Below are 56,039 nucleotides of genomic sequence, written 5' to 3'. Positions count from 1 at the left end.
TTGTGCTTGACGTAAAGGTGCAGGGCAACCTGATGATGGAAGCACCCGGCGGACGCCACGTCCGGGTGCGAAAAAGACCGCACACAGCCGTAGTGGTACGCCAGCGCGACGACTTGGCTACTAGAGTGGTCTCACGGTGCTGAATCCATCGGGGTGAAAGCACGCGATGGAAACGGGCCGCCGGCGCAGCAGTCGAGGGAGTGCACATGTTTGAGAGGTTCACCGACCGCGCGAGGCGGGTGGTCGTCCTGGCTCAGGAAGAGGCCAGGATGCTCAACCACAACTACATCGGCACCGAGCACATCCTCCTGGGTCTGATCCACGAGGGTGAGGGTGTCGCCGCCAAGGCGCTCGAGTCGCTCGGTATCGCGCTTGAGGGCGTCCGCCAGCAGGTCGAGGAGATCATCGGCCAGGGGCAGCAGGCCCCGAGCGGGCACATCCCCTTCACGCCGCGTGCCAAGAAGGTGCTGGAGCTGTCGCTGCGCGAGGCGCTGCAGCTCGGCCACAACTACATCGGCACCGAGCACATCCTGCTCGGCCTGATCCGCGAGGGCGAGGGCGTCGCCGCGCAGGTCCTGGTCAAGCTGGGTGCGGACCTCAACCGGGTCCGCCAGCAGGTGCTGCAGCTGCTCTCGGGCTACCAGGGCGGCAAGGAGTCCACCGAAACCGGTTCCGGCCGCGGTGAGGGCACCCCGTCGTCTTCGCTGGTCCTGGACCAGTTCGGCCGCAACATGACCGTGCTCGCCCGCGAGGGCAAGCTCGACCCGGTCATCGGGCGCGGCAAGGAGATCGAGCGGGTCATGCAGGTGCTGTCCCGCCGCACGAAGAACAACCCGGTGCTCATCGGCGAGCCCGGCGTCGGCAAGACCGCCGTCGTCGAGGGCCTGGCGCAGAGCATCGTCAAGGGCGAGGTGCCCGAGACGCTCAAGGACAAGCAGCTCTACACGCTGGACCTGGGCTCGCTGGTCGCCGGCTCGCGCTACCGCGGTGACTTCGAAGAGCGCCTGAAGAAGGTGCTCAAGGAGATCAAGACCCGCGGCGACATCATCCTGTTCATCGACGAGCTGCACACGCTGGTCGGGGCGGGTGCCGCCGAGGGCGCGATCGACGCCGCGTCGATCCTGAAGCCGATGCTCGCCCGCGGTGAGCTGCAGACGATCGGCGCGACCACGCTCGAGGAGTACCGCAAGTACATCGAGAAGGACGCCGCTCTCGAGCGCCGGTTCCAGCCGATCCAGGTCGGCGAGCCGTCGCTGGAGCACACGATCGAGATCCTCAAGGGCCTGCGCGACCGGTACGAGGCGCACCACCGCGTCTCGATCACCGACTCGGCGCTGGTCGCCGCCGCGACCCTGGCGGACCGGTACATCAACGACCGGTTCCTCCCGGACAAGGCGATCGACCTGATCGACGAGGCGGGCGCGCGGATGCGCATCCGCCGGATGACCGCGCCGCCGGACCTGCGCGAGTTCGACGAGAAGATCGCCAACGTCCGCCGCGACAAGGAGTCCGCGATCGACGCGCAGGACTTCGAGCGGGCCGCCCGCCTGCGTGACGAGGAGAAGACCCTCCTCGGCCAGAAGGGCGAGCGGGAGAAGCAGTGGAAGGACGGCGACCTCGACGTCGTCGCCGAGGTCGACGACGAGCAGATCGCGGAGGTGCTGGCCAACTGGACCGGCATCCCGGTGTTCAAGCTGACCGAGGAGGAGACCACCCGGCTGCTGCGCATGGAGGAAGAGCTCCACAAGCGCATCATCGGCCAGGAGGACGCGGTCAAGGCCGTCTCGCAGGCGATCCGCCGCACGCGGGCGGGCCTGAAGGACCCGAAGCGCCCGTCGGGCTCGTTCATCTTCGCCGGCCCGTCCGGTGTCGGTAAGACCGAGCTGTCGAAGGCGCTGGCCTCGTTCCTGTTCGGCGAGGACGACGCGCTCATCCAGATCGACATGGGTGAGTTCCACGACCGCTACACCGCTTCGCGGCTCTTCGGTGCCCCTCCGGGCTACGTCGGCTACGAAGAGGGCGGGCAGCTGACCGAGAAGGTGCGGCGCAAGCCGTTCTCGGTGGTGCTGTTCGACGAGATCGAGAAGGCGCACCAGGAGATCTACAACACGCTCCTGCAGGTGCTGGAGGACGGCCGCCTGACCGACGGTCAGGGCCGCACGGTCGACTTCAAGAACACGGTGCTCATCTTCACGTCCAACCTGGGCACGTCGGACATCTCGAAGTCCGTCTCGCTCGGCTTCGCCGCGTCCAACGACACGGGCTCGCGGTACGAGAAGATGAAGCAGAAGGTCAACGAGGAAATGAAGAAGCATTTCCGCCCGGAGTTCCTGAACCGGATCGATGACATCATCGTGTTCCACCAGCTGACGCAGGAACAGATCATCCAGATGGTCGACCTGATGATCAGCCGGGTCGAGACGCAGCTCAAGGCCAAGGACATGGAGCTGGAGCTGACGCCGAAGGCCAAGTCGCTGCTGGCCAAGCGCGGCTTCGACCCCGTGCTCGGCGCCCGGCCGCTGCGCCGGACGATCCAGCGCGAGATCGAGGACCAGCTGTCGGAGAAGATCCTCTTCGGCGAGGTCGAGCCCGGCCAGATCATCCTGGTCGACGTCGAGGGCTGGAGCGGCAACCCCGAGGACAAGGACGACCAGGCGCGCTTCACGTTCCGTGGCGAGCGCCGTCCGTCGTCGATCCCGGACGCCCCGCCGGTCAGCATCGGCGCGGGCCACGACGAGCAGGGCGAAGCCGAGAACGACTGATCCCGGTTCGCAAGGCAGGTTCGTAAGGCAGCAGGAGGGCGGTTCCCCGGTTCCGGGGAGCCGCCCTTCGGCGTTCCGGGCGCATGAGACGATGCCCGCGGACCTTGGGAGGGGAATCCGCGTGGACGTGCTCTCGATCGACTTCGGGACTTCCAGCACCGTCGGGGTGCTGTCGGCCTTCGGGCGGGGGCCCCGGGCCATCGAGGTCGACGGGTCGGTCACCATGTCCTCCGCCGTCTATCTCGGCGATGACGGCCTGCTCGTCGTCGGGCAGGACGCCGAACGGCGGGCGCGGCTCGATCCCAGCCGGTTCGAGGCCAGTCCCAAGCGGCGGATCGACGAAGGCACTCTCCGGCTCGGGGACAGCGAGGTTCCGATCGCCGACGCCTTCGCCGCCGTCCTGCGCCGGGTGGGTGAGGAAGCCGGACGGCAGCTGGGACGGCCGGCCGCGCAGACGCGGATTTCGCATCCCGCCGGCTGGGGCGCCGACCGGCAGGAGATCCTGCGGGCCGCCGCCGTGCAGGCCGGGTTTGCCGATGTCCGGCTGATTCCCGAACCCGTTGCCGCCGCCGCGCACTATGCCTCGCTCGGGCGGCGGAACGCCGGGCCCATCGGTGTCTACGACCTCGGGGCGGGCACCTTCGACTGCGCTGTCGTCGGGGTGACGCAGCAGGGCTTTGCCGTGCTCGCCGAGGACGGGCTGCCCGATCTCGGCAGCCTCGACATCGACCAGGCGCTGCTCGTCCACATCGGACGGTCCGTGTCGCACGCCGATCCCGCGCAGTGGCAACGGCTGCTGCGGCCGCAGACCACCGCCGACCGCCGTACGCGCCGGGCGTTGCTGCAGGATGTCCGCGACGCCAAGGAAAGCCTCTCGCGGCACGCCCAGACCCACGTGCCGATGCCCGAGCCCTTCGGCGACGTTCTCGTCAGCCGCGACGAACTCGAAGCGCTCGTGCGGCCCAGCCTGCTGCGCAGCGCCGAACTGCTCGGCGCCACCATCCGGCGGGCCGGGCTGACTCCCGCGCAGCTCGGCGGCATCTACCTCGTCGGCGGGCCGAGCCGGATGCCGTTGCTGGCCACGCTGCTCGGCCGTCAGCTCGGCGTCGTGCCGACCACACAGGACCAGCCCGAGACGGCCGTCGCGTTCGGACTGCACCACGTCCCGCTCGGCGGCTCCGACCTCACCGTGCCCGCGTTCGCGCCGGTCCGCCCGCCCGCGACGCCGCCTCGGCCGCAACCGTGGCAGCAGCAAGCCCGGCCGCCGCAGCCCGCGCCGGAACCGCGCCGGAAACGCAAGCCCTGGTTCCTCGCGCTCGCCGTGCTCCTGGTCGCCGCCGTCGTGGCGACCGTCGTCGTGTTCGTCATCCGCGACCAGGCCGCGCGGGCCGCGGCGGACTGCACGCAGACGACCGAGCGCGACCGGGCCGGGTTCACCCCGTGCCTGCGCTCCCTGGCCGGGTCCGTCGCGGATCGGGCCACCTGCCGGGAAATCGACCACATCGGGCAGCTGCTGCGCGCCCGGATCGCGGTCATGTGCGACATCGAGGGCGGCTCGGTCGGCTATTACCAGGGCGAAACCGTCGAAGAGTTCGGACCGCTCGCGAAGCTGCCCACGCCAGGCGGCGCCATCGAGCGGGGCACCTGGGACGGCGGCGGGCTGCACGGCAAGTACGTCGCCGGCCCCGGCATGGGGTCGTCGATCGTGCTCTTCGGCGCGGACGACCGCCGGGCGTTCGCGCTCTTCATCGCGCGCCCACCTCGTGGCAACCAGGACCTGATCGCCTTCTTCACCCACGAAGTCAAGCCGGTCTGACTCACCAGGCCTTGTCGAAGCGCATGCCGCCGGCGTACCAGTCGTCGTCCGCGACCGGCCCGGACGGCGGCGCCTCGGCCGGGGCCTCCGCGGACCGGTCCCGGAGCAGCTTGCCGTCCTGCTCCGCGCGCGGCGCCGCCGGGGCGGGGGCCGTGACCGGCGGCGGTTCCGGCTCGAACTGCACCCGCCAGCGCAGCCGGTCCATCAGGTAGCCGGTGGTGCCCAGCGGCGCCAGCAGCTGCCCGGTCTTCTTCGCCGACTCGCGTTGCGCCTCGACGTAGGTGCGCAGGACGGCGTCCGCGATCTCCTGCGGCGTCATCCGCGAGACGGCGTCGGAAAGCCGCAGCCGGGTCAGCACGCCGTCGGTGTTGACCGACAGCGAGACCGCGCCGTCGGCGGACGTCGCCGTCGCCGACAGCGCGGACAGTTCGGCCAGCAGCGCTTCACGGTCCGGTTTCGCCGGACGGTCAGCCACCCATCCTCCCGGGCTGCGTCGCGCCGCTGGAGACCTCGCCGTCGGGGGCGATGTCGACGTTCGCGTCGCGGACGTTCTTCTCCGTCTGCCGCGACGTGTGGTCGGTTTCGAAGTTCGACGGGTCGAAGCTGGAACCGGGGCTGACGTCCGGCGGGTCGGGGATCTTGGGCAGGTCGACGGCTTCGTCGCCGATGCGGTTCGCCAGCGTCTGGGCCGCTTCGGCCGCGCCGTCGCGGATCTTGCCCGCGCTGTCGACGAAGCTCTGGTACAGGTCGAACGCGTTGTCGCCGGCGATCTCCGCCTTGTTCGCCACCATCGCGCTGATCGCGCCGCCGGCGGCGTTCCCGGCCACCAGCGCGCCGTTGGCCATCGTGAAGACCGCGGCGCCCGCCGGGGCGGCGACCCCGGCGCTGGCCACGGTGAGCAGGCCGGCGACCGCGCCCGCGAACGTCGCCGCCAGCACCTTCGACATCGCCGCTTCGCGCTTGCGGGACTGGTCTTCCTTGTACTTCTTCGCGGTCTCCAGGAAGGTCGTGCCGAGGTTGCTCAGGTCCTGCCGGGCCGAGGCGATGGCCTCGCGCGCGGCGACGACGTCGCTTTCCAGCACGGTGATCTTGGTTTCGACCTCGGTGAAGGCGTCCGCCAGCTGGTTCAGGTAGGCCTTGACGGCGTTCGCCGCGGAGCCGCGCCACACCTCGAGGAACTGCCGGGCGTCGTCGAGCTTCGGCTTCGACTCGCGTTGCAGCTGCTTCCAGACGGCGTCGTGCTTCATGATCAGGTTCTGCAGGCCGGACGTCGAGTCGTGGTCGATGTCGGCGTCGGAGAACTCGCGGTAGATGCCGGCCACCTCGTCCTGCATCTTCCGGACGTTCTCGTTGGAGTCGTCGAAGCCGAAGAGCAGGAACTCGGTGGTCCGGAGCACGTCGATGGCGTCCAGCGCGTCGTTCGCGCCGTCCTTCAGGTCCTCGGAGATGCCTTCGAGCAGCTCGGCGCGGCGGTCCGCGCCCGTGGACATCGGTTCGGCGTCGAGGCCGGTGTCGAAGTAGCCGTCCACGTGTTCAGTTCCCTTCCAGGCCGGCGGCCGCGCGGTGGACGCGCTGCTTGGACTCCTCGTCGGCCTGCTCGTACAGCTCGGCGACGCGCATCAGGGCGTGGCTGGTGTCCGAAGTGGTCTGGTGCAGCTGCGCGACCAGCTTCTGGATCTTCGCGAGGTGGTCGTTGTAGGCCGCGGCGACGGCCGGCATGCCGAGCGTGCGGCCGAAGGCGTTGTCGGCGGGGAACATGCTGCCGAGGATCCCGCCACCGGCGACCGAGAGGGGGACATCGGTGCCACGCAAGCCGTTCGACGCGGTCTCGGCGGCATCGGCGGCGTCCTGGAGGGCTCCGGCCGAGTCCCGCAGGTCCTGCAGGTCGGTCTCGAATCCGATCATCGTTCACCTCTTCGTCGGGCTGCGCGTCCGGACATGAAAACACCGTTCGATCGCCCGACAGAGAGGTTTGCCGACGGTGTGCGTCAGATCACGGGAGCGCCGGTCAGCGGTGGGTCAGCCGGGCTCCGGCGGCGAAGGTGATCCAGGCTTGGACGAGCCCGTACACCAGGGTCGTCACCAGCACCGGCGCCGGGATCGATCCGGCGAGGCCGAGTGGCTCCACGAGGAGGACGGGCAGCAGGAACGCGACGGCCAGAATCCGGCCGCGGGGCGCGATTCCGGCGATGGCCAGTACCGGCCAGCAGAGCCGTGACGCCGACCGGCAGGACCGCTGCGGGCCTGGCCCGGACATCTCTCAATGTTCCGCGCCCCCGCTGACCTTGACGTCCTCCGCGACCCGCAATGCCGTGTCCGCCACGGCTTCCAGTGCGTCCGCGATCCGGTCCACGCCCAGCGAAGGTGCGGTCTTGCCGGACGCCGCCACCTGCTCCGGGCTGAACGGGACGTGCACGAAACCGCCGCGTACTCCCGGGAACTCCGTGGCCAGCAGGTGCATCAGCCCGTAGAACACCTGGTTGCACACGTACGTCCCCGCCGTGTGGGACACCGCCGCGGGCACGCCCGCCGCTCGGATTGCCGCCACGCAGGCCTTCACCGGCAGCGTTGTGAAGTACGCCGCCGGGCCGTCGGGGACCACCGGGATGTCCACCGGCTGGGCGCCCGCGTTGTCCGGGATGCGGGCGTCGACCAGGTTGATCGCCACCCGCTCCGGCGTCACCTCGGCGCGGCCGCCCGCCTGGCCCGTGCACACCACCAGATCCGGCCGGTGCTCCTCGATCGCCCGCCGCAGGGCGGGCAGCGACGTCTCGAACTCGCACGGCAGCTCGACCGCCGTGACGTCGTCCCGGCGCGCACTCACCAGTGACACCGCCTGCCACGACGGATTCACCCGCTCACCGCCGAACGGCGCGAATCCCGTCATCAGCACCCTGGCCACCTCGTCCTCCCGAAGTCATGCGGCGGATCCGAGGCTACCCGGGAAGAGGTACTGGCCGGCGGGCTTGCCCGTGCCGTACACCCACGCGTCGAAGAAGCCCTGCAGGCTGCGGTGGGCGGCAAGCTCGGTGTACCGCTGGAACTGCTGCATGCTCGCGTTCCCGTCGCGGTGCAGGGACGGCCACGTCTTCAGCACGAAGCCGAACGCCTGCTGCCCGATGTAGTGGCGCAGCGCGTGCAGCATCAGCGGGCCCTTGGAGTACACGTACGTGAACTCGTGGCCCGGACCCATGTCGTACAGCTTGCCGTTCCAGAACGCCGTCGAGGCCTTCTTGACCTTCTCGGTGTACTGCTTGTCCAGGTCGACGCCCTCCTTCGCCTCGTCCCACAGCCATTCGGCGTATGAGGCGAAGCACTCGTTGAGGCAGACGTCGCGCCAGTGCGAGACCGCCACCGAGTCGCCGTACCACTGGTGGGCGTTCTCGTGGACGATCGTCGGCACCGTGCCTGCCCAGCCTGCCGAGTAGATCGGACGGCTCATCGTCTCCAGCGAGAAACCGATCTGCTCGTTGAGGAAGATGCTGCCCGCCGCGTCGATCGGGTACGGGCCGAACTTCGACTCGAGGAAGTCGAGGATCTCCGGCAGGCGCGCCTCCGCCTGCTTCGCCGAGTCGGGGACGCCGGGGGCGAACGCGTTGACGATCGGCGTGCCGTCGGCGCGCTGCCGCCGGTCGAAGGTCCACTTGTCGATCGCGACCGTCGTCATGTACGGCACGACCGGCGTTTCCTCGGCCCACACGTGCGTGGTGCCGCCGCCGGGTGCCTTGACCGTGCCGCGCTCGCGGCCGTTGGCGATCACGCCCCACTCGTCGGGCACCGTGATCGCGAGGCGGAACGTCGCCTTGTCCAGCGGGGTGTCGTTGACCGGGTACCAGGTGGTCGCCGACTTCGGCTCGCCCGCGACGAACGCGCCGCCCGCCTTGGCGTACTGCCAGCCGTTCGCGCCCAGCGCCGGGTCCTGGATGGGGGCGGGCACGCCGTGGTAGGCGACCGTGACCCGGAAGTTCTGCCCGCGCCACAGTGCCCGCGAGGGCGTGATGACGAGTTCGTGGTCGCCGGTGCGGGTGAACGTCGCGGCGCGGCCGTCGACCTGCACCGAGTCGACGGTCAGGCCGTGCAGGTCGAGGTCGAACGCGCTGAGCGGCTGGGTTGCCCGCGCGGTGATGTCCTGCTTCCCGGTGAGCTGGTGCGACGCGGGGTCGTAGGTGACCTTGAGGTCGTAGGCGGCGACGTCGTAGCCGCCGTTGCCGTCCTGCGGGTAGTAGCTGTCCCCGGCGCCGTCGCTGCCGGGCCGCGGGCTCCAGCCGTCGCCCGCCGCGGCGGTACCGGCGGCGAGGCAGAGACTCGCGGCGACGGCGGCCGCGACCACGACCGGTTTCTGTCCCCTCATGAACCGCTCCTGTCCGTGTCGGATGGACCTCGCTCCGCAACGTATCGGCAGGGCTGCCTGGATCGGAGACGTCTGTCTCGTTTGTCCGGATAATCAGCACTTCCGTCGGCCCGGACCGGCGCCGGGCCGCGGTCTGGAAAGCTGGACGCATGCGCATTGCGCTGCTGGGCCCGCTGCGGGCCGCGCAGGACGACGGCACGCCGGTCGACATCGGCGGTGCCCGCCTTCGCATGCTCCTGGCCAGGCTCGCACTCGACGCCGGGCGCGCCGTCCCGGCCGACACGCTGATCGACGGGCTGTGGGGCACCGAACCGCCGTCGGACGCGGCCAACGCCCTGCAGTCGCTGGTGTCGCGGCTGCGGAAAGCGCTGCCGGTGGCCGTCGAATCCGGGCCGGGTGGCTACCGGCTGGCCGTCACGGCAGGCGACGTCGACGCCGAGCGGTTCGAACGGCTCGCCGCCGAGGGCCGCCGCGAACTGGCCGCGGGCCGGGACGCCTACGCCGCCGAACTGCTCTCCGAAGCCCTCGGGCTGTGGCAGGGCGCCGCGCTCGCCGACGTCCTCGACGCGCCGTTCGCGGCGGCGCCTGCCCGGCGGCTCACCGAGCTGCGGGCCGAGGCGGCCGAAGACCGGTTCGAGGCACTGATCCGGCTGGGCGAGCACGCCGAGGTACTGGCCGACCTGTCCGCCGCGGCCGAAGCCGACCCGCTGCGCGAGCGGCTGGCCGGGCTGCGGATCCGCGCGCTCTGCGCGGCCGGTCGGCAGTCGGAGGCGCTGGCCGTCTACGCCGAGACCCGGCGCGTCCTGGCCGACCAGCTCGGCGTCGACCCGTCGGCCGAGCTGCAGGAGATCCACGTCGCCGCGCTGCGCGGGGAGTTCGCGCCCGCGCCGCCGCCCGCCGACCGGCTGCCGACGCGGCTGACGACGTTCGTCGGCCGGGACGACGAGCTCAAGCTGCTGGCCGAGCTGCTCGGCGGGGCCCGGCTGGTCACCCTGACCGGTCCCGGCGGGGCGGGCAAGACCCGGCTGGCCACCGAGGCGGCGTCCCGGCACCCCGCACACCAGCGGGGCCGCGTCTGGTTCGCCGCGCTGGCAGGCGTCCGCGATGCCGGCGACGTCGCCGCCGCGCTGCTCGGCGCGCTCGAAGTCCGCGACATCCGCACCGAAACCGAGGTCCGCCGCCGCCCGGTGGACCCGGTGGCCCAGGCCGTCGAGGTGCTCGGCGGCGCGGAAGCGCTGCTGGTGCTGGACAACTGCGAGCACGTCGTCGACGCGGCCGCGGCGCTGGCCGACGAGCTGCTGCAGCGCGCGCCGCGGCTGCGGATCCTGGCCACCAGCCGCGAGCCCCTCGCGATCACCGGCGAGGCGCTGTGCCCGCTCGGCCCGCTGCCGGTGCCCGCGGAACGTGCCGCGCCCGCGGAAGCCGCCGAGCTGGACTCGACGCGGCTGTTCCTCGACCGGGCCGCCGCGGTCCGGCCCGACTTCGTGCTCGACGAGTCCACTGTGGACCACGTCGGCGAGATCTGCCGACGGCTGGACGGGATGCCGCTGGCGCTGGAGCTGGCCGCGGCGCGGCTGCGGTCGATGACCGTCGCCCAGATCGCCGGCCGGCTCGGCGACCGGTTCCGGCTGCTCACCTCCGGCAGCCGCACGGCTCTGCCGCGGCAGCGGACGCTGCGCGCGGTGGTGGAGTGGAGCTGGGACCTGCTGTCCGAGGCCGAGCTGGTGCTGGCCCGGCGGCTTTCGGTGTTCGCGGGCGGTGCCCTCCTCGGGGCGATCGAGACCGTGTGCGCGGACGAGCTGCTGCCCGCGTCCGACGTGCCGTACGTCCTCGGCAGCCTGGTCGAGAAGTCCATTGTGGACGTCGTGGACGGCGGTGCCGAGCCGCGCTACCGGATGCTGGAAACGCTGCGGGCCTACGCCACCGAGCGGCTGGCCGAATCCGGTGAGCACGACCGGCTGCGCCGCGCGATGGCCGCGTACTACGCCGATCTGGCGCAGCGGCTGGAACCGGCGCTGCGCACCGCCGCGCAGCTGCGGGCGATCGACCAGTACGAAACCGAGAGCGCGAACATGGTCGCGGCCCTGCGCGGCGCGATCGAGATGTCCGATGTGGACAATGCGGTCGGGCTGCTGGACGGGATGCTCTGGTTCCTCACCATTCTCGGCCAGGGCGCCCGGATCGGCGGGCTGATCCACGAGACACTCGAGTTCGGCGACCGGCTGCCGCCCGCGGTGTCGGCCGCCTACCGCGCGCTCGTCCACCTCATGGACGACGTTCCGGTGCGGGCGAAGCGGGCGGAAATCCTCGCGCTGGTCGACGAGTGCGTGCGCACCAGGGCCGTGGAGCGGTACGCCGGGCTCGCGGTGGCGCTGCCGATGCTGGCGTTCCTCGGTGGCGACCGCGAAACCGCCGTCCGCGAGGTGCGGCGGGCCCAGAGCAGCGACGACACCTGGATCCGTGCCGGCGGCCACTGGGTGGAGAGCTTCCTGCTCGACGACGTCGGCGACGTCGCGGGCGCGGACCGGGCCCGCGACCTGGCCCACGTCGGCTTCGAGGCGGTCGGCGACCGCTGGGGCATCGCGATGACGCTGAGCTTCAAGGCGCACGCGCTGTCCCAGAACGGCGACCACGCCAAGGCCATCGAGGGCTACCAGGAGGGACTCGCGCTCTCGATGGAGCTGCGGTCGCACGAGGACGCCGTGCAGCACTGGTGGCGGCTGGCCGTCGAGCGGGCGCGGGCCGGCGACTTCGAGGGTGCCTGGCGCGACCAGGAAGCGGCGGAGCGCTACGGCGAGAACATCACGAACCTGCAGCACCGGGCCATCCTGATGTTCGGACGGCTGGAACTGCTGCTGCGCACCGGGCAACCGGCCGAGGCGCGGGCGCTGCTCGACCGTGTCATCGCGATGGGCGGCGACGACTGGTTCCCCGGCGGCATCGGCGACGAGTTCATCCACGGCTTCGAGGCCCGCGTCCTGCTGGCCCAGGACCGCCTCGACGAGGTCGAGCCACACCTGGCGGCCGCGCTCGAGGCGACGAGCCGCCGCGGTGACATGCCGGACATGGCGGGAGTCGTGGAACTGCTGGCAATCCTGCGTGGACGGCAGGGCCGGTACGAGACGGCGGCCAGGGTGCTGGCGCTGTCGGCCGTCGTCCGCGGGCGGCTCGACCGCGGCAGTCCCGAGCTGCGCGTGCTGATCGACGAGCTGCGCGCGGCATTGCCCGAGTACGACGCGGTCTACGACGAGGCGCGCGCAATGTCCAAACAGGACGCAATCGCCTGGCTCACGGCCGAGCTGGGCTGAAGGGCACTTTGCTTGCGTCTGGCGTAACGAAGGGCACCTTCCTTGCGTCACACGCAAGGAAGGTGCCCTTCAGCACACGCCCCGGAAACCCGCGCCTCAGACCCGCCGCCGGTAGGCCCACATGGCCAGCGGGAAGAACACCGCCACCACGCCTGCCATCCAGGCCAGCGCCCCGGCCAGCGGGCCGGCGACCGGGCCGCCGTTCATCAGGCCGCGCAGTGCGTTCGCCATCAGGCTGACCGGGCTGATGTCCGCCCATGCCCGCAGCCAGCCCGGCATGGTGGACGTCTGCACGAACACGTTGCTGCCGAACGTCAGCGGCATGATGAAGACGAACATCAGCGCCTGTGCCGAGCCCGGCGTCTTCATCAGCATGCCGACGAACACCGAGCCCCAGCAGAAGCTCAGCCCGAACGCCAGCGCGAGCAGGATCGCCACGGCGAACTCGCCGGGGCCGGTCGCGATCCGGTAGCCCATCAGCGACGCCACGACCATCAGGACCGTCAGGCACACCACGTACCGGACGACGTCGGCGAGCACGGCGCCGACCAGCGGGGCCGACCGGGCGATCGGCATGCTGCGGAAGCGGTCGAACACGCCCTTGGTGACGTCGGTGTTGAGCTGCACGCCGACGGTCAGGCAGGCCTGCAGGATGTTCATCACGATGATGCCGGGCACGACCAGCTGCAGGTAGGCGTCGGTCGAGCCGGACAGCGCGCCGCCGAACAGGTACACGAAGATCACCAGGAAGGTGATCGGCATCAGCGTGACGTCGGCGAGCTGCTCGGGGTTCTTGCGGATCTTCAGGATGCCGCGCCAGGCCAGCGAAAGCGCGTGGCCGAAGCCCTTGGCGGGGCTGATGTGCCGCGGCGGGGCCGGGCGGTCGAGCGCCAGCGTCGTCATGCCAGGCTCCCTTCGAGGTCGCGAGTGTCTTCAGTGGACGGTGCGGCGGTGTGCCCGGTCAGCGCGAGGAACACCTCGTCGAGGCTGGGCAGCCGCAGGGCAAGCTCGTCCGCGGTGATCCCGGCTTCGTCGAGCTTGCGGACCAAAGTGGACAGCAGCACCGGGTCGTCGACCGGCGCGGTGAGCAGGCCGGTGCCGTCGTCGCGGGCGGGCCGGACGCCGGCGAGGCCGCCGAGGATCCGGTCGACGGCGTCCATGTCGGACAGCCGCGTCGGGCGCACCTGCAGCGTCTGCCCGCCGACGCGGCGCTTCAGCTCGTCGGCGCGGCCGTCGGCGACGACCCGGCCGTGGTCGAACACGGTGATCTTGTCGGCCAGCTGGTCGGCCTCCTCCAGGTACTGCGTGGTCAGCAGCACCGTCGCGCCCTCGGCGACGAGGCCGCGGACGACGTCCCAGACCTCGTTGCGGGCGTGCGGGTCGAGCCCGGTGGTCGGCTCGTCGAGGTAGAGCACCTCGGGCCCGCCGACGAGGCTCGCCGCCAGGTCGAGCCGCCGCCGCATGCCGCCGGAGTACGTCCGGATCGGCCGCTTGGCCGCGCCGGTCAGCTCGAACCGCTCGATCAGCTCGGTGGCCCGTGCCTTGGCGCGGGCACGCGGGAAGCCGTAGAGCCGTCCGATGAGGACGAGGTTCTCGATCCCGTTGAGGTCCTCGTCGACCGACGCGTACTGGCCGGTGAGCCCGATCAGGCTGCGGACGCGCACCGGGTCGGCGACCACGTCGTAACCCCCGACGGTGGCGCGGCCGGCGTCCGGTTTCATCAGGGTCGCCAGGATCCGGACGGCGGTCGTCTTGCCGGCGCCGTTCGGGCCGAGCACCCCGACCACCTGGCCGAACGGGACTTCGAGGTCCACCCCGTCCAGCGCCTTGGTCTCCCCGAACTGCTTGACCAGGCCCTCGGCCTGGATCGCGTGCGACATGGGCGTTCCTCCTCAACTGCTTTTGGGGGTCCACGGGGCTTGCCCCCGGCCCGGGGTCTGGGGCTGGGCCCCAGAAAACACTGCTCGTCGCTCTCAGGTCACTGTGGACGCTGCCGCTGTTAGGCCACGCACAGCGCGCTGTCAGCCGCTGATGGAGATCTTGTGGAGGAGTTGCCGGGGTGCGGGCCGGGCGGCGCTGTCCTCGGCATACTCGGCGGCATGGTGGTTGCGGAAGAGACGCGGTCGCGGCGGAAGAACCCGCTGGTCACGGCCCTGCTGGTGGTTCCGGTGGTGCCGCTGGCCGTGCTGGCGGCGCTGCGCCTGATCGGCTTCGACGGCGACTGGTACACCCTGGCGGCACTGTCGCTGACGCCGTACGCGGCGGCCGCGGGCGTGCTGCTCGGCGGCCTGGCACTGGCGCTGCGGCGGTGGTGGATCGGCGGGGTCGCGCTGGTGCTGGCGGTCGCGCTGGCCGTCCTGGTCGTCCCGCGGCTGTCGGCGGCCGAACAGCGGGAAGTGCACGGCAAGACGCTGCGGGTCCTGGCGTCGAACCTGCTCTACGGCCAGGCCGACCCGAAGGCCGTCGTCGACCTGGTGCGCGAGCAGCGGATCGACGTGCTCAACCTGGTCGAGCTGACCCCGCGTGTGGTCGACGGCCTGACCGCGGCCGGGCTGTTCGAGGCGCTGCCGTACCGGGTGCTGCACCCGGCCCCCGGCGCGTTCGGCTCCGGGATCGTGTCCCGCTTCCCGCTGAAGGAGGTCAACCTGACCGGCGACTCGGCGGCCAAGCAGCCGGGCGCGGAGGCCGACCTCGGCGACGGGGTGGTGGTGGAGATCGTGGCGGTCCACCCGATCTCCCCGGACGTCGACACCCCGCAGTGGGAGCGCGAGATCAAGGACCTGTCCCGCGCCGCGGGCGAGCACGGCCTGCGCATCCTCGCGGGCGACTTCAACGCGACGCTGGACCACGTGGCGTTCCGCACGGTCCTGTCCCGCGGCTACCGCGACGCGGCCGAGGAACACGGCTCGGCGCTCACGCCGACGTGGCCGTCGTCGCTGCCGCTGGTGACGATCGACCACGTCGTCGTCGACAACCGGGCGGCGGTGCTGGACTACCGCGTGTTCGACGTGCCGGGCAGCGACCACCGGGCCGTGTTCGCCGAAGTGCGGCTCCCGTGAACGAGTTCGCTGCCCGGCTGGCGAGTGACGACGTCGACGTCGTCCGCGAAGCACTGGACGACTTCCAGGCCGCGCAGGCCGACACCAGATGGGGCGTGGAAAACCGGTACCAGGCGCTGGCGGACGAAGTGCGCCGTGCGGCCCGGAACCTGCTCGGGCGCCCTCCATCCGGCCGCAGCCACGCCAGTGCGCTCACCGCGCTGTGGCACCTCGCCGAGGCGGAGGACGCGGACCTGATCGCCGCCTTCCTCGAAGACGTCCCGGACTCCGAGGCACGGGACATGGCGTATCTCGCGGCCGGCACCGCACTGGCGCGGGGCGAGCCGCCGAACCCGCGGCTGCTGGCCCTGCTCACCGCCGTGGCGCTGGACGAGAGCCGTGACGTGCAGGACCGCAGGAACGCCGTGGGCGCCCTGGACGACCTGGATCTCCCGGAAGTCGAGGACGTCCTCGTCCGGCTCAGCGAGTCTCCCGAACGGGCACTCCAGCTGTGTGCGGCGGGTTGTCTCACGACACCCCGGCGGCTCCGCGTCCACCGCGAGCACCTCAGCAGGCTGGTGGCGTCGTGGCCGGAGGACGCGGGCTGGGAGGCCCGCGAAATCCGGCGCACGCTCACGGGTTTCCACAGCACGTACTGGACGGACACCGAGCCGGCCGATCCGGCGCTGCGGAAGGCACACGACGAACTGCGGTTCCCGGACGGCGACGAGGAATGCCTGCGGGCGTTCACGACGCTGCTCCGCAGCGACGACCCGGTTGCCGTCGGCATCGCGCTCGACCACTACGAGTCCTTGGAGGGCCTGCGGCACGTCCTGGCGGACGCGGACCGGGCCGAGGCCTTCCTGCCCGAGGTGCTGGCCCGCGCCCGCGAGGTGCTCCGGCGTCCGATGTCGCCCGCCGAAGTCAGCGCACTGAACCTGATCGGGGCACGTCACGCCGAGCCGGGGGACGCCGGTCTCCTGCTGGACGTTCTCGCGCGCACGGACTCCGACGCCGTGCGCGGCAAGGCCGTCTGGGTCGCCTACGGCGTGCTCGACGAAACCGAGGTGAGGGACGATCGGCTCGTCGCCGCTCTGGGCGAGCTGATCCTCGACCCGTCGGTCGGCTTCTACGATGTGCAGGAGACGGCGATCCGGATCCTGGCCGACAGCCTGGGTGCGGACGCCGACGAGATCCTGCTCCGCGCGGTCCGCGAAGGCGAGCCGAAGGTCCAGGCGCAAGCGGTGTACTACCTGGTCAGGACCGGCGGCCTCGCTCGGCACCGCGCCGTCCTGGAGGAGGTCGCCGACGGCTGGGGCGACCGGCCTCCGCACCGGCCGTCGGGCGAGAACCCCGCCGAGCTGGTCTTCGGCAAGCCGCACAGCGTGCACTGGATCGGGCACCGGCTGGCGGACCCGGACCTCCATCGCGCCCACAACCGGCTTCGGGCTCCCGGCGTGGACGAGTCGTACCACGAGGCACTCCGCCTGCTGCTCGAAAGTGCCGACGAGGCGGCCGTGGGCATCGCGCTCGACCACTGGTGGAGTCCCGATGGCGCCGTGAAGCGAGGTGGCGAGGAAGCCCGCGTCCCGGAACGGGCACTCGTCCTGGACCGCGTCCGGGAGGCGCTGCGGCAGCCTCCGGCACCGGCCCGGCTCAGCCCGGACTACGGGGCCGAGGCCAAGCACCTCACCGCGCTGTCGGTGCTGGACGTCGTGGCGGCGGAGGAGCCGTCCCTGCTGGCCGAGGTCGTGGTGACCGCCGCGGCCGACCGGGTGCGCGAACGAGCGCTCGACCTGGTCCAGGCGGTCTTCGACGACGCGCAGGAGGCCGACCTCCGGCTCGTCGAAGCGCTGGGTGCGCTCGCCTGCGACGCGAGCGTGTCGATGAGCGCCCGGCTCCGGGCGCTGGAGCTGCTGGACACCTCGCCCGGCACCAACGCCGTGGAAGCGCTCGTCCGGGCGACCCGCTGCCCCGAGGTCGAGATTCAGGCCGCCGCGGCGTGGGGCCTGATGTGGGAGGAGATCATCGACGACCACCGGGCCCTGATCGAGGAGCTGAGCGCGGGCTGGCCCGCGGCGGAGGATGCCCCGCGGGAGGTCACGCGGGTGCGGGAGATGCTCGAGGTCATGTGAGTGCCCTGAGGGTCTCCAGTGCCCCGGCCGCGATCGACACCCCGCGGCCGTGGCGGATCTCCGGTTCGCGGGGGTTGATGCGGATCAGCGCGCCCGTTGCCGCGCTGGCCAGTTCCGCGTAGCGGCGGACCGTCGGGACCGCCTGGCCCGCTCCCACCTCCACCACGACCAGGTCGCGGGCCGTCCGGCGCCAGGCTGTCAGCTCGTCCAGCTGGGCCTGGCTGCGGTCCGGGACCCACGAGAAGTCGCCGAACATCAGGATGTTGGGCCGGGCCAGGCCGCCGCAGCGGGGGCACGACGGCAGGGGCGGCACCGCGCGCATCGTCTCCGGGTCGATCGGGACGTCGATTCCCGCGGCGGGCCAGATTTCGGAAGTGCACCCGGCGAAGCACTGCAGGTGGTGGATCGAGCCGTGCGCCTCCGCGACGGACTCGAAGCCCGCCTTCTGGAACTGGCCGTCCACATTGGACGTGAACACGCGAACGCCGTCCGGCAGGCGCGAGCCGAGGGACAGCAGCAGCCCGAATCCTTCGTGCGGCACGGTTTCGCGGTAGAGCGCCAGCCGATGGCCGTAGAAACCCCAGGCCAGCTCGGGGTCTTCGGCGAAGTGGCGTGGGTCGGCCAGCTCCTCGAACCGCAGCCCGAGCCGGGCATACGGCGGATACGCGCGCCAGAACCCTTCGCCACCACGGAAATCGGGCAGGCCCGAGTCGACGCCCATGCCGGCGCCGGCGCAGATCAGCAGTGCGCCGGCGCCGTCGAGCAGCTTCGCGGCCCGGGTGAGCGCGTCACTCACCCGGCTGGGAACCGAGCACGACCTCGAACTCCAGGAGGTTCGCCCCGGTGGCCACGGGCTTGGCCCGCTCGCCGGAGTGCGCCGCCGCGGCCGGGCCGCCCTTCGCCCACGCCTGGTAGTGCTCCTCGGACTCCCACTTCGTGTACACGAAGTAGCGGGTCTCGCCGGAGACCGGGCGCAGCAGCTCGAAGCCGAGGAAGCCGGGCTGCTCGTCGACCGCGTGCATGCGGGCGGCGAACCGCTTCTCCAGCTCGGGCCCGGCGCCTTCGGGGACCTCGATCGCGTTGATCTTCACGACACTCATGGCTCCAGCGTAGTTGGCCGCGCGGTGTGATCCGTGCCACTGTGGGAGGCATGGGGAGCACCGAGCGGGACCTCGCCGCCGACATCGCCCGGATCGTCCGTGCCGCCGCCGACGAGGTCTCCGACGGCCGCTCCAGCGAACTCATCCAGCGCGTGACCGGCCACCTCGGGGTGCCGCTGCCCGAGGTCGTCGTCGTGACCCGTGCCTGGCCGATGTGGGAGCACGCCAACATCCAGCGCGGGGTCGACGCCTACCTCGCCGAACACGGCACGCTCGTGGACTGGTTCGGCATCGCCGGCGGCCAGCGCAGCCACGAGGACCTCATCGGGATGCTCGTCACCGCGCGGATGCGCGGCCTCTTCGAGCTGGGCTCGGTCGACTTCACCACGACGGCCGTCGGCCCGCACGAAGCGACCGAGGCGGTCCAGCTCGGGCTCGTCGGCACCAGCGCTCCCGGCGGCGAGCCCGTGCTGCTCGCCATCCGCGGCGCGAACCCGCAGTGGGGGCAGGAGCAGTGCCGGCTGGAGGTCCTCGCGACGTCCCGGGTGACCGCCACCGAAGTCCGCGACCGCGTCGAGCGCCTGATGGCCGAGCACGACCTCCTACGCGGGCAGGTGCTGGCGTTCGGCACCAGCGAGCACCGCGGCAACGAGCTGCTCACCTTCCTCCCGCGGCCCACGCTGACCGGCGAGGAGGTCGTGCTGCCCGACGGCGTGCTCGCCGCGATCGAGCGGCACACGGTCGGCATCGCCCGGCACGGCGAGCGCCTGCTGGCCGCGGGCCAGCACCTCAAGCGCGGCCTGCTGCTGCACGGCCCGCCCGGCACCGGCAAGACGCACACCGTCCGCTACCTGATGGGCCGCCTGCCGGGCACCACGGTGATCATCCTGACCGGCACGGCGATGCGGTTCGTGGCCAAGGCCGCCGAGCTGGCGCGGCGGCTGCAGCCCAGCGTGGTCGTGCTGGAGGACGTCGACCTGATCGCGCAGGACCGCAGTCACGGGCCGCAGGTCCAGCCGCTGCTGTTCAGCCTGCTCGACGCGATGGACGGCGTCGGCGGCGACGCCGACGTCACGTTCCTGCTCACCACCAACCGGGCAGGCGAGCTGGAGAAGGCACTGGCCGACCGCCCTGGCCGGGTCGACCTCGCCGTCGAGATCCCGCTCCCGGACGCGCCCGGGCGGGAAGCACTGCTGCGCCTGTACGCGCGTGGCCTCACGCTGACCGCGGACCTCGCCCCGGTGGTCGAGGCGACCGCGGGCATGACGGCGTCGTTCGCCAAGGAGCTGCTGCGCCGGGCGTCGCTGCTGGCGCTGGGCGAGCGTCCGGACGAGGACGTCGTCGTCGGGGATGCGGAGCTCGCGGCGGCGCTGGCGGAGATGCAGGATGCGCGCAGTGCGCTCACGCGGTCGCTGCTGGGCAGTTCAGCTGCGCAGTGAGCCGGGGAAGAGGTCGGCGTCTGCGGGCAGCTGTGTGCCGCGGAACCATGCGTCGAAGAACGCCGTCAGGTTCTTGGCGAGGACGTCGTTGTCGGGGATGCGGAGCTCGCGGCGGCGTTGGCGGAGATGCAGGACGCGCGCAGTGCGCTCACGCGGTCCCTGTTGGGCAGTTCAGCTGCGCAGTGAGCCGGGGAAGAGGTCGGCGTCCGCGGGCAGCTGGGTGCCGCGGAACCACGCGTCGAAGAACGCCTTCAGGTTCTTGCCGCTGATCCGCGCCGCCATGGCTTCGAAGTCGGTCCAGGTCGCGTTGGCGTGGCGGTAGCGGGACGGCCATTCGTGCAGCAGCCGGTCGAACGCCGGGTCGCCGATTTCGCGGCGCAGCGCGTGCACCGCCAGGATGCCCTTGTTGTAGACGCCCTCGAACTCGTGGCCCTGGCCCATGCCGACCAGCTTCTGCGCCCAGAACGCCGTGCTGGCGTGGGTGATCTCGATGGCCGCGCGGTAGCGGTCGTCGAGGTTCTGGCCCTCGCGCTCGGCCCACAGCCACTGCGAATACGACGCGAAGCACTCGTTCAGGCAGATGTCGGACCAGTTGTCCACCGACACCGAGTCGCCGAACCACTGGTGGGCGCTCTCGTGGACCAGCGTCGGCAGGTCGGCCCACTTCGCGTACGTCGGCCGCGTCTGCGTTTCGAGCGAGAACGGGACGCTCTCGTTCAGGAAGATCCCGCCGGCCGCCGACTGCGGGTACGGGCCGAACCTGCTGCTCAGGAAGCCGAGCACCTCGGGCAGGCGGCCGCCGATCGCGCGGCGGGACTCGGTGCCCGGCGCGTACGCCGAGACGACCGGGGTGCCGTCCGGCAGTGCCGACCGTTCGAGGGTGAACCTGCCGATCGCGATCGTGGTCAGATAGCTCGCGACCGGGTTCGGCTCGGTCCACGTCCCCGGCGGGCCTTCGCGGCCGTTCGAGACGACCGTCCAGCCGGGCGGGACGTGCGCGGTGAGCGTGAAGGTCGCCTTGTCACGCGGGGTCTCGTCGACGGGGTACCAGAACGCGGCCGAGTGCGGCTCGCCGACCATGTACGCGCCGCCGTCGGCCGAGTGCTGCCAGCCGTTCTCGCTGCCGCCCTCGTGCGGCGTCTTCGCCGGGTCGCCGCCGTAGCGCACCCGCGTGCGGAACGTCGTCCCGGCGCGGAGCGGCTCCGGCGGCGTCACGACCAGCTCGAACGCCTTCTCGCGGGTGAACTTCGCGGGCTTGCCGTCGACCTCGACGCCGTGCACGTCGAGGCCGCGCAGGTCCAGGTCGAACCGGCTGAGGTCCTGGGTGGCCCGCGCGGTGACCGTGGTGTCGCCGTCGAGGTGCCCGCTCGGCGGGTCGTAGGTGGCGTCGACGTGGTAGTCGAGGGCGTCGTACCCGCCGTTGCCGTCGTCCGGGTAGTACGGGTCGCCCGCGCCGGACGCGCCCGGCGCCGGGTGCATCGGCGGAGGCGGTGGCGGCGCCGTGACGGCGTCACCGCTGCACGCCGCGGCGAGGACCACCACAGCGCTGACGGCCAAGGCGGCGAGTCGGCGGCGCATGTCCTCCACCATAGGTCATGGATTGCGACCGGTCGGTCACGTTCCGCACCAGGGGTTTTGTGGTTAGGTGGCCGCGTGCTCTGTTTCGGCGGCACCGGCGTGCCGATCGTCCTGCTGCACGGCCTGATGGGCCGGGCGCGCACGTGGTGGCGCGTCGCGGAGTGGCTGCGGCCCTACGGCGCGGTGTACGGCCTCGACGCGCGTGGCCACGGCAGCGCGCCGCGCGTCGGGCCGTGGACCACCGAGCAGTTCGCCGACGACGTCGCCGCGGCGCTGCGGACCCTCGACGCGGGCCCGGCGGTGCTCATCGGGCACTCGATGGGCGGCCTGCACGCGTGGGCGACCGCGGCGCGGTACCCGGAGCTGGTCCGCGCGGTCGTGTCCGAGGACTTCGCGCCGGACCAGCGCGGCCGGACCGTCGAGAGCTGGCGCGGGTACTTCGAGAGCTGGCCGGTGCCGTTCAAGTCCCTCGACCACGTCCGCGAGTTCTTCGGCGACGCGGGCGAGTACTTCGCCGACTGCGTCGAGGAGCGCGAGGACGGCTATCACCTGGTCGCGGACCTGGCGGACCTGTACGTCATCGCGGCCGAGTGGGGCCGCCGGGACTTCTGGTCCATTGTGGACGCCATCCGCTGTCCGCTGCTGCTGGTCGAGGGTGAGCACACGGCCATGCCGCCCGGGCAGCAGGCGGCCGTCGCGGCGCGGGTCCCGGGGGCGAAACACCTGGTGGTGCCGGGTTCGGCCCACCTGCCCCACGACGAGGCCCCGGAGGTCTACCGGGGTGCGGTGGAAGCCTTCCTGTCCCAGGTCCTGGCCCGCTGACGGCGAGAAGGACGGTGCACCGTGCGCGCCGTTGAGCCCGGCGCACCGACCTCCTCGCCGCCACTTTCCCGTGAAAGTGGCGCGTTTCAGGCCCGGGAGAGGTCCGCTCGCCACGCCGCCGCCGACCGGTCGGCCGGGACGATCAGGGGCCAGACGTCCGCGCCGAGGAAGCCCGTTTCGTCCGTCACCTTCGCCGCGGTGCACGTGTCGCGGGGCAGACCGGCCTGAACGGACAACGCGGCCACGGCTTCCTTCGTCGACTTCCCGAAGACGCCGTCGGTGGGCACGCCGAAGCCGGACGCCCGCAGGAACTGCTGCGCGAGCTGGACCTTCCGGCCCGTGTCGCCCGGCTTGAGCAGCGGCCACTCCGCCTCGGCCCGCGCCACCGGAACGCCCAAGACCCGGCCGACGGCGGTGCGCAGCTCCGGCAGCCGGTTGTAGAGCACCTGGCCGGGGCATTCGGTCGAGTTGAAGTCGCGGTGGCCCTTGATGAACTCCGGCGCGATGCCGTACTGGTGGGCGATGTAGGCGACGAGCGAGACCAGCGAGTCCCACAGCGCCTGCGGCACGTCCACCGTGCTGTAGAGGCCCTCGTTCTCGATCCCGATGACCTCGCTGTTGTGGCCGCCGACGTTGGCGCCCTGGACGTGCTGGGTGCCGCCGCGCAGGATCTCCAGGCTGCGGTGCCTGCCCTCGGTGACGTACCCGCCGCGGCTGTTGGTGAACTGCTGGCCGCTGTCGATCCAGCCGTTCTTGTCCATGTGCAGGTTCTGGATGAACCGCGAGACGTAGAACGCCCGCGCCAGCGAGAAGTCGTTGTTCATCGGCGGATCGACCGCGTGGTGCACGACGATGTAGGTCGGCTTGTGGTTCTCCACGACGATCGTGCCCGCGGCGGGCCGGGCGCCCCACTCGGACGTCGGGTGGATCGTCGGTGCCGGAACGGCCGCTGTGGCCGTCCCCGTGGTCGTCATCCCCAGTGCGCCGGCCGCGGATGCGGTCACCCCCGCCTTGAGCAGGGTCCGGCGGTCAACAGTGACCATGCGGAGAAAGGTAACCCCGCATCGCGCCGATGACAACTATTGACCAACTTTGGTTGTAGTGCGTCAGTGTTCCCCTGGCAGGGCGAAGAGGCCGTCGCGGGTCTGCTCCAGCAGGCCGTCGACCAGCAGGGAGTCCAGGCAGCGGTCGCGCTGGCCGCCGTCGTGCCACACCAGGTCGAGGCGCGCCTTCTCGACGGGACCCTCGCTGCCGCGCAGGACGTCGAGCAGCCGCCCGCGGACGTACCGGTCGGTGCCCGCGTAGCGCTGCACCGGCTTGGCCGGGCCGGTGTACTCCGGACGGCCGGCCAGCTGCCACGCGCACTCGTCGTAGATCGGGCAGTCGGCGCACTTCGGGGCCCGCGCGGTGCAGATCAGCGCGCCGAGTTCCATGATCGCCGCGGAAAACTTCGCCGCGGGGGCGTCTTGGGCCGGAAGCAGGGCCTCGACGTCGGCCATGTCACGGGTGTTCGACGCGGGCCCGGCGTCCCCGGCGCCGTGCACCGCCCGCGCGACGACCCGCCGCACGTTCGTGTCGACGACCGGCGCCCGCCGCCCGTAGGCGAACGCGGCGACGGCTCGCGCGGTGTAGGCCCCGATCCCGGGCAGCGCGAGCAGGGTGTCCACATCGGACGGAACGACGTCACCGTGCTGCTCGGCGATCACCCCGGCGGCCTCGTGCAGCCGGAGCGCCCGGCGCGGGTAGCCGAGCTTGCCCCAGGCCCGGACGACCTCGCCCTGGGTGGACGCGGCCAGCGCCGAGGGCACCGGCCAGCGCGCCATCCATTCGCGCCAGATCGGCTCGACCCGGGCGACCGGGGTCTGCTGCAGCATGATTTCGCTGACCAGCACGCCCCACGCGGAGCAGCCGGGGTCGCGCCAGGGCAGGTCCCGGCCGTGCGCGGAGAACCAGTCGAGCAGTACGTCAGGGTCCACAGCCACGCCGGGAGGCTACTTCACCTCGGTGAGCTCCCCGGTCTTGACGTCGTAGACGAAGCCGCGGACGTTGTCGGTGTGCGGCAGGTACGCGCTGCGCCGCACGCGCTCCATCGACGTCTTGACGCTGCTCTCGACGTTGCGGAACGCCTCCACCGACCACGTCGGGCGCAGGCCGCTGGCCTCTTCCAGCTCGTCCTTGAAGTCGTCCTCGGTCACCATCGACAGGCCGCACTCGGTGTGCTGGACGATCAGCACCTCGCGGGTGCCGAGCTTGCGCTGGGACAGCGCGAGCGAGCGGATCATGTCGTCGGTCACCACGCCGCCGGCGTTGCGCAGGACGTGCGACTCGCCCTGGAGCAGGCCGAACAGCTCGAACACCCGGATGCGGGCGTCCATGCAGGTCAGGATGGCGACCTGGAGGGACGGGCGCGGGGTCGAGCGGTCACCGGGGGTGACGTTGCCGAGTTCCTGGTTGCGCTTGAGCAGTACGTCGATCGAGGTCATCGGTCACCTTCCGGCCAGTGGCCCCGCGGCGCGGGCGTTCCCCACCATTTCACCGGGCCTGCCTCGAACGAGCAATGCACTACGAGCAATGTCACGGCAGGTTTATCCGCCGAACCACGGCTCCTCGATGGTCCGCGGCGGTGCCGACGTCCGGCCGACGCGCAGCTCGGTCGGCAGGGTGATGACCTTCGGCGCGCTCCGCTCGGCCGAGCCGAGCAGCAGCCGCCCGGCCGTCTTGCCCTTCTCCAGTACCGGCTGGTGGACGGTCGTGAGGCCGATCCGCTCGGCTTCGGCGATGCCGTCGAAGCCGGTCACCGTCAGGTCCTGCGGTACGCGCAGCCCGCGCCGCTCGGCCTCGGCCATCGCGCCGAGCGCGAGGATGTCGGAGGTGCAGATCACAGCCGTGATCTGCGGGTACGCGTCCAGCAGCTGCCGGGCCGCGGACGCGCCGTCGTCCACCGTGTGGTCGAACCGCTCGACCACCGGGACGCCCGCCCAGTCGACGCCTGCCGCCGAAAACGCCACCGCCAGCGCCTCCAGGCGGGTGCGCTGGACGTGGAAGTGCGCGCCGCTCTGCCGGGTGGCCGAGACGAAGTCGTCGTTGCGCTCGCGCGCGAGCCGCATGCAGATCACGCCGACCTGCCGGTGCCCGAGCGTGACGAGGTGCTCGGCGATCTTGCCGACCGCCGCCGCGTCGTCCGGGCCGACGCGGTCGATGCCCTCCAGGCTCGGCTGGTCGATGATCACCGTCGGCACCGGTCTTTCGAGCACGGCGGCCAGGTGCGGGTCGTCGTCCGGCACGGAGTAGACGACGAAGCCGTCGACGCCCGCGCGGTGCACCGCGGCGACGTCCTCGCGGCCCGGGCTGGCCGGCACCAGGTGCAGGCCGACGCCGGCGTCTTCACAGGCGAGCGCGAGCCCTTCGAGCACGCCGACGGCGGCGGGGTCGCGGAAGGCGTAGGACAGGTTCTCGGTGAGCAGCAGCCCGACCGCGCCCGCCTTGCGCGTGCGCAGGGAGCGGGCGACCGGGTCGGGGCCGGGGTAGCCGAGCCGCCGCGCGGTCTCGAGGACGCGGCGGCGCAGTTCCGGGGACAGCTGGTCCGGCCGGTTGTAGGCGTTGGACACCGTGGTCCTGGACACACCGAGCTCCGCCGCGAGCGACGCCAGTGTCGCCTGCCTCCGGGTGCGAATGGGACGGCCCATCAGCAAACCGTAACGGTTCAGATCGTTTTCTTGAAGAGACACCCCGCGTGGTCGATGTCTCGATCCGCATGCACGGAGACGCATACACCAAACGGGGATCGGATGGCCAGAAAGTCATCCGGATGGGGTAAGGTGAATGTGACAACGGTTTCCATTAGCGTCTCCAGGAGTCCTCAGATGAGTTCCCGCCCCATCAGGAGCGTGCTTGCCGCCGCTTCGGCCCTGTCCGTGTTGGCCCTGGCCGCCTGCTCCGGCGGCGGGACGACGGGCGCGGACGGCGGGGCGCAGCCCGCGGCGGCCGGGAAGATCAAGGTCGTCGCGTCGACCGACGTCTGGGGCAGCGTGGTGAGCGCCGTCGGCGGCGACAAGGTCGAGGTCAAGTCGATCATCCACGACCCGTCGGCCGACCCGCACTCGTACGAGACGACGGCGGACGACGCGCTCGCGGCGAAGGACGCGAAGCTGCTGCTGTCCAACGGCGGCGGGTACGACGAGTTCTTCAAGAAGCTCACCGACCAGGCGCCCGGCGCGAAGAACCTGGTCGCCTACGACATCGCCGCGACCGGCGACGAGAACGAGCACGTCTGGTACGACCTGCCGGGCGTCGACAAGGTCGCCGACCAGGTCGCGGCGCAGCTCGGCGAGCTGCAGCCGGCGTCGAAGCAGCAGTTCACCGACAACGCGACCGCGTTCAAGGCGAAGGTCGACGCGCTCGAGAAGCGGCTCGAAGAGCTGGGCACCACCCACCCCGGCACGAAGGTCGTCGTCACCGAGCCGGTCGCGCACTACCTGCTGGCGAGCGCGAAGATCACCGACGCGACGCCGAAGGCGTTCTCGGACGCGGTGGAGAACGACACCGACGTCCCGGCCGACGCCGTCAGCCAGTACAAGCAGCTCATCGCGACCAAGCAGGTCAAGGCGCTGATCAACAACGAGCAGACGGTGACGCCGCTGACCCAGGACGTCGTCAAGCAGGCGAAGGAGGCCGGCATCGGCGTGGTCGGCGTGACCGAGACGCTGCCCGCGGGTGTGACGGACTACATTGTCTGGATGACCGGGGAAGTCGACGAACTCGCGGGGGCGTTGAAGTAACCATGGCACCCGTCTCCGACGACGTTCGCCCCGCGGTCCGGGTCCGCGGGGCGGGCCTGGCGTTCGGCCCCCGGACCCTGTGGTCGGGGCTGGACCTCGTCGTCGAGCCGGGCGAGTTCCTCGCCGTGCTGGGGCCGAACGGGTCCGGCAAGAGCAGCCTGCTCAAGGCGCTGCTGGGCATGCAGGACCTGTCGGCGGGCACGGTCGAGATCGCGGGCGGCCGTCCGGGCGGCGCGAACCGCAAGGTCGGCTACATCCCGCAGCAGCGCGCCATCGACGAGGCGCTGACCCTGCGCGGCGTCGACCTGGTCGGGCTGGGCCTCGACGGGCACCGCTGGGGTTTCGGCTTCCCGGGCATCGCGGCACGGCGCCGTCTCGTCGCTTCGGCCATCGAGGCGGTGGGCGCGACGCGGTACGCGAAGCAGCCGGTCGGCCGGTTGTCCGGCGGCGAGCAGCAGCGGCTGCGGGTCGCCCAGGCACTGGTCGGCGACCCCGAGGTGCTGCTGTGCGACGAGCCGCTGCTGTCGCTGGACCTGGCCCACCAGCGCGCGATCAGCGAGCTGATCGACGGGCGGCGGCGGTCGGCGGGGACGGCCGTGCTGTTCGTGACGCACGAGATCAACCCGGTGCTGCCGTTCGTCGACCGGGTGCTGTACCTGGTCAACGGCCAGTTCCGGATCGGCAAGCCGGACGAGGTCATGACCACGGCGACGCTGTCGCAGCTGTACGGCACCCGCGTCGAGGTGCTGAAGGTCGGCGGGCAGATTCACATCGCGGGCGCGCAGAGCGCGTTGTGCGAGGACGAGCCGCACCATCACGAACGCGACGTCGAAGAGCAAGTGGGCTGAGTCTTGGATCTGTTCGACTTCGGCAAGACCTGGCAGCTGATCACCGAGCTGGACGGCGTGCAGACGGCGTTGCTGGCGGCCGCGATCCTGGGTCTGGTGGCCGGCGTGCTGGGCCCGCTGATCGTGATGCGCCGCATGTCGTTCGCGGTACACGGGACCTCGGAGCTGGCGTTCACCGGCGGCGCGGCGGCGCTGCTGCTGGGCATCGGCGTGGAGTACGGCGCGCTGATCGGCGCGGTGGTGGCGGCGCTGCTGCTGGGCATCCTGGGCGCCCGCGACGCCGACCGCGACTCGGTGATCGGCGTGATCCTGTCCTTCGGGCTCGGCATGGGCGTGCTGTTCCTGTCGTTCTACAAAGGACGGTCGGGGAACAAGTTCGGGATTCTCACCGGCCAGATCATCACGATCGACTCGACGAACCTGACGTTGTTCGTGGTGTCGTCGGTGGTGGTGCTGGCGGTGCTGGCGCTGGTGTACCGGCCGCTGCTGTTCGCTTCGGTGGACCGGAACGTGGCCGTGGCACGCGGGGTCCCGGTGAAGACGCTGACGGTGGTTTTCGCGCTGCTGGTGGGTGTTTCGACGGCGCTGAGCGTGAAGGTGGTCGGCTCCCTGCTGGTGGTGGCCCTGATGGTGACCCCGGCGGCGGCCGCGGCGCGCGTGACGGCGTCGCCGTGGAAGGCCACGGTGCTGTCGGTGGTGTTCGCCGAGGTGTCGGCACTGGGCGGAATCGTGCTGTCACTGGCACCGGGCTTGCCGGTGAGCGCCTTCGTGACGGCGATTTCGTTCCTGATCTACGTGGTCTGCCGGGTGATCGCCTGGCGCCGGGACCGGCGCACCCGAGTCCGCGCGGTCGACCCGGCCCCGGACCTCGTCGCGGCGGCCTGACCCGAACGCCCCATCGGGTGCGCTGGACGCAACCAACGCCACATTGGGGTTTCGTAGCCGGCCCTCGGCGGCGGAGGTCGGGCCGGCGCCGTGCTGAAAGGGACGTTCCTGGCGTCTGGTGCGAGGAAAGTCCCTTTCACCGCACCGGATGAGACGAAAGCGCCTTTCAGCCCACTCGGGCGCCGATCCAGCTTCGGCCGACCCGGCCCCGGACCTCGTCGCGGCGGCCTGACAGCGCCACTTTCACGTGAAAGTGGCGCTTTCTCAACCCAGCATCAGCAGGACCTGAAGCTCCCCGACCACGAACCCGATCACCCCGCCGACGGCGATCAGCTTCCATTCGTCCTGCCGGAAGGCCGGGCGCAGCAGGCCTTCGAACTCCAGCGGCGTCAATGCCAGCATCCGCTGCTCGATCACCTTCGCGACGTCCATCGCCTCGGTCAGGTAGCCCTCGGCGTACCGGGCCGTCGACGGCAGCTGCTCCAGTGCCTTGCGCGCCGCCGCCTGCTTCATCTCGCGCAGGCGGGTGCCGCCGACCGTCCAGGCCAGTGGCATCTGCGCGTCGACCGTTTCCGACACCAGGTTCTCGACCAGTGCCGCCAGCCGGTCGGCGCGGGGGCCGCGCAGGACCGCGTCCAGGAGGTTCTGGACCGTCAGGACCTCGTTGGCGATCAGCGTTCCGTACTGCCGCGCGACCTCGGCGCGGCGGCGCTGGAACTTGCCCTGGAAGATCACCCGGCCCACGCGGACCGGCTCGCGGGGCACGAAGATCAGCTTGATCGCCAGCCAGTCGGTGAACAGCCCGATCGCGCCGCCGAAGATCGGCAGCACCCACGGCTCGCGGGTCAGCGCCCACACCACCGTCTGGACGACGCCGAGCGCGAATCCGAAGTAGACACCCATCCGCGCGAGGAACGCCATCTCCGGGCGGGACGTCTCGCGGATCAGCCGGACCAGCAGCGCGCGGTCCCGCGTCAGCCGCTGGACCGCCATGTGCTGGACGTCGAGGACCTCGTCGAGGTGTTCGCGGACGTCGTCGAGGAACTCCCGCACCAGCCGCGGCGCCGCCGCCTGGACCTGCTTGATCAGCATTTCCTGGGCGAGCGTCGGCAGCACCTCCCACAGCCGCGGGTGGTGCTCGGCCAGCACCTCGCGCGCGACGTGGTCGACCGCCCGCAGCAGCGGCTGCTCCAGCTCGGCCGTGATGACCACCGGGTCGATCCGCGCGAGGACTTCGCGGATGTCCAGCAGGTTGGCCGTGAGCAGCTCGGTCGCCACCGCCGCCATCCGGCCGCCGTGTTTCGGGACCACGCCCTGCCACCCCAGGAACGGCGGGATGCCGACGAAGTCCAGTGGCCGGAACATCATTTCGATGGCGACGCGCTTGGTGACGTACCCGATCAGCGCCGCGACGAACGGCATCGCGGCGTACAGCGGCCAGTGCAGCGCGAGGTCGTGCAGGACGGTGCCCATGCCGACCTCCCCTCGCCCGTGCCGAGATCGAAACCGTACCGGCTAGCCGAGGAGGGCCAGCACCTGCAGTTCACCGACGAGCCCGCCGATCACCGCGCCGACCGCGATCAGCTTCCACTCGTCCTGGCGGAACGCCGGGCGCAGCAGCTGCTCGAACTCCAGCGGGCTCAGCTTCCGCATCCGGCCGACGATCGTGTTGCGCACGTCCAGCGCGTTGACCGCGTAGTCCTCGGCGTACCGGATCGTCTCCGGGACGCGCTCCGCCGCCTTCGCCGCCGCCGTCTGCTTCATCTCCTGGAACTTCTTCGTGCCGACGGCCAGTGCGACGAACGGCTTGACGACGCTCGCCTGCGCGTCGATCGTCTTCTGCACCTCGCGGGTGATCATTGTGAACAGCCGGTCGGACTTCGGGCCGCGCAGCACCGCCTCCAGCAGGTTCGGGATGGTGATGATCTCGCGCGCGATCATGTCGCCGTAGTCGGCGGCCACCTGGTGCCGCCGCTTCTGGAACACGCCCTGCCAGGTGTAGCCGAAGAAGCGGCGCGGCTCGCGCGGCAGGAAGATCATCTTCAGGGCGAGCCAGTCGGTGAGCCAGCCGATGCCGAGGCCGAACAGCGGCAGCACGACCGGCGACTTCGTCAGCGCCCACACCACCAGCTGGACGCAGCCGAGGCCGAACCCGAACGCGATGCCGGACCGCGCGATGAACCGCATCTCGGGCCGGGAGATGTCGCGGATCAGCCGGTTCAGCAGTGCCTTGTCGCGGACGAGGTTGGTCACGACCATGTGCTTGAGGTCGAGGACGTCCTCGATGTTGCCGGCGATCTCCCGCATGATCTTGGTGATCGCCTTCGGCGCCTCCGCCTGGACGCGCTTGAGCAGCAGCTGCTGGGCGCCGGTGGGCAGCACCTCCCATAGCCGCGGCTGGTAGGTCTCCATGACCTCGCGCGTGACGTCCTCGACGACGCGCAGCAGCGGCTGCTCGATCTCCTTCGCCACCTGCGCGGGGTCGAGCCGGGCGAAGATCTCCTTCGGGTCGACGAGGTTGGTGGTCAGCATCTCGGTCGCGGTGGCCGCCATGCGCTCGGCGTTCGCCGGCAGCACGCCCTGCCAGCCGAGGAACGGCCGGATCCCGACGAACTCCAGCGGGCGGAACATCATCTCGATGGCGACGCGCTTGGTGACGTAGCCGATCAGCGCCGCGATGAACGGCATGGTGACGTACACCTGCCAGTGCGTGCCGAAGTCCACCCCGGCACGTTATCGGCAGGGTGTCAATGCAGCAGGAGCAGCACCTGGAGTTCACCCACCAGGCCACCGATGACCGCGCCGACCGCGATGAGCTTCCATTCGTCCTGCTTGAACGCCGGACGCAGGATGCCCTCGAACTCGATCGGCGTCAGCTGCTGCATCTTCGTGACGATGGTGTTGCGGACGTCGAGCGCGCCGGTGGCGTAGCTCTCGACGTGTTTCACCGTTTCGGGGAGATACTCGATCACCTTGGCGGCGGCCGCGCGCTTCATCTCCTGGTACTGCCGCCCGCCGATGGTGAGCGCGACCAGCGGCTTGGCGATGCTCGCCTGCGCGTCGATCGTGCGCTGGACCTCGCGGGTGACCATCGCGAACAGCTTGTCGGCCCGCGGCCCGGTGAGCACGGCCTCCAGCACGTTCCGCACGGTGAGCACCTCGTCGGCGATCAGCGCGCCGTAGTCGGCGGCGACCTCCTGACGGCGTTTCTGGAACATGCCCTGCCAGCGGAAGAAGAGGAACCCGCGCGGCTCACGCGGGTAGAAGATCATCTTGAGCGCCAGCCAGTCCGTGACGAAGCCCGTGACGAAACCGAAGACGGGCATGATCAGCGGCTGCTTCGTCACCGCCCAGGCGGCGAACTGGACGAGCCCGATCACGAACCCGAACCAGATCCCGGACCGGGCGATGAACCGGAACTCGGGCGCGGCGACCTCGCGGATCAGCCGGCAGGTCAGCGACTTGTCGCGGACCATCGCGTCGATCAGCATGGCGTTGACGTCGAGGACGTCGTCGATGTTCGTGGAGACGTCCCGCATGAGCCGCTTGACGACGGCCGGTGCCTGCGCGCGGACCTGGTCGACGAGCAGCCGCTGTGCCCGGGACGGCAGCAGCTCCCACAGCCGGGGCTGGTAGGTCGCCATGACCTCGTGCGTGACGTCTTCGACCGCCTTCAGCAGCGGAGCTTCGAGCTCTTTGACCATTTCCTCCGGATCGAGGCGGCTGAAGATCTCCTGCGGGTCGACGAGGTTGCGGGTCAGCAGGTCGACGGCGGTGGCGGCCATCCGCCGCGCGTTCGCCGGGATGACGCCCTGCCAGCCGAAGAACGGCCGGATGCCGGTGAATTCGAGCGGCCGGAACATCATCTCGATGGCCACCCGCTTGGTCAGGTAGCCGATCAGGGCGGCGATGAGCGGCATGGTCGCGTAGACGTGCCAGTGCGCGGCGATGTCGGCGAGGATCGCCTGGATGTCCACTGTGGCCTCCTCGCGTCAACCGCTGGTCAACACCGGTCAGGATGCCATGCGTCACCGGGGGTTCCAATATCCGTGATGCATCCGTTTGGCGGTACGTCTCCACGGTCCCCGGCTCATTAAGGTGGCCCGATGGTCGCGCCTGAGAAGCCCCAGCCCGCCCCGAAAACCGTCCAGTTCGCCGTCGGTGTCCGCGGCTACAACCAGCGCCAGGTCGACGAGCGCATCGCCGAGCTGACCAAGGAAATCCGCGAAGCGTCCCGCAGCCGCGACGAGGCCGTCGCGACGTCCGCGGACCTGTCGAAGGCTCTCGCGTACGCGCAGAAGGAGCTGGCCGAGACGAAGGCCGCGCTGGCCAGGATGAGCTCCAGCCCGTCCGGCGCGGGTGCCATGGCCGAGCGCGTCCGCATGATGATGCAGCTGGCCGAGGAGGAGATCGCGGACCTGCGCTCGGCGGCGGAGGCGGACGCGGCGTCGACCCGTGAGCAGGCCGACAAGTACGCGCACGAGACCCGCCGCACGGCCGACAAGCTGGCGAAGGACGCGGAGGAGGAACGCGCCCGCCTGCTGACCGAGGCGAAGAACGAGATCGAGAAGCTGAACGCGGCCGCGGGCGCGAAGCGCGTCGAGCTGGCGGCGGCGGCCGAGCGGGCCCGCAAGGAAGCCGACGCGAAGGCCGAAGCCGAGGCGGCGGCCGCGCGAGCCGAGGCGGACCGGGTCGCCTCGGAGGAGCTGGCGGCGAAGAAGAAGGCCTTCGAGGAGGAGGTCGCACGCAAGAAGAAGGAGACCGAGGAGGCGCTGGCCGCGGCGCGGTCCAAGCAGGAGGAGGCCGACCGCAACCGCAAGCTGGCACTGGACCTGCGCGCAAAGGTCGCCGAGCGGATCGCGGCCACGGACGTGGCGGTGCAGGAAGCCATGCGCCTGCTGGCCCCGGTGGACGAGTCCGGCCAGGGTGCGGGAGGTGCGGGGGACCGCAAGCCGAGCCCGGCCCCGGTGAAGGCCTAGCCGGACTCGGGTGGGCGGCCGGCTCCGCAGGTCTTGAATGAGTCATTCAGGACCTCCGGTGACCTGAATGACTCATTCAAGACGTCCGGGCGGGTCGCGAGTCCCCGGCGAAGGCGTAACTCACCCGGCCGGGGAGGTGGCCGAGGCTCGTGGGTGACTGGCAGTGTGCACACCAGCTGCTTGATCACCCACGAGACGAACGGACCGCGCATGATCCTGGAGACCGAGCGGGCCGCCGTGTGCGCGTACGCGCGCCGGATGGTCGGGGACGGCCTGGCCGTCGGCACCGCCGGCAACGTGTCGGTGCGGGCGGGCGACCTCGTCGCCGTCACCCCGACCGGGGTCGCCTACGCGAGCCTGACCCCGGCCGACATCCCCGTCGTCGACCTCGGCGGGCAGGTCGTCGACGGGTCGCTCAAGCCGACCAGCGAACTGCCGGTGCACCTGTCCGTCTACTGGGACGCGCGCGACCCCGACGGCGAGCCCGTCAGCGCGGTCGTGCACACGCACTCGCCGCACGCCACCGCCGTGTCCACGCTGGTGCGGGAGGTGCCGCCCATTCACTACATCGTGGCCACCATCGGCCCGTCGGTGCGCGTCGCGCGCTACGCGACCTATGGCACGCCGGAGCTGGCCGCCGCCGTGCTGGAAGCCCTGGAAGGCCGCCGCGGCTGCCTGATGGCCAACCACGGCACCCTCACCTACGGCGACGGCCTCGAGGCCGCCTACCACCGCGCCCAGCAGCTGGAGTGGGCCTGCCGGGTCTGGCTGCTGGCCCAGGGCGCCGGGCGGCCCAGCCTGCTGCCGCCCGCCGAGGTGGCCAACGTCGTCGACCGGCTGCGGAGCTACGGGCAGCGCTAGGAGGCCACCGCGTCGAGCAGTTCCACCACCGTCGGGTCGTCGACCGCCTCCTTGATGCACTGCCACAGCTGGAGGTTCGCCGTCGCCCAGCGCGAGTACGTCGCCGCCGCCTCCGGGTTGTAGAAGTAGTAGCCCTCGTCGTGGACGTCGCACTGCTCGCCGACGATCTTGTGCGCCAGCTCGCGCAGGCTCAGCCCGTTCTCGCGCAGGTACCGGTGGGCCAGCACCACCGGCGTCACCGGCAGCGCCTTGAACAACGTGTCCGCGTCGCTCAGTGCCTGCGCTTCCAGGGAGATCTCGCGGCCGCGCGTGGCCATTTCCGCCTCGTCGACGATCTCGTCGACCCATCGGGCGATGTGGGACGGCACTCCGCACCCGGCCAGGATCTCCAGCCGGAGGCTCCGGCCCGCGGCGGCCGGGGAGTTCCGGCGGACCAGGTAGTTGACGTCGTGCACCAGCGCGGCCACCTCGACCACGCTGCGGTCGGCGCCGTTGTGCGAGGCGAAGCCGACCGCCTTCGCGCGGACGAAGCTGACGTGGTGCCAGCCGTGGAACTGCAGCCGCTCGGCGTACCGGCGGCAGAGCCGGTGGACGCGGTTCTCGACGGCGTCGACGACGGTGGGGTCGATCGTGCATTCCTGCGTGCGCATACACCTCTCCCATCCCGGCCGTGGTATTCAGACGGGTGGAGTAATGGTAAGCGCCGCTGACGCCGGTGTGTAGCTAGATGCGGTCGGCCAGTTCCCCCAATCGGACCTCGACCGGAACGTGACGATGGCCGATTCCCCGGGCCGGGTCGAAAGAAAGACTGAAACTGCTCACCGGGCGTGATTTCACGAGGAAAGTCATCGTCCCGGCGGCGGCTTCGGGGATCCGGTGGAATTCGTCGGCCAGCATGGTGGCGCAGGAGCCGGCCTGGCACAGTGTCCGGCGGCGCAGCCGCGCGGACGCGATCAGCCCCGTACCGGCGTCGATCGTCGTCTCGTACCGCTCGTGCAGATAGTCACCACGGAGAATGGTGGTGCAGAAGTGGTACCTGTGGTTGTGCACGGAGTCCGCGTACCCTTCCCGCCAGTCCTCCTGCGCCTTGTATTCGTGCAGCCAGAAGGAAAACGGGTCGGACGGCGCGTCGAGCAGGCACCAGGCGAAGTGCGTGGTCGTTTCCCGGGACGAGCGCAGCACCTTGGCGGCCTGTCTGCCGGACAGCCCGCGCAGCTGGCTGCGCAGCTCCTCCCGCAGCCCGGCCTGCGCGGCCCACGGCCGGAACCAGCCGTCGACCGCGCGCCAGTCGGCGGCGAGCGGGAAACCGGCCGTGCGCAGGCGCGTGGCCAGTTCGGTGAGAGGGGTCATGCGGGTGAGCAAGGTCAGCTCCCTAGCTCGGCGACTGCGGAGAACTCCGCGCGGAAGGCGTGGAACTTGCCCTCCAGCTCGCGGAACTGCTCCTCGGACAACGGGGATCCGGTGATCTTTTCGAACAGCGCCAGGAAATCCGTCCGCGTCGTCGCGGACGTGATGCGGAAGTGACGGCCGTTCCGGGACTGCGACACACGCACGAATTCGGCGCGTTCCATGTTGTAGAGGAAGGATCCTTCGGTGAACCGCAGCGACCGCGGGTACAGCTTCGTGGCGCCGCGGACGTCGCTGTAGAGCGACACCCAGACGCTGTCGTCGAACATCTCCAGCCGGTCCAGCGGCGGGTCGGCGACCACGGTGATGTCGACCGACGCGCAGCGGCTGCGCGCCAGGAAGAGGCCGACGAGCCCGATCCGGATCTCCTCTTCGAGCCGGGACTGGATCTGTTCGTAGTCGACGTCGACCGGTTCGCGGCGCAGCAGGTAGCGGGCGCGCCCGCTGATCGAGCTGGAGTCACGCGGATCGGCGATGACGGCCCGCAGTTCCCGTTCGGTGCGGGAAAGCAGCAGGCGGGCGGCCGCGTGCCGCCCGGAGAAGCCGCGGAAGAAGTACTGCCGGGTCGCGTCGAGGTCGGCCATCAGCTTGCGGTTGAACGCGGGATCGGGATCGGTGGTCGCCTCGAACACGTCGGTGGGGAAGAACTCCTTGTTCAGTGCGCGGTATTCGGCGCTCAGGTCCTCCATCGCGCGCCTGCTCTCCTCGATCACCGGCGTCACGAGCGCGCGCTGCGACGCGCTGGCGGTGATCAGCGTCTGGCCGAAGCCGACGATCGCCGAGATCAGGGTGCCGGTGCCCAGCGACGTCACCAGGTTCTTCCCGGTGCCGGGGTCCATCAGGCCGGCGATCCACAGGCTCAGGCCGGCGACCACGACGAGCACCGTGAGGAGCAGGCTCGTCCTGGTCCAGAAGATCTCCTGCAGTGGGGTACGGCGGAGGCGTCCGCCAGCCGCGGCCACGTGCTTCACCTCCCTCGAGCCACCCGAACGGACGTATGCACAAAGTGTCTGTTCGAGCGCGGGGAGTCACTTTACGCGCCTGAGGGTGAGCGCGAAATAAGAAGTTCGGGGGACAGCGGCGAGCGCCGTGCGTCACTCTGGGCAATAATTTACCGGATCGGCCGGTTTCCCGAAAACGCCGGGAAACCGGGGTCAGAGGGCGGTCGGGAGGCCCTTTTCGTACCAGCCGGCACCGGGCCGGGTGGTCATCAGGAAATCCACGACGACGGGCGCCGGTGCCGGATGGATCTCCGGAAGATCGCGTTCGCCGCGCGCCGCGTCGACCGGCCAGGCCAGTTTCTCCTCGTCGAGCGAAAACTCCCCGCGCGCGCCCGTGCGGTTGCCGCGTGCGTCGAGCCGGGACCACCTGCCGTGCAGGTACACGGCATTCAGCCCGTGCAGCACGGAGAACTTCTGGTAGCAGAAGCCCGCCGGAATCCCTTGCGCCCGCAGCAAAGCGGCGAGCAGGTGCGCTTTCGCGTGGCAGATCCCGACGCGCTCGCGGAGAACGTCGGACGCACGCCAGGTGACGCGGGAATCCTGCGCGTCCATGACGTGCTCGACCTCGTCGCGCACGAAGAGGTACGCGGTTTTCGCGCGTTCGACGGGATCGTCGCCGTCCGCGCGCCGGGCGTCGACCCACGCGCGGATCAGCGGGTGTTCGTGATCGACGACGGCGTCGGCGGCGAGGTAGTCGCCCAGCCGATCGGAGGTGGGCGCCGGGACGGGACTCATCCGGCCATCCTGGCACGCTCGGCCGATCGGGCGAGACCCGTTTTCGGCGGCGGACACGCTCCGCGGTCGCCGATTACGGAACGTAGAAGTCGGGCGGAAACCCGGTCCAGCGCAGCCCGGCGGGCAGGTGGCTGAGGTCGTTGTAGGTCAGCAGCGCGGCGGGCCGCCCCGGCGAGTACCGGATGACGGTCAGGCCGGCATGGGCATGGGTGAGCGCAAGCCACCGCCACGGCGGCGCGTCCTGCGAGGCGCCGACGAGCCAGCCGAGGAGGAAGTTGTGCGTGACGAGCACTTCGTACCGAGGCGCGGTCCCGGGAACGGGCCCGGTGAACAGCCGCTCGGCCTCGGCGGCCAGCTCTTCGTCGGCGGGCGGGAACTGCCGGGCGAAGGCGAGCAGGAGGTCACCGGAGGTCTCGGGCAGTTCCTCCCGCCTGGGCGTGTAGGGAACGAAGTCGCCGGCGGCTTTGTCGGCATAGCGCGGAATCCCGGCCGGCAGCTGGGCGGCGACGAGTTCGGCGCTGTGCGCGGCGACGGGGAGCGGACCGTGGTGGATGGCGGTGACGGGAACATCCCGCAGCCGCCGCCCGAGCAGCACGGCCTGCCGCTGTCCGGCTTCGGTGAGCCGTCCGTCCGGTGTGGCCTCGCCGTGCCGGGTGAGGAACAGGTACCGCGTGGTCAGCACGCGGCCAGGCTTTCACGAGCCGATCTTGCCGGGACAGCAGGCTCACGACGGGCTGCGGCTGCCGAAGGGTTTCCGGCGGCCGGTCTTCTCCGTGGTGGCGGGGGAGCCGAGCGAGGCGGTGAGGAAACCGAGCGTGGCCACCAGGACCGGCGCGAGCACCTCGGCCTTGAGCAGGGGTGAGGCCGGGTTGGTCCGGTAGAGGTAGAGCGCGCCCACGGTGACCACGACGAGGGGAAGTACCCCCAGCCCGAACCGGAGCGCCCCGGTGATCCACCGCCACCGCCGGGCGGATCGCTCGGCTTCTTCGGGGGCGGTCTTCTCCCATTCGCCCCATTGCCCCTGCGCGGCGGTGGTCAGCAGCCTGCCCACCTTGTCCGCGACGGCAGTCCGGGTGGCGGACTTCGGCAACAGGCATTCCCTGGCCAGCAGCCGTATCGTCGCGGCGACCTCCGCGAATTCACGGTGGTCGTGGTGAAGTGCGGACGTCGCGCTCGGACGAGGAAACGTCATGGTCAAATACTGTGGCAGAAACCGTTCGACGCACAGGGAAACGTGCTGCAGGCGGCTCGAGGCGGACTGCAGGCAGTAGGGCTCGGGCTCGTTGAGCAGCGACCAATGGGTCACGGCGAGCGTCTGGGTCAGTTCGGCGGCCGTCCACTTGGTCCAGGAAATGCGAAAGGCGGATTGGACCAGCGCATTGGCAACCTGGTAGAGAATGGCGAGGGCGAACAGCGCCGCGGCGGCGATGAAGATCCCGGCGGACAGCCCGAGCCCCCAGACCGACTGCCAGCGTGACAGCCACCATCCCGCGGCCATGAGCGCGCCAAAGCCCAGCAGCACGGCCAACGCCCGCGTCCGGCGCGATCTGGGGGTGCGCACGTCGGACAGGAGCAGCCCGGCCAGGGCGACGAGCCCACTGGTCAAGAAGGCGACAACGGCGTACAGCAGCCTGCGCCAGAAAGAACCGTCGGCGTGGAAAACGGCTCCGCCGAGCGTGCCTGCCAATACCGCGTAGAACATGAAAGCGAGGACTTTGTCCACGACTTCGTCGCTTTGCTGGACCCGGCTCCAGATCTGGTACGCGCCGATGCGGAAGACCGAATCCCGGATCTTCCCGGGAAGTTCCGTGTTGTCCGGCGCGAGACGTTGCGCGAGTTCGGAGGCACACAGTGCCTCCGGCCCGTGGCCTTCGCGCAGCAAGCGGTAATACGTCGGCCGCAGGCGCAGTGCCCACAACACGAACCGGCCCTTGGCATATTGGGCCAGCTCATCGTCGGAGATAACCTCTTCCATCGCCCAGAAGGTCGCGCCCGGCCACGGTCCTGCTACACGGGGTCACCCGTTCAGCCGACGGGAACGAGCACGCCCTCGGGCCCCTTGGCGGGCACGAACTGCGCCACGAGCCGCAGCGGCCCGGGATGCGGCGAGAGAACGGTCGACGCGAAGGGGGTGATGGTGTGCTCGTACCCGCTGTTGGTGTGCAGGTGGACGCTGACATGCACGTTCCGGTCGGCGGGCACCTCGAAGCTGACCGAACCCCACGAGACGACGTACTGCCGCCCGTCGACACTGGCGATCGGCGCATAGGCCCGCACGGTGTGGCCGAGATGCGGGATTTCGACGGTGAGCAGCCGCCGCGGCCCGTCGTGGTGGTCGACGTACGGGATGACGCCCGGCACCTTGGCCAGATCGATCGGCTCGCTCATCCGCCGGGGCTTCCCTTCAGAACTGGTAGTACAAGGTGGAACTGCGCTTGACCTGCGGTTCCTGACCTAGATCATGCCGGGTCCGGTCCTTGCTCGACGGCGTGAGGTGCGTGTACGTCCGCTGCGTGAACCCGGGGTCACTGTGGCCGAGGTGTTCGGCGAGCTGATCACCGACACCCCGCATCGACCACGCGGCGTTGTGCTGCACGCCGACCCTCAGTTCCACGGCTCTACGTCGGGGTCTTCGCCGAGCAGCCGCGCTGCCTTGAGGCACAAGTCGCGCCCGGCGAGCTGGTTGCCGCTGTGGGGCAGATCGAGGTGGCCGGCGACGCGGGCGGCGATCTCCCGCCAGGTCTGTTGCTCGTCGACACGCCAAGCCCGGATGAGCTGGGCAAGCTCGCGGTCCACTTCGACGGTCTGCGCGTCAGTCACGGTCGGTCTCCCTCAATTCGCCTGCTTGAGCGTGCCACGGGTCGTGAAGAGGTGCGTGCGTATCGGGACGATGGGGAGGAGTGTTCGGGGGCGCTCAGGCCGTCAAGGTCCGGCGCCTAGAACTGGTAGTACAGGAACGGGCTGAACGTTCCCGTCGCGATCAGGATCGCCGCATACAACAGGCCCGCCGTCATCACGCCGATGCGCAGGGCCGTGGCCGGGCGGCTGCGGGATGATTCCAGCAGCGGGCCCGTCACCGGGTGGGCCGGGAGCAAGAACACCAGCAGGGCCACCAACAGGAGTACCAGGCGCTGGTTGGTGAACGCCTGCTCGACCGCCGGGCCGAGGCCGTCGAAGTCCGGGAGGAGCATGTGGCCGATCATCGACAGTGCGTGGGCGAGGTCCGGGGAGCGGAAGAACACCCAGCCGAACACCACCAGGAGCATTGTCAGCGCGCGGCGGAGATACCGCTTCCATGGGGTGGCCGGGTCCAGGTCGAAGCCGAAGCGGCGCTCGATCACCAGCAGCGCTCCGTGGTAGCAGCCCCACACCAGGAACGTCCACTGCGCGCCGTGCCAGAAGCCCGTCAGGACGAACACTATGCACAGGTTGCGGTACGTGCGGCCCGCGCCGGTGCGGTTGCCGCCCAGTGGGATGTACACGTAGTCGCGGAACCAGCGGGACAGGCTCATGTGCCAGCGGCGCCAGAACTCCGTGATCGTCACCGACGAGTACGGCCGCGCGAAGTTCTCCGGGAGGCGGAAGCCCAGCATGCGGCCCAGGCCGATCGCCATGTCCGAATAGCCCGAAAAGTCGAAGAACAGCTGGAGCGTGTACCCGATCGCGCCGAGCCAGGCCGTCGCGAACGTCATCTGGTCCGACGGCACCTTGAAGCACGCCTCGACCAGCGGGCTCAGCGAGTCGGCGATGATCGTCTTCTTGCACAGGCCGAGCGCGAAGCGCGGGAAGCCCGCCGCGATGTCGTCGAGGCGGTGGGAACGCTGCTGCGGCAGCTGGTCGGCGATCTCGCGGTACCGCACGATCGGGCCCGCCACCAGCTGCGGGAACATCGCGATGTACGCGGCGAACGACACCGGGTTCCGCAGCGCCTGCCGCTCGCCGCGGTAGATGTCGACCACGTACGAGATGTGGTGGAACGTGTAGAACGAGATGCCGATCGGCACGACCAGGCTCGCGACCGGCACGCTCCCGCCGAACCAGTGTGCGACGGCGGCGATCTGCTGCGTCGCGAACCCCGCGTACTTCCAGATCAGCAGCACCGCGACGTCGAGCGACACGACGGCGATGAGGATCCGCCGCCGCCGGACGCCGTGGACGTCGAACGGGTTCGGCGCCAGCAGCGGCCCGGCCACGAAGTTGACCACCATGCAGCCGAGCAGCAGGAACACGAACGCGCCCGCGCCGATCGTGTAGAAGAGCAGGCTGGCGACCGCGACGATGCCGTTGCGCCAGCTCCGCGGGCACACCAGCACGGCGATGAGCACCGCCGGCATGAAGTACCACAGGAAGAGCGGCGAAACGAACGACATCGGTGGTCAGGTCCCCTCGGTTATCCGAGGGGACCTTAACCCGAGTGGGTGGCGAGCGGGACTCAGACCCGGCCCGCGGCCCGCCTGCGCCGCGCCACCTCGGCGAGCAGGACGCCCGCCGCCACCGACGCGTTCAGCGACTCCACGCCCGCCGCCATCGGGATCGACACCGTCGCGTCGCACGTCTCGCGGACCAGGCGGGACAGCCCGCGGCCCTCCGAGCCCAGCACGATCACCAGCGGGTCGGCGGCGAGTTCGAGCTCGTCGATGTCGACCGAGCCGTCCGCGTCCAGTCCGACGATCATCAGGCCCTCGTTCGCCCACGCCTTGAGCTGGCGCGTGAGGTTCGTCGCCACCGCGATCGGCAGCCGCGCCGCGGTGCCCGCGCTCGTGCGCCACGCCACCGCCGTCATGCCCGCGCTGCGCCGCTCCGGCAGCAGCACGCCCTGCGCGCCGAACGCCGCCGCCGAGCGGATCACCGCGCCAAGGTTGCGCGGGTCGGTGACGCCGTCGAGCGCGACGAACAGCGGCGTGTCGCCCGAGTTGCGGGCCACCGCCATCAGGTCGTCCGGGTGGGCGTACTCGAACGGCGGGACCTGCAGGCCAAGGCCCTGGTGCATGGCCCGGTTGGTCTTGCGGTCCAGCTCCTCGCGCGGGATCTCCAGGATCGAGATGCCCTTGTCGCCCGCCAGCCGGACGGCCTCGTTGACGCGGTCGTCGATGTCGATGTTCAGCGCGACGTACAGCGCCGTGCCCGGGACGTCGGCACGCAGCGCCTCGACCACCGGGTTGCGGCCGGCGATCAGCTCCGGCTTGTCGGCCTTCTTCTGCCGGGACTGGTCGCGCTTGGCCGCCGCGTTGGCCGCGCGGTAGGCCTTGTGCCCGGGACGGTCCTCCGCCTTCGGGGTCGGGCCCTTGCCTTCGAGGGCCTTGCGGCGCTGGCCGCCCGAGCCGACGACGGCACCCTTCTTGGTGCCCGCCTTGCGGATCGCGCCCTGGCGCCGCGAATTGCCTGCCATGGTGAAAGTTTCCTTGCGTTGAAGCTCAGTCGGACTTGACTGTCCACTGCGGACCGTTGGGGGTGTCCTCCACCACGATGCCCGCCTGCTGGAGGCGGTCACGGGCGGCGTCCGCGCGGGCGAAGTCCTTCTCGGCCCTGGCCTGCTGGCGCTCGGCCAGCAGCCCTTCGACGAGCGAGGCCAGCGCCTGCTTGGTGGGCGTGTCGGAACCGCCCGCCTCGGACCAGCGCGCGGACAGCGGGTCGAGGCCGAGCACGTCGGTCATCGCGCGGACGGCCGCGGCGAAGTCGAGTGCCTTGGAGGTGTCGCCCGCGTCGAGGGCGGCGTTACCGTCCCGGACCGTGGTGTGGACCACGGCGAACGCCTGCGGCGTCGCGAGATCGTCGTCGAGCGCGTTCGCGAACGCCTCCGGGATCGTGCCGACCGGCACCGGGCCCGAGGCGGCCGCGCGCCGCAGGAACGTCTCGATCCGCCGGTAGCCCTGCGCGGCCTCGGAGACCGCGGCGTCGGAGTACTCGACGGTCGACCGGTAGTGCGGCTGGACGAGGTAGTACCGCAGCTCCGGCGCCCGGTAGCGCTCCAGCATCGCCGGGATCGACACGGTGTTGCCGAGCGACTTCGACATCTTCTCGCCCGACATGGTCACCCACGCGTTGTGCAGCCAGAACCGCGCGAACGGGTCGCCCGCCGCGTTGGACTGGGCGCGCTCGTTCTCGTGGTGCGGGAAGACCAGGTCGATGCCGCCGCCGTGGATGTCGAACTCCGCGCCGAGGTACGCCGTCGCCATCGCCGAGCACTCCAGGTGCCAGCCCGGCCTGCCGTGCCCCCACGGCGTCGGCCACGACGGCTCGCCCGGCTTCGCGCTCTTCCACATGGTGAAGTCGCGCGGGTCGCGCTTGCCACGGGTCGGCGTCTCGCCCTGCTGGACGTCCTCCAGGACCCGGCCGGAGAGCTTGCCGTAGTCGTCGAACGACTTCACCGAGAAGTAGACGTCGCCGTCCGCGACGTAGCCGTGGCCCGCCTCGATGAGGCGGTCCATCAGCTCGACCATCTGGGTGACGTGCCCGGTCGCGCGCGGGTTGATCGACGGCGGCAGGCAGCCCAGCTGCTCGTACGCGGCCTCGAAGGCGCGCTCGTGCGTGGCGCCCCATTCCCACCACGGCCGCCCGTTCTCGGCGGCCTTGGTGAGGATCTTGTCGTCGATGTCGGTGACGTTGCGGACCAGCAGCACGTCCAGTCCACTGTGGACGAGCCAGCGGCGCAGGACGTCGTAGTTCAGCACCCCGCGGACGTGCCCGATGTGCGGAACGCCCTGCACGGTGGCACCACACACGTAGATCGACGCCGTTCCGCTACGGACGGGGTGGAACTCCCGTACGCTCCGGGTCGCTGTGTCGAAAAGGTGAAGGGCCACCCTCAAAGGGTACGGGGTCGGCGTGAGCGACGTCGCAGGCGGTCAGGCCACCCCGAAGCCGCGCAGGGCTGTGAGCAGGGCGTCCGGCCGGTCGGCGGTGGGCAGCGGATCGACCAGCGCGAACTCGCAGCCGAGCGCGCGGGCACCGCCGTCGGCCTCCTCGCTGTCGCCCACCATCAGCGTGTCCGTGGCGGGCACGCCGAGGGCCTGCACGGCCCGGCGGAAGATCTCCAGCTCCGGTTTCACCGCGCCGACCTCGAACGACAGGACGAACTCGTCGACGTAGGCGTCCCAGCCCCGGGCAGTGAAGGCCGGCCGGATGTCGAAGGCGATGTTGCTGAGCACGCCCACCTTCAGCCCGCGCTCGGCGGCGGCCTTCAGCGCGGCCTCGGTGTCCGGGTACGGCGTCCACTGGCTGGGATCGATGAGCCGGTTGTACAGCGCCAGCGCCTGTTCCGGACGCGGGACGCCGGACTTCCGGAGCACTTCGAGGTAGACCTTGCGGTGCAGCTGCGGGTCGCGGTCCCGGTGGTTCCATGCGTGCAGGTACTCGGCGTCGAGCTCGACGACCTGCCCGACCGGGGCGGTCATCCGGCGCATCAGCTCGGCCTGCGCCTCGATGTCGAGCGGTTCGCCGTCGTGGTTGGTCAGCTCGGTGAGCCAGGACTCGTCCTGCTCGAGCCGGAACAGCGTGCCGGAGAAGTCGAACAACACCGCCCTGATCGTCATGCGGTTCAGCGTAGCGAGATCGCGGACACCGCAGCGGCGCCCGCGACCTGCGTCACGTCACGCCGCGTAGCCGGTGATCTTCTCCGGGACCACGCGCACGACCACGCGGACCGCCTCCGGCGGCTCGGCGCGGAAGTTCTCGCCGGTGTACTTCTTGGCCAGCTCGTCGATCAGCTCCCGGCCGCCTTCCTCGGTGATCTCGGCGCGGCCGCGGATCTCGACGTAGCTGAGCGGGTCGTTCATGTCGAACACCGACAGCGAGACCCGCGGGTCCCGGCTCAGGTTCCGCTCCTTGAGACGACCGCGCAGGGTGGAGAAGACCACCGTGTCGCCGTCACGCTTGGCCCAGATCACCGACGTCTGCACCGAGCCGTCGGCGTTGATCGTGGCGACCACGGGGAAGTTGTTGCCGTCGAAGAGCGCCTTGGTCGTTTCGTTGAAAGTCACAGCCATGGTGGGAGACTATTTCACGTTGCCGGCGATCTTTTCGACGTGCAGGCGGACGACGACGCGTTCGACCTCGGCGCTCTCCTCCGGCGCGTCCCGGCCGAGGTACTTGTGGCTGAGGGCCTTCGGCAGGGCCTTCTCCGGATCCGGGGTGATCGTGACGGTGCCGCGCAGCTGCGTGTGCCGGTAGGGGTTCGCCGCGTCGGTGATCGAGACGCTGATGCGGGGGTCGCGCCGGAGGTTGCGGACCTTGCGGCGGTCCTCGGTCGCGCTGAAGACGAGATCGCCGTCGTCGAGGCCGATCCAGACGACGGACGTCTGCGGGCCGCCGTCGGGGTCGAGGGTGGCGACGGTGGCGAAGTTCGGGCCGTCGACGAGCGCACGGACCTCGTCGGGAAGAGTGAGGGACATATCACGCCGAACCGGCGCCGGTGCGGCCCTATTCCGCGGCCAGCAGCAGGGCCGTCGCGAAGGCCGCGATGCCCTCGCCGCGCCCGGTCAGGCCCAGGCCGTCCGACGTCGTGCCCGAGACGCTCACCGGGCCGCCGACCGCCTCCGACAGCACCTTCTGCGCCTCTTCGCGTCGCTTCCCGATTCGCGGCGCGTTGCCCACGACCTGCACCGACGCGTTCCCGACCCGCCAGCCCGCGGCCTCGATCAGGCCCCTGACCTCGACGAGCATGTCCACGCCGTGGGCGCCGTCCATCCGCGGGTCGCCCGTGCCGAACACCGCGCCGAGGTCGCCGAGGCCTGCCGCCGACAGCAGGGCGTCGCACAGCGCGTGGGCCGCGACGTCGCCGTCGGAGTGCCCCGCGCAGCCGTCGGCGTCCGGCCACCGCAGGCCCGCCATCCAGCACTCGCGGCCCGGTTCGATCGGGTGGACGTCCACCCCGTTGCCGACCCTCACAGCGTCTCCTCGTCCCTCGGGGCCGCCGCGATCGCCTCGGCCAGGCAGAGTTCGAAATCGCTCGTGACGCGCATCGCGTCCGGGTGCCCCGGCACGGTCGCCGCGCCCGCCGGCGCCGACGCCGGGTAACCGGCCGCGCGGAAGGCGTCGAGCGTGAAGCCGATCGGCGTCTGGGCCGTGCGCAGCCGGGTGCGGTCCTCGGTGCCGACGATCAGCGACTCGGCGTCGGTCACCTTCACTGTGTCGGCCATCGGGAGTACGGGGACGACCACCGGAGCGCCGTCACGGACCGCAGTGATCACATCACGCACGGTTTCGGCAGGAATGAAGGCCCGCAGAGCGTCGTGGAGGAGTACAACTGAGTCACGGGGAAGATCGGGCTCGACGGCGGCGAAGGCCTGCCGGAGCGAGCCGGGCACGACCCGGCAGCCGAGACCGGCGACGGCCTCGGAAAACGACGACGCACACCGCTGGGGGGCCGCCACGAGCACCGAAGAGATTTCCGGTACGCCGAGCAGCCCCCGCACGGTGTGCGTGAGCAGCGCCTCACCATGGACCGGCGTGAGAGCAAGCTCCCCGTCGGAGGCATGATGTGCGACGGTCACGATCGCGACGACGTTCATCGGTTCGCGATCGTAGAGGCATCCAGCCCGGCAGGCGGGACGCCCTGGGCTCAGACCGCCGCGGTTTCCAGAACTTCGTCGAGGAGGACCTCCGCCTTGTCCTCGTCGGTGCCCTCCGCGAGCGCGAGCTCGCTGACCAGAATTTGCCGCGCCTTCGCCAGCATGCGCTTCTCACCGGCTGAAAGTCCGCGGTCCTTCTCTCGCCGCCAGAGGTCGCGCACCACTTCGGCCACCTTGTTCACGTCGCCGGAGGCGAGCTTCTCGAGGTTGGCCTTGTACCGACGAGACCAGTTGGTGGGCTCTTCGGTGTGGGGAGCACGCAGCACGTCGAAGACGCGGTCCAGTCCTTCTTGCCCGACGACATCGCGGACGCCGACGATCTCGGCGTTGTCGGCAGGCACGCGAACCGTGAGATCCCCTTGCGCGACCTTGAGGACGAGGTACTTCTTTTCCTCGCCCTTGATCACGCGGGTCTCGATGGCTTCGATGAGTGCGGCACCGTGGTGCGGGTAGACGACGGTCTCTCCGACCTTGAAAACCATGTGTCCTCTGCCCCTTTCGCTGACTCCATCCTAGCACGGGCCGCCAGTGCCCACCTAGCGGGCCGGACTCGTCCTCGCAGGTCAGCGGCCTGAGCGGGGGTTGACAAACGTTGGGCCCCCGTGCTCACGCAGGTAGCGGGGAAGCGTTTCGTCACAGGACTGGAATTCCTTTGTGGACGGTTGATCTTGGGCACCGCGCCGCGGCAACGCACACCGGTTCCGCGGCGGAGATCGCGCCCGGCTAGTCTTCGCGGTGACGAGGCCGTGAAAAGGGAAGGACTGCGACGTGAGGCTGCAGAATCGTCGCGTGCTCGGCGCGGGCGTGCTGGCGCTCGGTGCCGCGCTCGTGCTCGCCGGGTGCGGGGCCGGCCAGATCACCCAGACCGACTCGCAGCAGCCCGCGGTCAACGGCACGCACGCCCAGGTCAAGACCATCGACCTGCGTGACGCCGCCGTCCAGTACCCGCCGTCCGGCCCCGGCTACGCGGCGGGCGCGACCCCGGCGCTGACGCTGACGATCGTGAACCGCGGCGCCCAGGACGACGCGCTCGTCTCGGTGACGACCGAGGACGGCGCCCAGGCCACCATCACCGGCTCGAAGGACGTCGTCGCGGCCCACTCCCTGGTCATCGGCCCGGCCGACGCGGTCGAGTCGACCAACGAGGTCCTGCCCACGTCCTCGGGCGCGCCGACCTCCTCGTCGAGCGCCCCGACGTCGTCGGGCACGCCGACCGCCGGCAGCAGCTCGGCGACCGCCAGCCCGGGCAACCTGACCGCGACCGCGACGTCCGAGGCCCCGTCGTCCGGCCCGGCCGCGACGCCGACCGCGCCCGAGGTTGTGGGCAAGGCCACCGTGACGCTGCCCGCGCTGAAGCAGCCGCTGTGGCCGGGACAGACCATCAAGGTGACGTTCGTGTTCAAGAACGCGGGCCCGGTCACGGTCGAACTGCCCGTCGCGGCGCCCGCGCACGTCAAGGAGTAGGTCCGCACTCACCCGCGGCACCCCAGAGTCCGGCAAGGTCGCTGAGCCGCGGGGTGACCGGACGTCATGAAAGAGTCGTTCACCTCGTCCGACGTCATGAAAGAGTCGTTCATGTCGTGGGGTGGAGGCTCCGGGGGGGCGGGTCCCCGGTTTTGTCGGTGGTCGCCGATAGCCTCGCGGGGTGAAGAAAGGGACCACCTACCGCTGCGGCAGCTGCGGGTACGAAGCGGCCAAGTGGCTGGGCCGGTGTCCGGAGTGCCAGGAATGGGGCTCCTTCGAGGAACGCGGGGCCCCGGCCAAGCCGGCGATCCAGCGCGTCGCGGCCGGCGCGCCGAGTGCGCCTGCCCGGCCGATCGGCGAGGTCGACGTCGAAGCCGCGCGGGCACGCCGCACCGGCGTTCCGGAGCTGGACCGGGTGCTCGGTGGCGGCCTGGTGCCCGGCGCCGTCGTGCTGCTCGCGGGTGAACCCGGCGTCGGCAAGTCGACCCTGCTGCTCGAGGTCGCCTACCAGTGGGCGAAGACCGTCGACCGCTCGCTGTACGTCACCGGTGAGGAGTCCGCGGGCCAGGTCCGGCTGCGTGCGGAACGGACCGGCAACGTCCACGACCGCATGTACCTGGCCGCCGAGAGCGACCTGGCGGCCATCCTCGGGCACGTCGACGACGTCAAGCCGGGTGTGCTGATCGTCGACTCGGTGCAGACCATGGCGTCCCCGCAGGTCGACGGCTCGCCGGGCGGCGTGACGCAGGTCCGCGCGGTGACGTCCGGGCTGGTCGCGCTGGCGAAGGAGCGCGGGCTGCCCGTGGTGCTCGTGGGGCACGTCACGAAGGACGGCACGGTGGCGGGCCCGCGCGTCCTGGAACACCTGGTGGACGTCGTGCTGCAGTTCGAGGGCGACAAGCACTCGACGCTGCGGATGGTGCGCGGCATCAAGAACCGGTTCGGCGCGGCCGACGAGATCGGCTGCTTCGAGCTGCAGGAAGAGGGCATCGTCGGGGTGCCGGACCCGTCCGGGCTGTTCATCAGCCGCACGGAGGAGGCGGTGTCGGGCACGGCCATCACGGTTTCGCTGGAAGGCAAGCGGCCGCTGCTGGGCGAGGTCCAGGCGCTGGTGTCCTCGACATCGGCACCCCAGCCGCGGCGCGCGGTGAGCGGCCTCGACTCCTCACGCGTGGCGATGGTCCTGGCGGTACTGGAGAAGCGCGGCGGGCTGAAGCTCGGCGACAAGGACGTCTACGCGGCCACCGTCGGCGGCATGAAGATCACCGAGCCGGGCATCGACCTGGCGCTGGTGCTGGCGTTGACGTCGAGCTTCGAAGACGTCGCCCTGTCGCCCCGCCTGGTATCGGTCGGCGAAGTCGGGCTGGCGGGCGAGATCCGGCGCGTACCCAGCGTGGGCCGCCGCCTAGCGGAGGCGGCCCGGCTGGGGTTCACGCACGCGCTCGTGCCGCCGGACTCGGGTAAGCCGCCGGCGGGGATCCGGGTGCTGGAGGTGTCGAACGTCGCGGATGCGCTGAACGCGGCCAGCCACGCCCGTTGATCACCCGGAGGTGCGGGTGATCGCGAACGTGTACACCGCCTGTGGCCCGGTCACCGTCGCCGGCGCGACCGGGCGCAGGTTCGTGGTCGTCGGCAGCGCCACGGTCGTCGTCACCGGCACGTGCTGGTAGCTCGGCGGTGCTGCCTCCGACGTGACCGGGAGGTCGCTGGAGCGGGTGATCATCGTCGGCGGGACCGGGCTGTCCCAGGCCAGCAGCTGGAGCGTCGCCTGGTCCAGGTACAGCCGCTGGCCCGTGTCCTTGGCGCCGAGGACCAGGGCGGGCCTGCCGTCCGGTGCGTGGCCCGGCACGACGAACGCACCGGGGACGTCGCCGAACGCCTGGCTCAGTGCCAGCCGCACGTTCTTGGGGGCCAGCCCCAGCTCCAGCACGCTGCGCACCATCGTCAGCGAGTCCGTGGGGGCGAACCGGCTGTCCTTCCAGCGGGCGCTGCTCTCGTTCGTCAGCCGCTTGGCGAGCGCCGCCCGGTCCGGGACCAGTGCCGCGACGAAGGCCGCGTCGGGCTGCTGCCAGCCCGCGGCGGTGTCGTCGGGAAACCGGCCGCCCGGACCGTATTCGTCGCGGGGGGTCAGGTTGATCTGCACCTTCGGCTCCTCGACGCCGGACACCGCGCCGGTCCACATCGTGCGCCGGTGCCAGACGCCTGCCGGGTCGGCGGGGATCCACAGCTCGATCTTCTGCTGGAGCAGGGCGGGCTTGCCGAAGACGATCTGCGCCACCCAGACCAGTTTCTGCGCGTAGCGGAACTCGCCGGGAGCGAGCGGGCGGTCGAGGTCGGGGAGCGCCACGGCAGGCCGGGCCGGCTCGGGTGCCGGGGACGACAGCACGGAAGCGCCGACCGCGAGCCCGCCGACCAGCGTGACGACGGCCGCGGCCACCGCGAGCCAGCGCCACGGGCCCGCGCGGCGGGTTTCGGGAGGTGCCTCCTCGCCACCGGCCGCCGCGAGCAGCGACGCGCGGGCGAAGGCCAGCCCGTCGTCCTCCTCGGCGACGTCGCTGTTCAGATCCGCCAAGGCCGCGTCGAGTTCGGCTTCGGACCAGATCTTCCGGACGTTGTCTTCACGCAAGGTCCTGCACCTCCTCTTGGGCCGGGGCGTTCGTCCTGAGCCAGCGTCTGATCCGGTGCAGCCGCGACCGGACGGTACCGGGCGGGATGCCGAGTGCTTCGGCGACCTCGGCGGGCTCCAGCCCGGCCCACGACACGAGCAGCAGCGTGTCGCGGTCGGCCGGGCTGAGCTTGGCCAGCGCGCCGGCCAGCTGCGCGGTCCGCAGCTGGGCGTCGACCTGCTCGGCGACGCGGCTGTCGTGCCCGGCCTGGCTGGTCTCGCCGGTCCGCGCGAGCCGCGCGGTGGCCTGCAGCCCGCGCAGCTCGGACCGGACGTGGTGGCGCAGCAGGTTGGTGGCGATGCCGTAGAGCCACGACCGCGCGGTGCCCAGCTCGGGCCGGTAGGTCTCCCGCCGCCGCAGCGCGACGAGGAAGGTCTCGGCGACGAGATCGTTCGCCGGTTCGGCCCCGACCCGCCGCGCAAGGTACCGCCGAAGCGCGGCGGCATGGGCGTCGAAGAGCCGCCCGAAGGCCGGCCCGGGCTCGGGCCCGCCCAGGTCGGGGCGGTCGTGGCCGCCGAGCTCCGATCCCTCGTGGATCACCTGCATGCCCCCAGTTGCCCGCAGCGTTCGCGAGCGTTCACGGCGAACCTACCTTCGTCGCGGCCGGGCACCGGCACCACACTGGTCCCGGCACCCTTGCCCTGGATGGAGTATTGATGATCGTGAAGTGCCTCGCCGGATCCGGCAGGCAGCGGGTCACGCCCGCCTACGGCCTGACCTACGTCCGCCCGCCGGAGTTCCGGCTGACCCGGGGCCGGGAGTACGAGGTCTACGCGCTGGCGCTGTTCGAGCAGGGCCCGGCGTTCCTGGTCCGCAACGACGACTGCTACCCCGAGTGGTACGCGGCCGGCGTGTTCGAAGTCCTCGGCAGCGAGGTGCCGGGTGGGTGGCGGGCCGGCCGGGGTGCCGGCTACGAGCTGGTTCTCGGCTATCCCGAGCTGGCCGCCTCGGCGGCCGGGATGGCCGAGCTGGTCGAACTGCGGCGGGACGCGCTGCGGGACTTCGCCCGGCAGGTGCAGGACCGGATCGGGGCGTTCCCCGTCGCCGCGGCGCCGTCCTTCGCCGCGGTCGCCCGCCTGGCCGGGGAGTTCCACCAGGACTACGACCTGGTCGCCGACACACCGCTCGGGGTCGCCGACTTCTGCCTCGAAGGCCAGGACGACGAGCGGCAGGCCGTCGTGGCCGAGCTTGACGCGCTCTTCGCCGCCGGGATGGACGACGTCATCGCGCACCGGATCTGGCTCGTCGAAGGCGAGGCCTCCTACGATCCCGTGCGCGACGGGCTGACCTGCCTCGAGTGGCTGGCCCGGCTCCGGGACCGACTTTCGTCGTGACCCATCCGGGGCACGGGCGGGACAGAACTCCGGCTTGATCGAGATCATCTTCGGATGCGGTGCCGTGCGGTGCCGCGACCGGGGGAAGGATCGTCATGCGCAGATTCCGCTGGAGCTTCGTCACGCTCGTGGCCGCCCTGGGGCTCGTCGCCCTGCCCGCGGTCGCCGAAGCGCGGACCGAGGCCGTGCTCGCCATCCAGTACCAGGTGCAGGAAACCGGCTACTGGTGCGGCCCGGCCGCCACGCGGATCGCCATGTCCGCGCGCACCGGGAACCTGCCGAGCCAGGCCACGCTCGCGGCCCAGCTCGGCACCACCACCGATGGCACCAACTGGATCGGGCAGATCACCGGCGTCCTCAACCGGGATCTCGGCACCTCCTGGTACGAGACCAAGGAGATGCCGAACGACCCGCCCACGCAGGCCCAGCGCGACCTGCTCTGGCGCGACATCGTCCTCGACATCGGCAACGGCTACCCGATCGTCGCCAACATCGTCGCGCCCCCGGACAACCACCCGCCGGGCTACCCGAACGAGACGATCTACCACTACTTCACCGTCATCGGGTACGACAGCTCGGACATGACCGTCAAGATCGCCGACCCGGCGAACTTCGGCGGGAACTCGATCTACTGGCTGACCTTCGACCAGCTGGCGACGCTGATCCCGCCGAAGGGCTACTCCGCCTAGACGCCCAGCAGTCCCCAGTACACCGCCCACGGGACGAACACCACGCCACCGGCCAGCAGCACGCCCAGCCGTGGGGTCCGGTGCCGCCACCAGGCCACTGCCGTGCCGATCGTGGCGGCCACCGTGCCCAGTGACAGCAGCTGGAGCGCCAGCCACGGCAGCGGGCGGCCGGCGACCACCGGGCCCAGCGCCTTGCCCATCGTCACCTGGAGCACGACGTCGACGGCCAGGAAACCGAGCACCGTCACCAGCCCGGTCGTGGCCAGCCAGCGCGCGGACCGGGCCGCCGGGCCGCGCCGGAACAGCGGGTACCAGGCGAACGCCGCCAGCAGGAACACCAGCGCCGCCAGCTGCAGCCAGACCGGCTCGTACCAGCGCAACGGCGTCACCGCGGCGCTCGGCCGGTCCTGCGGGGGCGGCGCGTCGGCGGTCGACGTCGCGGGCAGGTCGTGCACCCACGTGCCCACCAGCTCCAGGTAGCCGGGCGCGTAGCCCGGCAGCTTGTCGAAGCCGTCCGAGGTGCGGCGCAGCTGGTGTTGCGCGTCCGGGAAGACGCGCAGCGTGTACCGCGCCAGTGACGACCGGAAGATCTCGACGGCCTCGCCCGGCGGTGTCAGGACGTCCTTCGCGCCCCACAGCCCGAGCACCGGCTGGCGCAGGCTCTTCAGCACCGGCACCGGGTCGTAGTGCGCCTCCGGGAACACCCCGCCCGCGGCGAGCTGGCGCAGCATCGTCGACGTCGCCATCCGCACGAGCGAGCCGTCCATTCCCAGGCGCCGCAACTGGTTCTCGACCGCCCACGCCTGCTGGCGCGACGGCTCGACGCCGTTCGCTCCGAGCGTGACGACGAACGCGACGTCCGCGGAACGGGAAGCCGCCAGCGGCGCGACCCAACCCCCTTCGCTCAACCCCCAGACGCCGACGCGTGCCGGATCCACTTCCGGCCGCTTCCGCAGCGCCGCGACCGCGGCCAGCGCGTCGTCCGCGAGCGTCGAGTACGACCGCTCGAACTGGGAATAGCCTTCGGTGCGCTTGTCGTAGATCAGCGTGGCAATGCCTTGCCGCGCAAAGGCTTCCGCCTGGTCGCGGTAGTCCTCCCGGCTGTGTGCCCCCGAGCCGTGGACCATCACCAGGCCCGGCAGTTTCGTGCCGCCGGGCGGAGCGACGACCGTGCCGTGCAACGTCACCCCGCCGTTCGTGAACGTGACTTCGCCGTCCGCGGCGGACGCCGGTGGTGCCAGCGCCGTGACCGCCAGCGCCACCCCGGCGAGCAGAACCCCTCTTCGCATGTGAAATCCCCTGTCATGTCATTCCCCTGGATCCGGGAACGCGAGCCAGCGCACGAGCACGCGCCGCGCTTCCGGTGACCGGTCTTCCTCGGTGCGCCAGTACCGGCGAAACAGCTCCATGTAGTCGTGCCAGAGCTGCTGCAGCTCTTCTTCGGTGAGCCACGTGGCGCCGCGCGCGAAGAGCAGCGCGTCCGGCCAGCCGCCGGGCAGCTCGTCACGCTTTTCCGCGAACCGGTTGAGCTTTTCGAGGTCGTCCTCGAACCCCTGGCGCTGCATGTCGTCGAACAGCATCCGGGATTCGGCGCTCTGCTCGCTGCGGCGCGGCCACCGGATGTCCCGCGGCCGCGTCCGCCACCACCGTTCCTTGCCCCTGGCCAGCTCGGGGACGTCCTCGACGAACCCGAACCGGGCCAGCTCCCGCAGGTGGTAGCTGGTCGCGCCGGTGTTCTCGCCAAGGGCTTTGGCGAGCTTCGTGGCCGTCGCCGGCCCGGCCGACAGGACGCCGAGGATCCGGCGACGCAGCGGGTGGGTGACGGCCTTGAGGGCGTCCGGGTCGAGTTCTTCCGGTGGTGGAGCGCTGGTCATGACTCCATCGTAGCCGTGCAGAGAAAAGTATGCAAAGAAAATTCTGCACAGCGGACACGCAGGTGCGGCGCTGGAAGGGGCTTCCTCAGATCACCAGATCGGGTGGTCGCTGAACTTCCGCAGCGTCTGCACCGACGGCCGCACGTAGAACATGCCCACCAGGAACCCGATGGTGGCCAAGGCGAGCGTCGAGAACGTCGTGAGCAGGTCGGGCGCGGCCAGCTCCGGGCTGTCGCGCCAGACCCGGAACACGACGGGCACCGCGAACGACCCCAGGATCAGCACCAGCGTCAGCACGTAGGTGAACACCAGCGCGGTGCGCGTCGCCGCGGCGCTGGCCACCACGAGGTAGTCACCGCGCAGGCAGCGGCGGCACGTCAGCACCAGCACCGCCATCGCCAGCACGCCCAGCGGCGGCAGGACCGCCGCGGCCTTGCCCAGCAGCGTGTCCGGGAACGCGTGGCCGTGCACGACGCCCTGCAGGAACGTGGTGAGCCCGAACAGCAGCACCGTCCCGGCGATCATGGAGCTGCCGACGACCACCGACCCCCACCGCACCCGGGCGGCGAACCGGGGCGGCAGCGGCACGAACTCGACCTG

General features: G+C 71.0%; 57 protein-coding genes (1 of these 57 running past the window's edge). 16 read left to right on the top strand and 41 right to left on the bottom strand.

The features are described 5' to 3' along the window. The first annotated feature begins 206 nt into the window (after window positions 1–206). Window positions 207–2,762, top strand: coding sequence for an ATP-dependent Clp protease ATP-binding subunit (locus ABJI51_RS42235; RefSeq protein WP_348956832.1), 2,556 nt, complete (start codon window positions 207–209; stop codon window positions 2,760–2,762). Window positions 2,763–2,883: 121 nt separating this feature from the next. After that, window positions 2,884–4,578 carry an Hsp70 family protein gene (locus ABJI51_RS42230; RefSeq protein WP_348956831.1) on the top strand — a complete coding sequence of 565 codons (1,695 nt, stop codon included), beginning with the start codon at window positions 2,884–2,886 and terminating at the stop codon, window positions 4,576–4,578. 1 nt (window position 4,579) lies between these two features. Here the strand turns inward: ABJI51_RS42230 and ABJI51_RS42225 are convergent, their stop codons facing one another. From ABJI51_RS42225 to ABJI51_RS42200, 6 genes are all read right to left on the bottom strand, one after another. Beyond that, window positions 4,580–5,053: a YbaB/EbfC family nucleoid-associated protein gene (locus ABJI51_RS42225; protein WP_348956830.1), complete on the bottom strand. Its 474-nt coding sequence runs from the start codon at window positions 5,051–5,053 to the stop codon at window positions 4,580–4,582. Next, window positions 5,046–6,107, bottom strand: a complete 1,062-nt coding sequence (locus ABJI51_RS42220; protein ID WP_348956829.1) for a hypothetical protein — start codon at window positions 6,105–6,107, stop codon at window positions 5,046–5,048. Before ABJI51_RS42220 ends, ABJI51_RS42225 begins: the two co-directional genes overlap by 8 nt. 4 nt (window positions 6,108–6,111) lie before the next feature. Continuing rightward, window positions 6,112–6,483, bottom strand: coding sequence for a hypothetical protein (locus ABJI51_RS42215; protein WP_348956828.1), 372 nt, complete (start codon window positions 6,481–6,483; stop codon window positions 6,112–6,114). Between the two features lie 103 nt (window positions 6,484–6,586). Then, the gene (locus tag ABJI51_RS42210; RefSeq protein ID WP_348956827.1) at window positions 6,587–6,835 is read right to left on the bottom strand and encodes a hypothetical protein; all 249 of its coding nucleotides are present in this window, start codon (window positions 6,833–6,835) and stop codon (window positions 6,587–6,589) included. Between the two features lie 3 nt (window positions 6,836–6,838). Further along, window positions 6,839–7,480 (bottom strand): pyroglutamyl-peptidase I, encoded by a 642-nt coding sequence (gene pcp, locus ABJI51_RS42205; protein WP_348956826.1) that lies wholly within the window; start codon window positions 7,478–7,480, stop codon window positions 6,839–6,841. A 15-nt stretch (window positions 7,481–7,495) separates the two neighbouring features. After that, the gene (locus ABJI51_RS42200) at window positions 7,496–8,929 is read right to left on the bottom strand and encodes a M1 family metallopeptidase (protein ID WP_348956825.1); all 1,434 of its coding nucleotides are present in this window, start codon (window positions 8,927–8,929) and stop codon (window positions 7,496–7,498) included. 149 nt (window positions 8,930–9,078) lie between these two features. On the opposite strand from ABJI51_RS42200, the gene ABJI51_RS42195 reads away from it, so the two are divergent. Further along, window positions 9,079–12,237, top strand: coding sequence for an AfsR/SARP family transcriptional regulator (locus ABJI51_RS42195; RefSeq protein ID WP_348956824.1), 3,159 nt, complete (start codon window positions 9,079–9,081; stop codon window positions 12,235–12,237). A 96-nt stretch (window positions 12,238–12,333) separates the two neighbouring features. On the opposite strand, the gene ABJI51_RS42190 is transcribed toward ABJI51_RS42195, so the two are convergent. Both ABJI51_RS42190 and ABJI51_RS42185 read right to left on the bottom strand, forming a co-directional pair. Continuing rightward, entirely contained in the window at window positions 12,334–13,140 is an 807-nt protein-coding gene (locus tag ABJI51_RS42190; RefSeq protein WP_348956823.1) for an ABC transporter permease, read from the bottom strand. Then, on the bottom strand, window positions 13,137–14,117 hold the full coding sequence (locus ABJI51_RS42185) for an ATP-binding cassette domain-containing protein (RefSeq protein ID WP_348956822.1): 981 nt from the start codon (window positions 14,115–14,117) through the stop codon (window positions 13,137–13,139). Before ABJI51_RS42185 ends, ABJI51_RS42190 begins: the two co-directional genes overlap by 4 nt. 162 nt (window positions 14,118–14,279) lie before the next feature. Here ABJI51_RS42185 and ABJI51_RS42180 point away from each other — a divergent pair, with 162 nt between their 5' ends. Beyond that, on the top strand, window positions 14,280–15,296 hold the full coding sequence (locus tag ABJI51_RS42180) for an endonuclease/exonuclease/phosphatase family protein (RefSeq protein WP_431605719.1): 1,017 nt from the start codon (window positions 14,280–14,282) through the stop codon (window positions 15,294–15,296). Next, window positions 15,293–17,410: a hypothetical protein gene (locus ABJI51_RS42175; RefSeq protein WP_348956820.1), complete on the top strand. Its 2,118-nt coding sequence runs from the start codon at window positions 15,293–15,295 to the stop codon at window positions 17,408–17,410. Before ABJI51_RS42180 ends, ABJI51_RS42175 begins: the two co-directional genes overlap by 4 nt. Here the strand turns inward: ABJI51_RS42175 and ABJI51_RS42170 are convergent. Beyond that, on the bottom strand, window positions 17,403–18,206 hold the full coding sequence (locus tag ABJI51_RS42170; RefSeq protein ID WP_348956819.1) for an SIR2 family NAD-dependent protein deacylase: 804 nt from the start codon (window positions 18,204–18,206) through the stop codon (window positions 17,403–17,405). The two genes, ABJI51_RS42175 and ABJI51_RS42170, sit on opposite strands and share 8 nt — an antisense overlap. Continuing rightward, the gene (locus ABJI51_RS42165; protein ID WP_348956818.1) at window positions 18,199–18,510 is read right to left on the bottom strand and encodes an antibiotic biosynthesis monooxygenase family protein; all 312 of its coding nucleotides are present in this window, start codon (window positions 18,508–18,510) and stop codon (window positions 18,199–18,201) included. The genes ABJI51_RS42170 and ABJI51_RS42165 overlap by 8 nt, the downstream gene beginning before the upstream one ends. Window positions 18,511–18,560: 50 nt before the next feature. Between ABJI51_RS42165 and ABJI51_RS42160 the strand changes: the two genes are divergently transcribed. Then, complete coding sequence (locus ABJI51_RS42160; protein WP_348956817.1) at window positions 18,561–19,949, top strand: AAA family ATPase; 1,389 nt, start codon at window positions 18,561–18,563, stop codon at window positions 19,947–19,949. 171 nt (window positions 19,950–20,120) lie between these two features. On the opposite strand, the gene ABJI51_RS42155 is transcribed toward ABJI51_RS42160, so the two are convergent. Further along, on the bottom strand, window positions 20,121–21,527 hold the full coding sequence (locus ABJI51_RS42155) for a M1 family metallopeptidase (RefSeq protein WP_348956816.1): 1,407 nt from the start codon (window positions 21,525–21,527) through the stop codon (window positions 20,121–20,123). Window positions 21,528–21,602: 75 nt separating this feature from the next. On the opposite strand from ABJI51_RS42155, the gene ABJI51_RS42150 reads away from it, so the two are divergent. Next, a complete protein-coding gene (locus ABJI51_RS42150) occupies window positions 21,603–22,349 on the top strand; it encodes an alpha/beta fold hydrolase (protein ID WP_348956815.1) in 747 nt (248 codons plus the stop codon). An 86-nt stretch (window positions 22,350–22,435) separates the two neighbouring features. Here the strand turns inward: ABJI51_RS42150 and ABJI51_RS42145 are convergent, their stop codons facing one another. The 4 genes from ABJI51_RS42145 to ABJI51_RS42130 all read right to left on the bottom strand — a co-directional run bounded on the left by ABJI51_RS42145 (window position 22,436) and on the right by ABJI51_RS42130 (window position 26,035). Further along, window positions 22,436–23,392 carry a peptidoglycan recognition protein family protein gene (locus ABJI51_RS42145; protein WP_348956814.1) on the bottom strand — a complete coding sequence of 319 codons (957 nt, stop codon included), beginning with the start codon at window positions 23,390–23,392 and terminating at the stop codon, window positions 22,436–22,438. 63 nt (window positions 23,393–23,455) lie between these two features. Then, window positions 23,456–24,331 carry an HhH-GPD family protein gene (locus ABJI51_RS42140; protein WP_348956813.1) on the bottom strand — a complete coding sequence of 292 codons (876 nt, stop codon included), beginning with the start codon at window positions 24,329–24,331 and terminating at the stop codon, window positions 23,456–23,458. Between the two features lie 9 nt (window positions 24,332–24,340). Beyond that, the gene (locus ABJI51_RS42135; protein WP_348956812.1) at window positions 24,341–24,832 is read right to left on the bottom strand and encodes a beta-class carbonic anhydrase; all 492 of its coding nucleotides are present in this window, start codon (window positions 24,830–24,832) and stop codon (window positions 24,341–24,343) included. Between the two features lie 102 nt (window positions 24,833–24,934). Beyond that, the gene (locus ABJI51_RS42130) at window positions 24,935–26,035 is read right to left on the bottom strand and encodes a LacI family DNA-binding transcriptional regulator (RefSeq protein ID WP_348956811.1); all 1,101 of its coding nucleotides are present in this window, start codon (window positions 26,033–26,035) and stop codon (window positions 24,935–24,937) included. Between the two features lie 177 nt (window positions 26,036–26,212). On the opposite strand from ABJI51_RS42130, the gene ABJI51_RS42125 reads away from it, so the two are divergent. Genes ABJI51_RS42125 through ABJI51_RS42115 form a run of 3 tightly spaced genes read left to right on the top strand, consistent with a single transcriptional unit; the run spans window position 26,213 to window position 28,860 of the window. After that, window positions 26,213–27,127, top strand: coding sequence for a metal ABC transporter solute-binding protein, Zn/Mn family (locus ABJI51_RS42125; protein ID WP_348956810.1), 915 nt, complete (start codon window positions 26,213–26,215; stop codon window positions 27,125–27,127). A 2-nt stretch (window positions 27,128–27,129) separates the two neighbouring features. Next, window positions 27,130–27,975, top strand: a complete 846-nt coding sequence (locus ABJI51_RS42120; RefSeq protein WP_348956809.1) for a metal ABC transporter ATP-binding protein — start codon at window positions 27,130–27,132, stop codon at window positions 27,973–27,975. Window positions 27,976–27,978: 3 nt separating this feature from the next. Next, window positions 27,979–28,860: a metal ABC transporter permease gene (locus ABJI51_RS42115; RefSeq protein ID WP_348956808.1), complete on the top strand. Its 882-nt coding sequence runs from the start codon at window positions 27,979–27,981 to the stop codon at window positions 28,858–28,860. A gap of 264 nt (window positions 28,861–29,124) precedes the next feature. Here the strand turns inward: ABJI51_RS42115 and ABJI51_RS42110 are convergent, their stop codons facing one another. From ABJI51_RS42110 to ABJI51_RS42100, 3 genes are read right to left on the bottom strand one after another with little or no spacing between them, the layout of a single operon-like run. Further along, window positions 29,125–30,333 carry a DUF445 domain-containing protein gene (locus ABJI51_RS42110; protein ID WP_348956807.1) on the bottom strand — a complete coding sequence of 403 codons (1,209 nt, stop codon included), beginning with the start codon at window positions 30,331–30,333 and terminating at the stop codon, window positions 29,125–29,127. 42 nt (window positions 30,334–30,375) lie between these two features. After that, on the bottom strand, window positions 30,376–31,548 hold the full coding sequence (locus tag ABJI51_RS42105) for a DUF445 domain-containing protein (protein WP_348956842.1): 1,173 nt from the start codon (window positions 31,546–31,548) through the stop codon (window positions 30,376–30,378). 59 nt (window positions 31,549–31,607) lie between these two features. Continuing rightward, on the bottom strand, window positions 31,608–32,837 hold the full coding sequence (locus tag ABJI51_RS42100; protein ID WP_348956806.1) for a DUF445 family protein: 1,230 nt from the start codon (window positions 32,835–32,837) through the stop codon (window positions 31,608–31,610). A gap of 129 nt (window positions 32,838–32,966) precedes the next feature. Here ABJI51_RS42100 and ABJI51_RS42095 point away from each other — a divergent pair, with 129 nt between their 5' ends. Next, on the top strand, window positions 32,967–33,839 hold the full coding sequence (locus ABJI51_RS42095) for a coiled-coil domain-containing protein (RefSeq protein WP_348956805.1): 873 nt from the start codon (window positions 32,967–32,969) through the stop codon (window positions 33,837–33,839). Between the two features lie 210 nt (window positions 33,840–34,049). Further along, entirely contained in the window at window positions 34,050–34,700 is a 651-nt protein-coding gene (locus ABJI51_RS42090; RefSeq protein WP_348956804.1) for a class II aldolase/adducin family protein, read from the top strand. Here the strand turns inward: ABJI51_RS42090 and ABJI51_RS42085 are convergent. From ABJI51_RS42085 to ABJI51_RS42000, 18 genes are all read right to left on the bottom strand, one after another. After that, window positions 34,697–35,350, bottom strand: a complete 654-nt coding sequence (locus ABJI51_RS42085; RefSeq protein WP_348956803.1) for an HD domain-containing protein — start codon at window positions 35,348–35,350, stop codon at window positions 34,697–34,699. The two genes, ABJI51_RS42090 and ABJI51_RS42085, sit on opposite strands and share 4 nt — an antisense overlap. A 73-nt stretch (window positions 35,351–35,423) precedes the next feature. Next, window positions 35,424–36,062, bottom strand: coding sequence for a hypothetical protein (locus tag ABJI51_RS42080; RefSeq protein ID WP_348956802.1), 639 nt, complete (start codon window positions 36,060–36,062; stop codon window positions 35,424–35,426). A gap of 2 nt (window positions 36,063–36,064) precedes the next feature. Beyond that, entirely contained in the window at window positions 36,065–37,078 is a 1,014-nt protein-coding gene (locus ABJI51_RS42075) for a hypothetical protein (protein WP_348956801.1), read from the bottom strand. A 183-nt stretch (window positions 37,079–37,261) separates the two neighbouring features. Beyond that, window positions 37,262–37,843: a transglutaminase-like domain-containing protein gene (locus tag ABJI51_RS42070; protein WP_348956800.1), complete on the bottom strand. Its 582-nt coding sequence runs from the start codon at window positions 37,841–37,843 to the stop codon at window positions 37,262–37,264. Between the two features lie 73 nt (window positions 37,844–37,916). Then, entirely contained in the window at window positions 37,917–38,525 is a 609-nt protein-coding gene (locus ABJI51_RS42065) for a histidine phosphatase family protein (protein WP_348956799.1), read from the bottom strand. Window positions 38,526–38,567: 42 nt separating this feature from the next. Then, entirely contained in the window at window positions 38,568–39,818 is a 1,251-nt protein-coding gene (locus ABJI51_RS42060; RefSeq protein WP_348956798.1) for a hypothetical protein, read from the bottom strand. 50 nt (window positions 39,819–39,868) lie between these two features. Beyond that, window positions 39,869–40,231 (bottom strand): hypothetical protein, encoded by a 363-nt coding sequence (locus tag ABJI51_RS42055; protein WP_348956797.1) that lies wholly within the window; start codon window positions 40,229–40,231, stop codon window positions 39,869–39,871. Between the two features lie 16 nt (window positions 40,232–40,247). Then, window positions 40,248–40,457: a hypothetical protein gene (locus ABJI51_RS42050; RefSeq protein WP_348956796.1), complete on the bottom strand. Its 210-nt coding sequence runs from the start codon at window positions 40,455–40,457 to the stop codon at window positions 40,248–40,250. Next, a complete protein-coding gene (locus ABJI51_RS42045; RefSeq protein WP_348956795.1) occupies window positions 40,448–40,663 on the bottom strand; it encodes a hypothetical protein in 216 nt (71 codons plus the stop codon). The genes ABJI51_RS42050 and ABJI51_RS42045 overlap by 10 nt, the downstream gene beginning before the upstream one ends. A gap of 116 nt (window positions 40,664–40,779) precedes the next feature. Continuing rightward, window positions 40,780–42,213 carry an MBOAT family O-acyltransferase gene (locus ABJI51_RS42040; protein ID WP_348956794.1) on the bottom strand — a complete coding sequence of 478 codons (1,434 nt, stop codon included), beginning with the start codon at window positions 42,211–42,213 and terminating at the stop codon, window positions 40,780–40,782. Window positions 42,214–42,275: 62 nt separating this feature from the next. Then, window positions 42,276–43,232: a 23S rRNA (guanosine(2251)-2'-O)-methyltransferase RlmB gene (rlmB, locus tag ABJI51_RS42035; RefSeq protein WP_348956793.1), complete on the bottom strand. Its 957-nt coding sequence runs from the start codon at window positions 43,230–43,232 to the stop codon at window positions 42,276–42,278. 25 nt (window positions 43,233–43,257) lie between these two features. Beyond that, window positions 43,258–44,646 (bottom strand): cysteine--tRNA ligase, encoded by a 1,389-nt coding sequence (gene cysS / locus ABJI51_RS42030; RefSeq protein ID WP_348956792.1) that lies wholly within the window; start codon window positions 44,644–44,646, stop codon window positions 43,258–43,260. A gap of 42 nt (window positions 44,647–44,688) precedes the next feature. Continuing rightward, on the bottom strand, window positions 44,689–45,375 hold the full coding sequence (locus tag ABJI51_RS42025; RefSeq protein ID WP_348956791.1) for an HAD family hydrolase: 687 nt from the start codon (window positions 45,373–45,375) through the stop codon (window positions 44,689–44,691). A gap of 57 nt (window positions 45,376–45,432) precedes the next feature. Continuing rightward, on the bottom strand, window positions 45,433–45,828 hold the full coding sequence (locus tag ABJI51_RS42020) for a PPOX class F420-dependent oxidoreductase (RefSeq protein WP_348956790.1): 396 nt from the start codon (window positions 45,826–45,828) through the stop codon (window positions 45,433–45,435). Between the two features lie 9 nt (window positions 45,829–45,837). After that, window positions 45,838–46,233 (bottom strand): PPOX class F420-dependent oxidoreductase, encoded by a 396-nt coding sequence (locus tag ABJI51_RS42015; RefSeq protein ID WP_348956789.1) that lies wholly within the window; start codon window positions 46,231–46,233, stop codon window positions 45,838–45,840. A 28-nt stretch (window positions 46,234–46,261) separates the two neighbouring features. Next, window positions 46,262–46,729 carry a 2-C-methyl-D-erythritol 2,4-cyclodiphosphate synthase gene (gene ispF / locus ABJI51_RS42010; RefSeq protein ID WP_348956788.1) on the bottom strand — a complete coding sequence of 156 codons (468 nt, stop codon included), beginning with the start codon at window positions 46,727–46,729 and terminating at the stop codon, window positions 46,262–46,264. Further along, a complete protein-coding gene (locus tag ABJI51_RS42005) occupies window positions 46,726–47,352 on the bottom strand; it encodes an IspD/TarI family cytidylyltransferase (protein WP_348956787.1) in 627 nt (208 codons plus the stop codon). The genes ispF and ABJI51_RS42005 overlap by 4 nt, the downstream gene beginning before the upstream one ends. Before the next feature lie 50 nt (window positions 47,353–47,402). After that, entirely contained in the window at window positions 47,403–47,894 is a 492-nt protein-coding gene (locus ABJI51_RS42000) for a CarD family transcriptional regulator (protein ID WP_348956786.1), read from the bottom strand. 286 nt (window positions 47,895–48,180) lie between these two features. On the opposite strand from ABJI51_RS42000, the gene ABJI51_RS41995 reads away from it, so the two are divergent. Both ABJI51_RS41995 and radA read left to right on the top strand, forming a co-directional pair. Then, window positions 48,181–48,876: a copper chaperone PCu(A)C domain-containing protein gene (locus ABJI51_RS41995; protein ID WP_348956785.1), complete on the top strand. Its 696-nt coding sequence runs from the start codon at window positions 48,181–48,183 to the stop codon at window positions 48,874–48,876. Window positions 48,877–49,057: 181 nt separating this feature from the next. Further along, a complete protein-coding gene (radA, locus tag ABJI51_RS41990; protein WP_348956784.1) occupies window positions 49,058–50,416 on the top strand; it encodes a DNA repair protein RadA in 1,359 nt (452 codons plus the stop codon). On the opposite strand, the gene ABJI51_RS41985 is transcribed toward radA, so the two are convergent. Both ABJI51_RS41985 and ABJI51_RS41980 read right to left on the bottom strand, forming a co-directional pair. Continuing rightward, window positions 50,417–51,502: a hypothetical protein gene (locus ABJI51_RS41985; RefSeq protein ID WP_348956783.1), complete on the bottom strand. Its 1,086-nt coding sequence runs from the start codon at window positions 51,500–51,502 to the stop codon at window positions 50,417–50,419. Beyond that, window positions 51,495–52,088 (bottom strand): RNA polymerase sigma factor, encoded by a 594-nt coding sequence (locus ABJI51_RS41980; RefSeq protein WP_348956782.1) that lies wholly within the window; start codon window positions 52,086–52,088, stop codon window positions 51,495–51,497. The genes ABJI51_RS41985 and ABJI51_RS41980 overlap by 8 nt, the downstream gene beginning before the upstream one ends. 110 nt (window positions 52,089–52,198) lie before the next feature. Between ABJI51_RS41980 and ABJI51_RS41975 the strand changes: the two genes are divergently transcribed. Then, window positions 52,199–52,876 carry a contact-dependent growth inhibition system immunity protein gene (locus ABJI51_RS41975; protein ID WP_348956781.1) on the top strand — a complete coding sequence of 226 codons (678 nt, stop codon included), beginning with the start codon at window positions 52,199–52,201 and terminating at the stop codon, window positions 52,874–52,876. A 95-nt stretch (window positions 52,877–52,971) separates the two neighbouring features. Further along, on the top strand, window positions 52,972–53,565 hold the full coding sequence (locus tag ABJI51_RS41970; RefSeq protein ID WP_348956780.1) for a C39 family peptidase: 594 nt from the start codon (window positions 52,972–52,974) through the stop codon (window positions 53,563–53,565). Here the strand turns inward: ABJI51_RS41970 and ABJI51_RS41965 are convergent. The 3 genes from ABJI51_RS41965 to ABJI51_RS41955 form a co-directional block, all read right to left on the bottom strand. Next, on the bottom strand, window positions 53,562–54,827 hold the full coding sequence (locus ABJI51_RS41965) for an alpha/beta hydrolase family protein (protein ID WP_348956841.1): 1,266 nt from the start codon (window positions 54,825–54,827) through the stop codon (window positions 53,562–53,564). The two genes, ABJI51_RS41970 and ABJI51_RS41965, sit on opposite strands and share 4 nt — an antisense overlap. 45 nt (window positions 54,828–54,872) lie before the next feature. After that, window positions 54,873–55,439, bottom strand: a complete 567-nt coding sequence (locus ABJI51_RS41960; RefSeq protein WP_348956779.1) for an ArsR/SmtB family transcription factor — start codon at window positions 55,437–55,439, stop codon at window positions 54,873–54,875. 90 nt (window positions 55,440–55,529) lie between these two features. Then, on the bottom strand, window positions 55,530–56,039 hold the 3' portion of the coding sequence (locus ABJI51_RS41955) for a hypothetical protein (protein ID WP_348956778.1). It continues 18 nt past the right edge of the window; only the last 510 of its 528 coding nucleotides appear in the window; its start codon lies off the right edge, out of view; the stop codon is at window positions 55,530–55,532.

This window comes from Amycolatopsis melonis (genome assembly GCF_040064235.1).
GTDB lineage: Bacteria > Actinomycetota > Actinomycetes > Mycobacteriales > Pseudonocardiaceae > Amycolatopsis > Amycolatopsis melonis.
This window is presented reverse-complemented; position numbering and strand designations above follow the sequence as displayed.

Coding starts and splice junctions, on each gene's coding strand:
- ABJI51_RS41980 (WP_348956782.1), bottom strand. CDS start 52,088: ATGCAGGTGATCCACGAGGGATCGGAGCTCGGCGGCCACGACCGCCCC.
- ABJI51_RS42160 (WP_348956817.1), top strand. CDS start 18,561: ATGGGGAGCACCGAGCGGGACCTCGCCGCCGACATCGCCCGGATCGTC.
- ABJI51_RS41960 (WP_348956779.1), bottom strand. CDS start 55,439: ATGACCAGCGCTCCACCACCGGAAGAACTCGACCCGGACGCCCTCAAG.
- ABJI51_RS42200 (WP_348956825.1), bottom strand. CDS start 8,929: ATGAGGGGACAGAAACCGGTCGTGGTCGCGGCCGCCGTCGCCGCGAGT.
- ABJI51_RS42110 (WP_348956807.1), bottom strand. CDS start 30,333: ATGGGCACCGTCCTGCACGACCTCGCGCTGCACTGGCCGCTGTACGCC.
- ABJI51_RS42070 (WP_348956800.1), bottom strand. CDS start 37,843: ATGAGTCCCGTCCCGGCGCCCACCTCCGATCGGCTGGGCGACTACCTC.
- ABJI51_RS42210 (WP_348956827.1), bottom strand. CDS start 6,835: ATGTCCGGGCCAGGCCCGCAGCGGTCCTGCCGGTCGGCGTCACGGCTC.
- ABJI51_RS42195 (WP_348956824.1), top strand. CDS start 9,079: ATGCGCATTGCGCTGCTGGGCCCGCTGCGGGCCGCGCAGGACGACGGC.
- ABJI51_RS42105 (WP_348956842.1), bottom strand. CDS start 31,548: ATGCCGTTCATCGCGGCGCTGATCGGCTACGTCACCAAGCGCGTCGCC.
- ABJI51_RS42015 (WP_348956789.1), bottom strand. CDS start 46,233: ATGTCCCTCACTCTTCCCGACGAGGTCCGTGCGCTCGTCGACGGCCCG.
- ABJI51_RS42135 (WP_348956812.1), bottom strand. CDS start 24,832: ATGACCTCGATCGACGTACTGCTCAAGCGCAACCAGGAACTCGGCAAC.
- ABJI51_RS42145 (WP_348956814.1), bottom strand. CDS start 23,392: ATGGTCACTGTTGACCGCCGGACCCTGCTCAAGGCGGGGGTGACCGCA.
- rlmB (WP_348956793.1), bottom strand. CDS start 43,232: ATGGCAGGCAATTCGCGGCGCCAGGGCGCGATCCGCAAGGCGGGCACC.
- ABJI51_RS42215 (WP_348956828.1), bottom strand. CDS start 6,483: ATGATCGGATTCGAGACCGACCTGCAGGACCTGCGGGACTCGGCCGGA.
- ABJI51_RS42000 (WP_348956786.1), bottom strand. CDS start 47,894: ATGGTTTTCAAGGTCGGAGAGACCGTCGTCTACCCGCACCACGGTGCC.
- ABJI51_RS42040 (WP_348956794.1), bottom strand. CDS start 42,213: ATGTCGTTCGTTTCGCCGCTCTTCCTGTGGTACTTCATGCCGGCGGTG.
- ABJI51_RS42085 (WP_348956803.1), bottom strand. CDS start 35,350: ATGCGCACGCAGGAATGCACGATCGACCCCACCGTCGTCGACGCCGTC.
- ABJI51_RS42165 (WP_348956818.1), bottom strand. CDS start 18,510: ATGAGTGTCGTGAAGATCAACGCGATCGAGGTCCCCGAAGGCGCCGGG.
- ABJI51_RS42190 (WP_348956823.1), bottom strand. CDS start 13,140: ATGACGACGCTGGCGCTCGACCGCCCGGCCCCGCCGCGGCACATCAGC.
- ABJI51_RS42060 (WP_348956798.1), bottom strand. CDS start 39,818: ATGGAAGAGGTTATCTCCGACGATGAGCTGGCCCAATATGCCAAGGGC.
- ABJI51_RS42055 (WP_348956797.1), bottom strand. CDS start 40,231: ATGAGCGAGCCGATCGATCTGGCCAAGGTGCCGGGCGTCATCCCGTAC.
- ABJI51_RS41970 (WP_348956780.1), top strand. CDS start 52,972: ATGCGCAGATTCCGCTGGAGCTTCGTCACGCTCGTGGCCGCCCTGGGG.
- ABJI51_RS41975 (WP_348956781.1), top strand. CDS start 52,199: ATGATCGTGAAGTGCCTCGCCGGATCCGGCAGGCAGCGGGTCACGCCC.
- ABJI51_RS42235 (WP_348956832.1), top strand. CDS start 207: ATGTTTGAGAGGTTCACCGACCGCGCGAGGCGGGTGGTCGTCCTGGCT.
- ABJI51_RS42005 (WP_348956787.1), bottom strand. CDS start 47,352: ATGAACGTCGTCGCGATCGTGACCGTCGCACATCATGCCTCCGACGGG.
- ABJI51_RS42185 (WP_348956822.1), bottom strand. CDS start 14,117: ATGTCGCACGCGATCCAGGCCGAGGGCCTGGTCAAGCAGTTCGGGGAG.
- ABJI51_RS42025 (WP_348956791.1), bottom strand. CDS start 45,375: ATGACGATCAGGGCGGTGTTGTTCGACTTCTCCGGCACGCTGTTCCGG.
- ABJI51_RS42120 (WP_348956809.1), top strand. CDS start 27,130: ATGGCACCCGTCTCCGACGACGTTCGCCCCGCGGTCCGGGTCCGCGGG.
- ABJI51_RS42155 (WP_348956816.1), bottom strand. CDS start 21,527: ATGCGCCGCCGACTCGCCGCCTTGGCCGTCAGCGCTGTGGTGGTCCTC.
- ABJI51_RS42095 (WP_348956805.1), top strand. CDS start 32,967: ATGGTCGCGCCTGAGAAGCCCCAGCCCGCCCCGAAAACCGTCCAGTTC.
- ABJI51_RS42090 (WP_348956804.1), top strand. CDS start 34,050: ATGATCCTGGAGACCGAGCGGGCCGCCGTGTGCGCGTACGCGCGCCGG.
- ABJI51_RS42130 (WP_348956811.1), bottom strand. CDS start 26,035: ATGGGCCGTCCCATTCGCACCCGGAGGCAGGCGACACTGGCGTCGCTC.
- ABJI51_RS42020 (WP_348956790.1), bottom strand. CDS start 45,828: ATGGCTGTGACTTTCAACGAAACGACCAAGGCGCTCTTCGACGGCAAC.
- ABJI51_RS42125 (WP_348956810.1), top strand. CDS start 26,213: ATGAGTTCCCGCCCCATCAGGAGCGTGCTTGCCGCCGCTTCGGCCCTG.